The organism is Chitinophaga sp. YIM B06452 (assembly GCF_039655965.1).
In the GTDB taxonomy this organism is placed as follows: domain Bacteria; phylum Bacteroidota; class Bacteroidia; order Chitinophagales; family Chitinophagaceae; genus Chitinophaga.
The window spans coordinates 1-57,671 of record NZ_JAWLKY010000009.1 but is presented as its reverse complement, the minus strand read 5'-3'; the positions used below and the strand labels follow the sequence as shown (position 1 = coordinate 57,671).

55 protein-coding genes and 1 tRNA gene (1 of these 56 running past the window's edge) are annotated in these 57,671 nt (G+C 50.0%); 24 read left to right on the top strand and 32 right to left on the bottom strand.

The annotated features are described in order from the left end of the window. Positions 1-3,426, top strand: partial view of an RHS repeat-associated core domain-containing protein gene (locus R3I13_RS26305; protein ID WP_346320983.1) — the 3' portion only. The gene continues 5,814 nt to the left of window position 1, outside the view; only the last 3,426 of its 9,240 coding nucleotides appear in the window; its start codon lies off the left edge, out of view; the stop codon is at positions 3,424-3,426. A gap of 15 nt (positions 3,427-3,441) precedes the next feature. Then, entirely contained in the window at positions 3,442-3,873 is a 432-nt protein-coding gene (locus R3I13_RS26300; RefSeq protein ID WP_346320982.1) for a hypothetical protein, read from the top strand. 287 nt (positions 3,874-4,160) lie between these two features. Here the strand turns inward: R3I13_RS26300 and R3I13_RS26295 are convergent, their stop codons facing one another. Then, complete coding sequence (locus R3I13_RS26295) at positions 4,161-5,420, bottom strand: hypothetical protein (protein WP_346320981.1); 1,260 nt, start codon at positions 5,418-5,420, stop codon at positions 4,161-4,163. A 131-nt stretch (positions 5,421-5,551) separates the two neighbouring features. Here R3I13_RS26295 and R3I13_RS26290 point away from each other — a divergent pair, with 131 nt between their 5' ends. The 12 genes from R3I13_RS26290 to R3I13_RS26235 all read left to right on the top strand — a co-directional run bounded on the left by R3I13_RS26290 (position 5,552) and on the right by R3I13_RS26235 (position 22,143). Then, entirely contained in the window at positions 5,552-5,908 is a 357-nt protein-coding gene (locus tag R3I13_RS26290; RefSeq protein ID WP_346320980.1) for a hypothetical protein, read from the top strand. Positions 5,909-5,928: 20 nt separating this feature from the next. Next, a complete protein-coding gene (locus R3I13_RS26285) occupies positions 5,929-7,014 on the top strand; it encodes a hypothetical protein (protein ID WP_346320979.1) in 1,086 nt (361 codons plus the stop codon). A gap of 4 nt (positions 7,015-7,018) precedes the next feature. Next, a complete protein-coding gene (locus R3I13_RS26280) occupies positions 7,019-7,486 on the top strand; it encodes a hypothetical protein (RefSeq protein ID WP_346320978.1) in 468 nt (155 codons plus the stop codon). Positions 7,487-7,782: 296 nt separating this feature from the next. Further along, positions 7,783-8,256, top strand: a complete 474-nt coding sequence (locus R3I13_RS26275) for a hypothetical protein (protein ID WP_346320977.1) — start codon at positions 7,783-7,785, stop codon at positions 8,254-8,256. 61 nt (positions 8,257-8,317) lie between these two features. Beyond that, the gene (locus tag R3I13_RS26270; RefSeq protein WP_346320976.1) at positions 8,318-9,724 is read left to right on the top strand and encodes a hypothetical protein; all 1,407 of its coding nucleotides are present in this window, start codon (positions 8,318-8,320) and stop codon (positions 9,722-9,724) included. Between the two features lie 24 nt (positions 9,725-9,748). Then, on the top strand, positions 9,749-13,414 hold the full coding sequence (locus tag R3I13_RS26265) for a hypothetical protein (RefSeq protein WP_346320975.1): 3,666 nt from the start codon (positions 9,749-9,751) through the stop codon (positions 13,412-13,414). Positions 13,415-13,425: 11 nt separating this feature from the next. After that, the gene (locus tag R3I13_RS26260) at positions 13,426-18,621 is read left to right on the top strand and encodes a DUF6443 domain-containing protein (RefSeq protein WP_346320974.1); all 5,196 of its coding nucleotides are present in this window, start codon (positions 13,426-13,428) and stop codon (positions 18,619-18,621) included. A 7-nt stretch (positions 18,622-18,628) separates the two neighbouring features. Continuing rightward, positions 18,629-18,886: a hypothetical protein gene (locus tag R3I13_RS26255; RefSeq protein WP_346320973.1), complete on the top strand. Its 258-nt coding sequence runs from the start codon at positions 18,629-18,631 to the stop codon at positions 18,884-18,886. Positions 18,887-18,975: 89 nt separating this feature from the next. After that, positions 18,976-19,239, top strand: a complete 264-nt coding sequence (locus R3I13_RS26250) for an SMI1/KNR4 family protein (protein WP_346320972.1) — start codon at positions 18,976-18,978, stop codon at positions 19,237-19,239. Positions 19,240-19,444: 205 nt separating this feature from the next. Beyond that, positions 19,445-20,194: a hypothetical protein gene (locus tag R3I13_RS26245; protein WP_346320971.1), complete on the top strand. Its 750-nt coding sequence runs from the start codon at positions 19,445-19,447 to the stop codon at positions 20,192-20,194. A 90-nt stretch (positions 20,195-20,284) separates the two neighbouring features. After that, positions 20,285-20,512, top strand: coding sequence for a hypothetical protein (locus tag R3I13_RS26240; protein ID WP_346320970.1), 228 nt, complete (start codon positions 20,285-20,287; stop codon positions 20,510-20,512). A 461-nt stretch (positions 20,513-20,973) separates the two neighbouring features. Further along, positions 20,974-22,143 (top strand): molybdopterin molybdotransferase MoeA, encoded by a 1,170-nt coding sequence (locus tag R3I13_RS26235; RefSeq protein ID WP_346320969.1) that lies wholly within the window; start codon positions 20,974-20,976, stop codon positions 22,141-22,143. 158 nt (positions 22,144-22,301) lie between these two features. Here the strand turns inward: R3I13_RS26235 and R3I13_RS26230 are convergent, their stop codons facing one another. The 4 genes from R3I13_RS26230 to R3I13_RS26215 all read right to left on the bottom strand — a co-directional run bounded on the left by R3I13_RS26230 (position 22,302) and on the right by R3I13_RS26215 (position 32,360). Beyond that, positions 22,302-23,219, bottom strand: a complete 918-nt coding sequence (locus tag R3I13_RS26230; RefSeq protein WP_346320968.1) for a PorP/SprF family type IX secretion system membrane protein — start codon at positions 23,217-23,219, stop codon at positions 22,302-22,304. 31 nt (positions 23,220-23,250) lie between these two features. Further along, a complete protein-coding gene (locus R3I13_RS26225) occupies positions 23,251-24,015 on the bottom strand; it encodes a gliding motility-associated C-terminal domain-containing protein (RefSeq protein ID WP_346320967.1) in 765 nt (254 codons plus the stop codon). 1,024 nt (positions 24,016-25,039) lie between these two features. Then, the gene (locus R3I13_RS26220) at positions 25,040-27,340 is read right to left on the bottom strand and encodes a BamA/TamA family outer membrane protein (RefSeq protein ID WP_346320966.1); all 2,301 of its coding nucleotides are present in this window, start codon (positions 27,338-27,340) and stop codon (positions 25,040-25,042) included. A gap of 1 nt (position 27,341) precedes the next feature. Beyond that, entirely contained in the window at positions 27,342-32,360 is a 5,019-nt protein-coding gene (locus R3I13_RS26215) for a translocation/assembly module TamB domain-containing protein (protein ID WP_346320965.1), read from the bottom strand. 239 nt (positions 32,361-32,599) lie between these two features. Here R3I13_RS26215 and R3I13_RS26210 point away from each other — a divergent pair, with 239 nt between their 5' ends. Next, positions 32,600-33,457 carry a DUF6089 family protein gene (locus R3I13_RS26210; protein ID WP_346320964.1) on the top strand — a complete coding sequence of 286 codons (858 nt, stop codon included), beginning with the start codon at positions 32,600-32,602 and terminating at the stop codon, positions 33,455-33,457. A 124-nt stretch (positions 33,458-33,581) separates the two neighbouring features. On the opposite strand, the gene R3I13_RS26205 is transcribed toward R3I13_RS26210, so the two are convergent. Continuing rightward, a complete protein-coding gene (locus R3I13_RS26205; RefSeq protein WP_346320963.1) occupies positions 33,582-34,031 on the bottom strand; it encodes a hypothetical protein in 450 nt (149 codons plus the stop codon). A 535-nt stretch (positions 34,032-34,566) separates the two neighbouring features. Here R3I13_RS26205 and R3I13_RS26200 point away from each other — a divergent pair. After that, positions 34,567-36,492, top strand: a complete 1,926-nt coding sequence (locus tag R3I13_RS26200; protein WP_346320962.1) for a menaquinone biosynthesis decarboxylase — start codon at positions 34,567-34,569, stop codon at positions 36,490-36,492. Positions 36,493-36,599: 107 nt separating this feature from the next. Beyond that, entirely contained in the window at positions 36,600-36,953 is a 354-nt protein-coding gene (locus tag R3I13_RS26195) for a hypothetical protein (RefSeq protein WP_346320961.1), read from the top strand. 176 nt (positions 36,954-37,129) lie between these two features. On the opposite strand, the gene R3I13_RS26190 is transcribed toward R3I13_RS26195, so the two are convergent. Then, the gene (locus R3I13_RS26190; protein ID WP_346320960.1) at positions 37,130-38,716 is read right to left on the bottom strand and encodes a peptide chain release factor 3; all 1,587 of its coding nucleotides are present in this window, start codon (positions 38,714-38,716) and stop codon (positions 37,130-37,132) included. A gap of 98 nt (positions 38,717-38,814) precedes the next feature. Between R3I13_RS26190 and R3I13_RS26185 the strand changes: the two genes are divergently transcribed. The 3 genes from R3I13_RS26185 to R3I13_RS26175 are packed head-to-tail and all read left to right on the top strand — an operon-like array spanning position 38,815 to position 41,824. Then, the gene (locus R3I13_RS26185; protein WP_346320959.1) at positions 38,815-40,068 is read left to right on the top strand and encodes an ABC transporter permease; all 1,254 of its coding nucleotides are present in this window, start codon (positions 38,815-38,817) and stop codon (positions 40,066-40,068) included. Positions 40,069-40,080: 12 nt separating this feature from the next. Beyond that, entirely contained in the window at positions 40,081-41,094 is a 1,014-nt protein-coding gene (gene tsaD / locus R3I13_RS26180) for a tRNA (adenosine(37)-N6)-threonylcarbamoyltransferase complex transferase subunit TsaD (RefSeq protein ID WP_346320958.1), read from the top strand. Between the two features lie 22 nt (positions 41,095-41,116). Further along, positions 41,117-41,824, top strand: coding sequence for a methyltransferase (locus tag R3I13_RS26175; protein ID WP_346320957.1), 708 nt, complete (start codon positions 41,117-41,119; stop codon positions 41,822-41,824). On the opposite strand, the gene R3I13_RS26170 is transcribed toward R3I13_RS26175, so the two are convergent. After that, entirely contained in the window at positions 41,825-43,051 is a 1,227-nt protein-coding gene (locus R3I13_RS26170) for an NAD(P)-dependent oxidoreductase (RefSeq protein ID WP_346320956.1), read from the bottom strand. Between the two features lie 67 nt (positions 43,052-43,118). Between R3I13_RS26170 and R3I13_RS26165 the strand changes: the two genes are divergently transcribed. The 3 genes from R3I13_RS26165 (at position 43,119) to R3I13_RS26155 (ending at position 44,757) form a co-directional block, all read left to right on the top strand. Beyond that, complete coding sequence (locus R3I13_RS26165) at positions 43,119-43,454, top strand: hypothetical protein (protein WP_346320955.1); 336 nt, start codon at positions 43,119-43,121, stop codon at positions 43,452-43,454. Positions 43,455-43,468: 14 nt separating this feature from the next. Then, positions 43,469-43,552, top strand: a tRNA-Leu gene (locus R3I13_RS26160). Between the two features lie 140 nt (positions 43,553-43,692). Then, positions 43,693-44,757 carry a site-specific integrase gene (locus tag R3I13_RS26155; protein WP_346320954.1) on the top strand — a complete coding sequence of 355 codons (1,065 nt, stop codon included), beginning with the start codon at positions 43,693-43,695 and terminating at the stop codon, positions 44,755-44,757. Here R3I13_RS26155 and R3I13_RS26150 read toward each other — a convergent pair. From R3I13_RS26150 to R3I13_RS26095, 12 genes are all read right to left on the bottom strand, one after another. Next, positions 44,747-44,983, bottom strand: coding sequence for a hypothetical protein (locus R3I13_RS26150; RefSeq protein WP_346320953.1), 237 nt, complete (start codon positions 44,981-44,983; stop codon positions 44,747-44,749). The two genes, R3I13_RS26155 and R3I13_RS26150, sit on opposite strands and share 11 nt — an antisense overlap. A gap of 3 nt (positions 44,984-44,986) precedes the next feature. Next, positions 44,987-45,712: a hypothetical protein gene (locus R3I13_RS26145; RefSeq protein WP_346320952.1), complete on the bottom strand. Its 726-nt coding sequence runs from the start codon at positions 45,710-45,712 to the stop codon at positions 44,987-44,989. A 2-nt stretch (positions 45,713-45,714) separates the two neighbouring features. After that, positions 45,715-45,924, bottom strand: a complete 210-nt coding sequence (locus tag R3I13_RS26140) for a hypothetical protein (protein WP_346320951.1) — start codon at positions 45,922-45,924, stop codon at positions 45,715-45,717. Beyond that, the gene (locus tag R3I13_RS26135) at positions 45,921-46,229 is read right to left on the bottom strand and encodes a hypothetical protein (RefSeq protein ID WP_346320950.1); all 309 of its coding nucleotides are present in this window, start codon (positions 46,227-46,229) and stop codon (positions 45,921-45,923) included. The genes R3I13_RS26140 and R3I13_RS26135 overlap by 4 nt, the downstream gene beginning before the upstream one ends. Positions 46,230-46,262: 33 nt before the next feature. Continuing rightward, positions 46,263-46,685 carry a hypothetical protein gene (locus tag R3I13_RS26130; RefSeq protein WP_346320949.1) on the bottom strand — a complete coding sequence of 141 codons (423 nt, stop codon included), beginning with the start codon at positions 46,683-46,685 and terminating at the stop codon, positions 46,263-46,265. Next, complete coding sequence (locus R3I13_RS26125) at positions 46,682-47,023, bottom strand: hypothetical protein (protein WP_346320948.1); 342 nt, start codon at positions 47,021-47,023, stop codon at positions 46,682-46,684. The genes R3I13_RS26130 and R3I13_RS26125 overlap by 4 nt, the downstream gene beginning before the upstream one ends. A 3-nt stretch (positions 47,024-47,026) precedes the next feature. Then, a complete protein-coding gene (locus R3I13_RS26120) occupies positions 47,027-47,857 on the bottom strand; it encodes a DUF551 domain-containing protein (RefSeq protein WP_346320947.1) in 831 nt (276 codons plus the stop codon). A 368-nt stretch (positions 47,858-48,225) separates the two neighbouring features. Continuing rightward, positions 48,226-48,489 carry a hypothetical protein gene (locus tag R3I13_RS26115; RefSeq protein WP_346320946.1) on the bottom strand — a complete coding sequence of 88 codons (264 nt, stop codon included), beginning with the start codon at positions 48,487-48,489 and terminating at the stop codon, positions 48,226-48,228. A 6-nt stretch (positions 48,490-48,495) separates the two neighbouring features. Then, positions 48,496-48,774, bottom strand: a complete 279-nt coding sequence (locus R3I13_RS26110) for a hypothetical protein (protein ID WP_346320945.1) — start codon at positions 48,772-48,774, stop codon at positions 48,496-48,498. After that, the gene (locus R3I13_RS26105) at positions 48,771-49,049 is read right to left on the bottom strand and encodes a hypothetical protein (protein ID WP_346320944.1); all 279 of its coding nucleotides are present in this window, start codon (positions 49,047-49,049) and stop codon (positions 48,771-48,773) included. The genes R3I13_RS26110 and R3I13_RS26105 overlap by 4 nt, the downstream gene beginning before the upstream one ends. Continuing rightward, positions 49,046-49,456 (bottom strand): YopX family protein, encoded by a 411-nt coding sequence (locus R3I13_RS26100; RefSeq protein ID WP_346320943.1) that lies wholly within the window; start codon positions 49,454-49,456, stop codon positions 49,046-49,048. Before R3I13_RS26100 ends, R3I13_RS26105 begins: the two co-directional genes overlap by 4 nt. After that, the gene (locus tag R3I13_RS26095) at positions 49,453-50,430 is read right to left on the bottom strand and encodes a phage Gp37/Gp68 family protein (protein ID WP_346320942.1); all 978 of its coding nucleotides are present in this window, start codon (positions 50,428-50,430) and stop codon (positions 49,453-49,455) included. Before R3I13_RS26095 ends, R3I13_RS26100 begins: the two co-directional genes overlap by 4 nt. A gap of 33 nt (positions 50,431-50,463) precedes the next feature. Here R3I13_RS26095 and R3I13_RS26090 point away from each other — a divergent pair, with 33 nt between their 5' ends. Next, positions 50,464-50,718, top strand: a complete 255-nt coding sequence (locus R3I13_RS26090; protein ID WP_346320941.1) for a hypothetical protein — start codon at positions 50,464-50,466, stop codon at positions 50,716-50,718. A 3-nt stretch (positions 50,719-50,721) separates the two neighbouring features. Here R3I13_RS26090 and R3I13_RS26085 read toward each other — a convergent pair whose 3' ends face one another. The 12 genes from R3I13_RS26085 to R3I13_RS26030 form a co-directional block, all read right to left on the bottom strand. Beyond that, positions 50,722-51,138: a recombination protein NinG gene (locus R3I13_RS26085; protein ID WP_346320940.1), complete on the bottom strand. Its 417-nt coding sequence runs from the start codon at positions 51,136-51,138 to the stop codon at positions 50,722-50,724. Between the two features lie 2 nt (positions 51,139-51,140). Beyond that, positions 51,141-51,398: a helix-turn-helix transcriptional regulator gene (locus R3I13_RS26080; protein WP_346320939.1), complete on the bottom strand. Its 258-nt coding sequence runs from the start codon at positions 51,396-51,398 to the stop codon at positions 51,141-51,143. 222 nt (positions 51,399-51,620) lie between these two features. Further along, entirely contained in the window at positions 51,621-52,433 is an 813-nt protein-coding gene (locus tag R3I13_RS26075) for a hypothetical protein (protein ID WP_346320938.1), read from the bottom strand. Continuing rightward, positions 52,348-53,277, bottom strand: a complete 930-nt coding sequence (locus R3I13_RS26070; protein ID WP_346320937.1) for a hypothetical protein — start codon at positions 53,275-53,277, stop codon at positions 52,348-52,350. Before R3I13_RS26070 ends, R3I13_RS26075 begins: the two co-directional genes overlap by 86 nt. Positions 53,278-53,320: 43 nt before the next feature. Beyond that, positions 53,321-54,046 carry a hypothetical protein gene (locus R3I13_RS26065; RefSeq protein ID WP_346320936.1) on the bottom strand — a complete coding sequence of 242 codons (726 nt, stop codon included), beginning with the start codon at positions 54,044-54,046 and terminating at the stop codon, positions 53,321-53,323. A gap of 28 nt (positions 54,047-54,074) precedes the next feature. Next, positions 54,075-54,497: a hypothetical protein gene (locus R3I13_RS26060; protein WP_346320935.1), complete on the bottom strand. Its 423-nt coding sequence runs from the start codon at positions 54,495-54,497 to the stop codon at positions 54,075-54,077. A gap of 445 nt (positions 54,498-54,942) precedes the next feature. Then, positions 54,943-55,194 (bottom strand): hypothetical protein, encoded by a 252-nt coding sequence (locus tag R3I13_RS26055; RefSeq protein ID WP_346320934.1) that lies wholly within the window; start codon positions 55,192-55,194, stop codon positions 54,943-54,945. Positions 55,195-55,198: 4 nt separating this feature from the next. After that, on the bottom strand, positions 55,199-55,468 hold the full coding sequence (locus R3I13_RS26050) for a hypothetical protein (RefSeq protein WP_346320933.1): 270 nt from the start codon (positions 55,466-55,468) through the stop codon (positions 55,199-55,201). Between the two features lie 3 nt (positions 55,469-55,471). Then, on the bottom strand, positions 55,472-55,879 hold the full coding sequence (locus tag R3I13_RS26045) for a hypothetical protein (protein ID WP_346320932.1): 408 nt from the start codon (positions 55,877-55,879) through the stop codon (positions 55,472-55,474). Positions 55,880-55,897: 18 nt separating this feature from the next. Beyond that, entirely contained in the window at positions 55,898-56,455 is a 558-nt protein-coding gene (locus R3I13_RS26040; RefSeq protein ID WP_346320931.1) for a hypothetical protein, read from the bottom strand. Further along, complete coding sequence (locus R3I13_RS26035; protein ID WP_346320930.1) at positions 56,452-57,048, bottom strand: ERF family protein; 597 nt, start codon at positions 57,046-57,048, stop codon at positions 56,452-56,454. Before R3I13_RS26035 ends, R3I13_RS26040 begins: the two co-directional genes overlap by 4 nt. 35 nt (positions 57,049-57,083) lie before the next feature. Beyond that, on the bottom strand, positions 57,084-57,671 hold a 588-nt coding region (locus tag R3I13_RS26030; protein WP_346320929.1), incomplete at its 5' end, for a hypothetical protein.

Below are 57,671 nucleotides of genomic sequence, written 5' to 3'. Positions count from 1 at the left end.
CTGTACCAGCCCAGCTTGCCGCAAGGGCAGCTGCTGTTCACCACCGGCACAGGCGGCTATCTTCTTAGCGCCTGCATGGGCGGGGAATACATGGAACTGGATATTTACAAACTGGCGCCTGAAACAGGCAACGGGGTAGGTTTCATCAGTTCCAGGCACTTCAGGGTGAAATACGTAAGCCCCGCCGAGCTGAACTGGCTGCACCTGGTGATACAGGGAGCAGATCTCGGCACCGGCACCGGCAACCTGGATATTTATGTGAACGGCTCGAAAGCCACGGCCAACACGGGCGGCGCGGTCCCGAACACCTGTGGCTGGGAGGTTGGTTTTGTGAACGGCACGCTCGTGCTGCCCTCCAATACGGCCACCCTGAAACATATCCGCGGGTATAGCCGTTTGCTGACACAGGCTGAGATCACGGCGCAGTACGGCGAAGCCTGCCTGGGCGTCAGCGCGCTGCTGGCTTCTACGCCCCGCGACCATTGGGGCAGGCACAATATTCCCGCGCCGGGCGGGCCTACTACGGTGGGCGGCGGTACGAATGAAACGAAACAATCGCCAATCTATCCCGCGCACTTCCTTTCAAGCACCTACTCATTCACTTCACTGGGCGGCGTCAGCCGGCAGCATACCCCGGATGCAAAAGAATCGAGGTTCTGGTACGACCGCCTGGGCCGGCTGGTAGCGTCCCGGAATGCAAACCAGATTGACCGGACGAGCTATACGGTCTACGATGACCAAGGCCGCATTACCGAAGTAGGGGAGCGCACCGCCGGCGGCTGGACCAATACTTTCCTGGACCAGGGACAGGTGAACGCCTACCTTGCCACAGCTTCGGGAACAAGGAAGCACATCACCACCACGCTGTACGACCAGGCCTACAACCTGGCTTATCCGCAGGAAACGGTGCAGCTGCCGCAAGCCCATCTTCGCAAGCGGGTATCGGCGAGCTTCACGCAGGAAACGCCGCAGAGCGGCCGCATCCTGACAGCTTACAGTTATGATATGCTGGGGAATGCCGCTACAGTGTACCAGTTCATCGACGGGGCGCTGGGCCTTAAACAGCTGGATTACAAATATGACCTGGCGAGCGGGAAAGTGAATGCGGTGCGTTATAAGACAGGTGACGGCAACAATGAATTTTTCTACAACTACCAATACGATGCGGAGAACCGGCTGGTGAAAGCGCTGAGCGGTATAGAGGCCATCGGGAAAGACTGGGAGATCCAGGGCCCGGTGACCACGGATGCGCAGTATTATTACTACCGCCACGGCCCGCTGGCGCGCATGGAACTGGGCAAGAACAAAGTGCAGGGCATAGACTACGCCTATACGCTGCAGGGCTGGCTGAAAATGCTCAACGGCCAGCGGCTGGACGAAACGGGCGCCAATCCCTCGCGGGACATGGGCAGCGACGGCCACAGCGGGGTGAACGCGGTTGTGGGCAAAGACGTATACGCCTATACGCTGGATTATCATTCCGATGATTACAAGGCGGCCGCCAGTGGCTTCCCCTTACTCACCTGGAACTATGGCGCCGGCAGCGTAGCCTCCCGTGAGCTGTACAATGGCAATATTGCCCGCAGCACGGTATCGCTGGCCTTCAATCAGAACGGTACGGCCAACCCGATGGTGGGCTACACCTACCGCTACGACCAGCTGAACCGGTTAAAGAACCTCACTCATTTTGCGAACCTGGTAACCAGCCCATCGACGGAATCTCCGCTGTATGCCGAGGCGATCACCTACGACCCGAACGGCAATATTAAAACGTACAAACGGCGGGGCAACCAGGCCGGCGGCAAAGAGCAGATGGACGACCTGAGCTACCAGTACAAGCTCAACCCGCAGGGCTTCCTGGTCAACAACCAGCTGACGCAGGTGACGGACGCAGTGGAAGCGGGCCGTTACACGATGGACGTCGATCACCAGCTTCTCAATAACTACGGCTACGACTCGATCGGTAACCTGGTACGGGACAATGCGGAAAAGATCGGCAACATCAGCTGGACGGTCTATGGCAAGATCGCCTCGATCCAGAAGGACAATGGCCAGATCAGCTACCGTTACGATGCGGCTGGCAACCGCGTCTACAAGGAATCGACGATTGGCGGCGGCCTTCAAAAGACCTGGTATGTGCGGGACGCCCAGGGCAATACGCTGGCAGTGTACAACGAAAGCGGCAGCAATGGCATCACCTGGGAGGAGCAGCACCTGTATGGCAGCAGCCGTTTGGGTTACTGGCAGATCGGTCTACCGAAGGCCAACAGCATCGTAAGCGCCTGGAACACAGAAGGTGGTCGGCTGTATGAGCTGAGCAATCATCTGGGGAACGTCATGGCAGTGGTCTCCGACAAGGCGCCGGACTCAGCGAAGAATGCGGAGATCAGGCGATTGCAGGATTATTATGCATTTGGGATGGGAATGCCGGGAAGGAGTGTTATATTTGGGGGAAGTTCTTATAGGTATGGGTTTAATGGCAAGGAGAACGACAACGAAGTTAAGGGAGAGGGGAACCAGCAGGATTATGGGATGCGGATTTATGATCCGAGGATTGGGAAGTTCTTAAGTGTTGACCCGATCACTGCACAATATCCTATGTTGACGCCTTATCAGTTTGCGAGTAATACACCGTTACAAGCAATAGATCTGGATGGGCTGGAGGCGCATTACATCAACCCTGATGGAACGGAATCATTGCCTTCTGATGCATTGCGGCACAGAATACCGAACGGCGCCATTGTGCCAGGTTCACGTGTAGGACCCAACGGTGGTCGGGGGCTTAATGAAATGACTGCTGGCATTGTTGTGATTACCGCCGATATAGTACTTTTTAAAGGAGCGTTATCAAAACTATTTTTCTTTTCTCAAGCAGCAGGTATAGTCGAGCATAATCCTGCTAAGTCTCCGGAGGGTAAAGTTTTACAAGAGGAAAGGTTCAAAAATGGTATTACTGATTTGGCAATTGGGTATGGAGCTGGAAAAGTAATCGGAGGAGCAGTTAAGGCAGGTGGTTATGCACTAAATCGATTAGCTAGAGCCAGATTGAATTTTGCTAATAATTTTTATCGGAAAGCTGGATTTGCAGAAGAGAAAATAGGTTCTCATGTGGCAGGTATTGATTTAGGAAAAGGAGTGTCGGAAGTTACGTATGCAAAGGGCACGAAACTGGAGCAATGGACATATCTTGATGAAACCGGTGCCCCCAAGTTAGGGAATTATTATACGTTACCGGGAGCTGATCCAACAAAGTTGGGAATTCCTTTGGAGGGTAGGGTTAAAACAGTTGTAACTCTTACTGAAGATACAAGGTTCCTTAAATCAACAACGGCAGATATTGAGAATTGGACTAAGCCTGGGGAGATTCTAAAGGGAGGCGAAACGCAGCTCTTTCAAACTAATGTTAAAGTTGAGATTCAGAAATAATATAGATGAATTTTTATGGATCGTATAGGTATTGACGATATTAAAGTACTTTCTGATAAAGTGAGGATTAATGGATTTGGTGTAACCGCAATTCTTGGCCTTTTTAAAGGGCAAGTAGCAATAAACGAATTGCCCGGAGGTCGTAAAAAGATTGTTCTTCGTGATGTATCCAATCAGATTAAAACAATAGTTATTGACTGTGAAGGAGAGGAAATTAAGAGCATGACGTTCAGTGGTTCGATAGATATCACCTTTAAGGAATTTAGTGATAAGTATGGTGAATATAGAGAAACATACTCCAGGTATGATGATTTATATTTTTATTTTTTCAATGAGGCTAAGAGCTATGGAGACTATACAGTCTCATTTTACCAACCGTTACGTCATCAGGTTAATACTTCAAGTGATACTAATCACATTACAAATCTAACTTTGTCCTGGTTGTAAGCCTAATTTATGAAGGTTTGAAAGTTAGGATAATGTTATACGGCGAGCGCAATCCACCCGGGTTGCGCTTTTTCATTTAGCGTAGGCTTGTTTAGTTTTTACATCTCTGATGAATGCCGCTATCACTCGGACAAGCGCTTCCTTATCATCAGCGGGCATGTTCTCTATCTCTTTAAAATAGCGGATGAGTTCCGCATCCTGGAGAGCGGCTTGCACAATCCACGAAGATTCCGAGCTAAACCGTACGCAAATGCGTACATAATAAAGAACCACCCGACAGTAAAACATCAGGCCCGACAAACCACATCACAGGGATAATCCCTGTTATTCTGTATCCTTTGTTTATTACCGGTTTTAATCTGCGCTTTAAAGCGATACCGGTCGGGTTTTGCGCCGGCAATAACTTCATTCGGTGTATAACCGAAAAGTTGTGCGTTGGGTGTGTCGTTATAGCGGTTAACGGCCGTTTCAGCTGCAGTGGTCAACGTTTCTGTATCTGCAATGGGCTGCGTATAGAGAAAACGGGATTTGATGATCTTATTGGCCGCTTCAGCCATGCTATTACTTTGTATAATATCCAACTGGGCTACCAGTTTACGCCAGAGCATTCCCGGCCTGCTCAGCCAGGTTTCTAACTGGCCTTTGTTTTCCATACCGCCATCGGTAATAAGCAATCCCTGCTGATCAAGCAGATGGAATCGGGTTAATACGTTCTCCAATGTCTGAAGAGCAATGCTGCTGCTATATACTGTAGCTACTTTGCAAGCAAGTATAGCCCTGCTATAATTATCACGAATAATATACAGATAATGTTTTACACCATTGGCGGTTCGGAACAAGGTAATATCCTGGTGCAATACCTTCAATGGCCTGTTGCTCAATATTGGGCTGTACTTTTTAGGCGGTTTAACCTGCCTTCGGGTGATATTCATTAATTGGCAATACTTATAAAAAGTACTCCGACTGCAATGGAGCTCTTTATTTCGCAACAATTGATAATAAATGCTGATCAATGGCCAATTCTCATAGTTACTGCTATTGCAGGCGCTCTCTATTGTACTTTGTTCTGTCTGTGCCAATTGTTGTGGATGTTTCTTCCTGCAGTGAGACAAGGGTGATCCAAAGCATGGTCTTTTGCTGTTCCAGGCATTCCATTGTTTGAATGAGCAGGGCAAATAACGCCGGATAAGTTGCTCCAGCTTGCTTTCCCGGCAGTATTTCAGCAGGTATTTCATGCGCTTTCCAACCTTCTGAACCTGTATGAACTGAAGTGGCTGCAGCGTCATAATTTCCTTGTATAGCAAGACCAGGCATAGTAATGCCTTCAGCTGAATGCGCAATTGCTTGTTTGTCGCAATCAGTTCCCCGATGGTTATTTCTTCCATCTCATTTTTGAGAGGCTGCTGCGTCCAGAACGACAACCTGTCTTTATACTTCCATCGTTGCCTGGTAGAACGCGCTATAGTTTTGGCGATATCGGGCGACAGATTCCCGGCTGCATAACTGATCTTGATTTCGGAATGGTAACTGCGATAGCTGACAGGCATAGCGCTTTTTAGTCAAATTTCACTACTTTTATACAAACAAAAACCATTTGTTCCCAATGCCCGCCCTGTAACCTATCCTGCACACCGCCGGTTCACGGAATCATCGGAGAACATGCTTTAACCCATACTATATGATAAAAACAAATTCGTATTTGTTGCCCTTATTGCTTTGCGTCACCACCGCCTTTGCCCAGGAAAAACAAATATCTCCTCCGTCGCCCAAACAGCCGCCCTCGCGGGAAGATACGCTGATGGCTTCCCGGCACGTCTTTCACAAAAAGGCCGCCAGCCAGCAGCGACATCAGAAAGCCGCATCGCTGCCCGATCGTGAATTCCGCCACTCGCCTGCGGATCATCTTGGCTGGAAGCAAGGCGCTTCCCCGCAGGCGGCCAACCGCGTCCTGCAAAGACAGGATTCCTCCCGCTTGCCGGAGCCGCGCCTGCTTCCCAAGGACCATCGCGTTGGCCCTTCAAGATCTTCCTTTTAACATCCCTTAACCCGATTAACATGATTAAATATCTCTCAGGCCCGCTGTTGGCAACTATTTGTATTTTCCTTCATCTCAACGCTCTTTCGCAAACCGACAGCGTTATCCGCAACCAGTTATCCGCCGCGCAGGACGCTAATTTCTGGATCAAAGGCCGCGGCCTCGTTGGCGCTACTTCCGACCTTTACCCGCAATACAATTTCCAGGTGTTCGGAAAAACCTGGCTCGACCATTTTGTGCATATGGACTTCGGCGCCAACTTCGCCAACCGGAGCGTCGTGGTAGACGGTAACACAATGGGCGGGTATGTTCCCCTCCACGTCAACGGCAATGCGGACGGCCACGGGATCGAGCTGGAAGACGGCCTGTTTCGCTTTATCCGTACCAACGACCTGTATGAAAACGAGAACTACAGCGGCGGAGGCTCCAACCTCGTGTTCCGCTATCCATACGGCGCCATTCCATATATCCAGCGCAATGGTCATGATTACACGATCCTGGCGCTTCAGTCGCCTCCCAGTGAACTGAATGCCTGGGAAACAACCCTGGCCCTTATCAACGGCGACAACAGTGAAGAATACCTAGATCTCTACAACCTGTCATATCCTTCTTCGAAAAAGTTTGGCGTACGGATGCAAAAGCGTTCCACCGGCGCTTACAAACCCTTTGTTTTCGAATACAGCGATGGTGATGTGGTATACCCCGTTATGCAGCTCTCTCCCGACACCTCTGCCAGCTTTTACGGCAGGGTAGGTGTGGGGACCACCGATACCAAAGGTTATATGCTGGCGGTGGCGGGCGCCGTTGCAGTAGAGCGGTTGCAGGTAAAACATCATGATTTCTGGCCGGATTTTGTGTTTAGCCCCGGTTACAAATTACCGGCGCTGGGCAAGGTCGAAAAGTTCATCCGCCAGAACGCGCACCTGCCGGAAATGCCCTCGGCGGCCGAAGTTGCTGAAAAAGGCGTGGATGTCGCTGAAATAAATGCAAAGTTGCTGCAGAAAGTGGAAGAGCTTACCTTGTACCTGATCCGGCAGGAAAAAGAAATTTCCGCGCTGAAAAAAGAAGTAAAGAATCTCAAAGGATCAATCCAAAAGCACCAATAAAAAAATGATAACTGACATTTCTTTCTTTGAAGATATTCTTTTTGAATATACCGACCGGATACACCTGTTTAATGATACCCTGGTACAGAAGTACGGATTGAAAGATATTCCTTATAACGTATCTGGCAAATCATTTCCAAAGACCGGGGAAGTATATATTGGGGATAAGCTGATCAACTACCGGTTTCATGGCAGAGGGGCTACCATATTTTGGGAAGGAGCTGAAATTAAGTTTGATATTGATGCCCCGGGTAAGCACAAGATCATTACGTCATCATGGCCCTATCGCAAATTTTTAAGTCATTTTATTGAAGGCTTTAAAGAAGAAGAATACCCTTTTGACTTTATCGATCAGTTATTGACGGGGTTCGAAGAGCGGGGTATTTTTATGTCAAGGGAAATGGATGAAGAGGTTTACCATATAAATGAAGTTTGGTATGAACTTCGAAAGCAGGGCCTCGCATTCTCCTAAGATTCCCTTCTCACAGGCTGGAACATACACCGGAACCGGGAATGAACACGTAGCATTCCCGGTTCTTTTTATGCCTGGCCACACTAAACGTATTGCATTAAATATCAATATGTTTTTTCCCGTCCCGGATTTTAAAATGTGAGAAATAGACATATATTTATACTGCGGTTTATATTTTTATCGCGAAAACCTATGCAACCTGATTGTCTTATTTCCCCGTACACATTGTACTCCGCCGGCTATTCCAGCAATCGGGATTCATATGCCCCTTCTAAACCTGATTATAAACGGATTGTATGGATATTATAGCGTACCAGGACTTTCACAGTATCCGGCTCAGTGATTTTTATGCCGGTCCTGATTACAGGGAGGTGGAGAACTACGATTTTATGGGAGAACAGTGGATTGGAGAGCTGTCCGGCTTCAATACCTTTCTCCGCCTGGCCCAGGAGCCGGGGGAAACCCGCGCCATTTCCCTGGATTTTACAAAAGATGATGGAGAAATGACCGGCAAAGTGCTGAAAGCCCTGCACCTGCCCATCAAAGCCGCCTGTTCGGAGTCAGACCTGGTGGAGCTTTTCGGTGAGCCGCATAAAAGGCTCCGCCTGGCGAAAGACACCGTTACCATGGATTATATCATCGGGGAGGAGTTTACCTACTATCTTTCCTGCACCCTTCATCATATCAACGGCCTGATGTACCTGGACATTATGAATGAGGAGAAAGTGATCAAAAAACTGAAGGGAAAAGAAAAAAAGAAGAAGGAATAGCCTATCTTTCCATCCTGTTGTTCACCACTTATACCTGGAAATGTTTACCCGCATCTTTTTTTTGATTGTTTTATCGTTACCCGCTGCCGCACAGGATAGCCTGCTCACTAAGATGAACGCAGTGCCTGAAAAATATTTGTCGCAGGTGAAGCAGAAAAGCAAAAAGCTGGAAAACCAGGTGGACAAACGCACCGAACAGGCCCTGGCCCTGATGATCCGGCAGGAAAAACGCCTGCAGCAAAAAATGATGAAGATCGATTCCGTAGCTGCAAAGAATATTTTTACCCGCTCGATAGATTCCCTCGGCAAACTCAAGGCCTCGCTCAGGGGCAAGACCGCCAAATATGAAAAGGCACTCAACGGCCAGTATTTCGGCTACCTGGATACATTGTCCGGCTCGCTTGGTTTCCTGAAAGATTCCGATAAATACCTGGGCCAGGCCAAGGGTATCAAAGACAAGCTGAAAGGCTCCCTGGACCAGGTAAAGGAGCTGCAGGGCAAATTGCAGCAGGCTGAAAACATCAAACAGTATATCCGCGAAAGAAGGGAGCAGCTGAAAAGCCAGTTGAGCCAGTATACCAGCATGACCAAAGATCTTCAAAAGATCAATAAAGAAGCCTACTACTACGCGCAGCAGCTGAAAGAATATAAAGAAGTGTTCAGCGACCGCAAGAAAGCGGAAGCCAAAGCCATGGAGCTGCTGCAAAAAGTGCCCGCCTACAAGGACTTCCTGGCCCGCAATTCCCAGCTGGCCAGCCTGTTCAATCTTTCCAGCGGCGGCGGCGCGGCAAACCTGGAGCAGCAACTGGAAGGCCTGCAAACCCGCAGCCAGGTGGAGCAGCTCATCCAGCAGCGCCTGGGCAGCGGCGGCCCTAACGCCCGCCAGGCCATCAGCCAGCAAATGGATGCAGCCCGCTCGCAGTTCGACGAACTCAAAAAGAACTTCCCCGACCTGGATAACGCCGCCGAAATGCCGGAGTTCAAGCCGAAAGAACTAAAAACAAAGAGTTTCCTGCAACGGCTGGAATTCGGGACCAACGTGCAATTCCAGCGTTCCAACCAATACTTCCCCACCACCGGCGACTTTGCCGGCCAGGTAGGCTATAAGTTCAGCAAAAACGGGATACTGGGGCTGGGCGCGGCTTACAAGCTGGGCATGGGCACCGGTTTCAACAATATCCGGTTCAGTCACCAGGGTGTGGGCATCCGTTCCTTCGGGGATTACAAACTGAAAGGCACCTTTTTCGTGAACGGCGGTTTCGAATTCAACCACAACGCAGCCTTTACCAATACCAACCAGTTGCTGAACGCCACCATCTGGACGAAGAGCGCCCTGCTCGGGATCTCCAAGAAATACAAGATCAACAACAAGCTGAAAGGCAATATGATGCTGCTGTACGACTTCCTGGCCAATACGCAGACGCCCAAGACGGATGCGGTGAAGTTCAGGGTGGGGTATAGCTTTTAGTGAAATTTATTGTTTAGTATATCTATGAGCAAACGGAAATTTATTTATCTCTTTATTGTTGTATTGATCCTGTGTGTCCGCAACTCCGCATTCAGCCAGTTCAACAAAGACATTGCGCCGATGAGTCCCGCGGCGACCACATTTAGTAAATTTGGCGATATGCCGGTAAACCTGCATACCGGGCTGCCTAATATATCAATTCCAATTTATGAGCTGGAAGTAGATGGATTTAAGCTACCCATTGGCATTGCTTATCACGCAGGTGGTATAAAAGTGGATGAAGGCGCCTCTCATGTCGGGCTGGGGTGGGCGCTAATAGCCGGTGGTTTAATTAATAATGTGGACCGGCTTTCCGTGTTTGAGACTGTGAAGGTAGATGGATTAAGACCGGATACCATACGGAACGGTAAGGATGGAATGGGGCGGGACGTAAAGGTGAACCCGGATGGAACGATAACTTACTTCTCTGGCAAATGGCCAAAACGGTATGTAACGGCGCCAGGCCTCAACGTAAAATTTGAAGGGACTGCTTCTAGCCATAAGCTTTTCGGGCCTTACACTTTAGCAAGGATCGATACGCTTGACCAGACCAATGGTTTTGATTTTACGAATGAAGATGGCATCCGGTATAAATTTCGGGGAAGTGAGATTGCCTTTGCCCCGGAAACTTCTGCAGATATTATAAACCAACTACCTGCGAACTCTTTTTTTTATAAGGAGGTTGCCTATAACTATGATCCGAAGATTTTAAGAATAATACCTGAGAGATGCAACCATTTGTCAGAAATAAGAACGCTGAATAATGAAACGATCAGTTTCAGCTATGCTGTTAGCACAATATTTAACACAGGCGGTTTCGCCGAGTCCTACTTTTTTCCGAGGAACGCCGTATCACCCTATCTGCATATGAGAAGCGGGGGGATACTGCCTGAAACCCAGGAATTGGATGTATATGAGCCGGCCAGGGATGCATATTTATCCTCAAGGTTAAGCAAAATTACCTGTTCAAATGGTATTACTATCGAATTCAGCTATGGCGAAGCCCGAAAAGATGTAATTGGAGATAACATATTAGCCGGGATAGTAGTATATCACATAGATAACGGGAAAAAAATTGTGCTAAAACGGGTAAAATTCTACCAGAGCTATTTTGAATCCAAAGTATTTGAGAAGAGAAGCACTGATCCTATTTCAAATTCCATATTTTACCGGCTGAGGTTAGATTCACTGGATATTGACGGTGGGTCGATCTACGAACCGCAGCGTTACGAATTTGCTTATAACAGCGGAGAGCTGCCGGAAAGGTCGTCTTTTTCGCAGGATCTCTGGGGATACTATAACGGCGCACCCAACCAGGTTTTGATTAACGAACATTATGACTCGGCTGGCTTATATGGACGGAGGATTTATTATAAAACACCTATTGTAAACAGGATGTCGGACAGCTTGCTGGCCCAGAGGGGAGTGCTCACAAAGATCGTCTACCCGCTGGGAGGTTCTACCAGCTTTGAATATGAATCCAATACGGTATCCAATGATCCATATGGCAGTGCATTCAGTTACACAGGAATACCGTTTGCGGAAGCCATTATGGAGTACCCGATTGTGCCAAAGACGCTACCCATGGACGGTGCAGGCACCATCCGTGAAGACCTGTATAAAACAGTTGGACCATATTACTTTACCATCCGTTCAGAAAATAAGATCAACGGGCGGTATGGGAAACTGGTCCGGTTTGACTTCGAATATTTGCCGGGATCAACTGATGCAGGCCCATACGAGATCTCCGTGCAAAACTTCACCGGCGATTCTTCGTTCATCCACCCCGGAGGCACGATATTTTACCCGAATGGGATTTACAGGTTCTTTATAAAAAACACTTCCGCAAATGCCAGCTGGGATTGGGCAAAGCTCAGGCTGGTGATTAAGGAGCCTGGATTTACCAATCCGGTTGTAATGCCTGCATACAATCACCGCGCGGGCGGCATCAGGATCAAAAGGGTCGTAGATTACGATGGCCGCGATCACCTGAATGATATTGTAAAGAACTATAAGTATCACGATCTGGCCAATCCATCCCGTTCGAGCGGAGTGTTAACGAGAATGCCGCTATTCCTGATGGACGATCACCTGGAAACGGATATCCCGAAGATAGTATATAGAGAAGGGGGAACTGCACCGCTAATCCCGCTGCCAACTACACAAATGGTGGTGTATGAGGACTTTATGTTTACAAACGGGCAGCTCAAAACAATTGAAAAAGTGGCCGCAGTCAAGGACTGGGGCGGGGCAATCGGTACTATCGAAACACCTGAATTCGTTGAAGTGGCTATCATGCACCAGTCATTTGATATTATTAAAGCGAACTCGGGGTATCCGTCCCAGGAGGAATTTGCTTCTTATGTAGGATATTCCAACGTTACTGTGGAGTATGGGGATAATGGGAAACATGGAAGAAAGGAATTTGTTTTCACCAATACAGGCGCGCATTGGCAAAGAGGTCAGCTTATCAGCGAACAGACATATAAAAAGGTTGGCAGCACCTATACGCTTATAGCCCAGGATTCTTTACTATATGCCATCGATACCGCGTGGCTGAGACCCGTAATGTCTTTTCATAAAACGCTTGGTACAAACCCTAGCAGCACTTTCGTCGAATCCACCTCGTGGATGGGATACGATGTCCCGCTTTTGCAAAAGCCGACCTGGTCTAAAACGCTCAATTCAACTAACGATACTATTATCAGTATAAATAAATTCCCCGGGGTATTGAATAACATTACCGGTACAGACAATTTCAGTATGGGGGTGCGGAACTTGAAAAAGCTGAATATCCAGTCTATACCGCTGGAGCAATCTGTATTTACTAAATCAGCTGGAGGCGCACAAAAGCTCTTATCTTCTACACTTTCTAGTTTCCGCCCTAGTTCTCCCCAGGTCGATACAGTTTATGCAATTGATAATGCGGTTCCGCTGAGTTCATTTAATGGCTTAGATGTTGCAGGGGGAAAGGCGGTGAAGGACCCTCAATATGTGGCCAAGCAGGTGGCTGGTAAATATACATCAAAAGGCAGGCTGGCTGAAGTTTACCAGGTAGGGCATAATGCAAAGGCCTATTTATGGGATTACAAAGGGCAGTACCCGGTAGCAATCGTCGAAAATGCGGACAGCCTGTCTATTGCATATACCAGCTTCGAAACCTCCAATTATGGTAATTGGGAGCCGAATAGCAGCCAAATTGACAATCTGAATGCGTTGACAGGCCGGAAAAGCTTCGTGCTGCAATCGGGGAAAAGCATTTGCCGCAACAATCTTCCAGCGGCTAATACCTATATCGTGTCGTACTGGAGCAGGAATGGGGCACTAACGGTCCCTGGTCAGTTGCAGCTTACCCACACCGGCAGCAACGGATGGACATATTATGAGCATCTATTACCCGCTTCCACCAGCAATGTTTGCCTTACCGGCAATAATGTTACGATAGATGAGCTTCGGCTGTTCCCGGTAAATGCCCAAATGACGACGCAGACATTCGATGACTTTATCGGTGTTACCAGTCAATGCCTGCCTTCCGGCAGGCTGGTCTATTACCGGTATGATCCGCTAGGGCGATTGCAGCTGAAATTGGATGCGGAGGGTAATGTGCTGGAGGTTTATGAAAATAATATCAAGAAAAATATTGGCTTATAATTCGGGCTCCTATGAAATTTTGGATAGCTATACTCTTTGTTTGTTTACATTCTGCCGTACTGGCGCAGGACCCAAGGATATCGGGGCCGGGCCTGGCGCAGCCTGACCAGACAGTTGCCTACCGGAACTGGGACGTACCTTCGGCCTATCTTTCGGGCGGCAGCTGGTCCATTTACGGAGGAACGATCACCAATACTTATAATGGCGGAACTTATACGGGTATTACTGTCAAAGTGCCGTCGAATGCGGCTTCTATCCGGATTGAGTTTTCCTACATTGATCTGGGTACGGGCATTACTCATACTTATTCGTGGGAAACATTTATCAGGATTCCATTACAGCCGGGTAATATCACTTCGCCAACGGGTACTGTTTCAGTACCGGTGGGATCAAGGTCGCCCGCAGTTGTTGCTACCGATGCAACCGGCGGTCGCGGTGGTGCATATTCCTGGGAAAGATCGGTAAATGGCGGCACATGGGACAGTATGGGTGTATGGTCGAGGGATCTGCCGGAACAAGTGATTACAGCCAATACAAAGTTCAGGCGGCGATTTTTGTGTGATTATTCTGGATATAGTGAGTATACACAGATCGTGGAGCAGGTATATACCGCAGAGGTCAGTTTCACTGCCTTACCGGCCCTGGTAGCAGGTAGCATTAGCCCGGCGGCACAAAGTGTAGCATACAGCACAAACGGAACAACCCTTACGGGAACTGCCGGCTCAGGCGGAGCATGCGGTGCAACGGTATCCTATCAATGGCAGGAATCGTTCGACAGCTTGCAGTTTGTAGATATTGCAGGAGCAACCGCTACAACTTATCTGCCGGCTTCTGTTACAGAACAGAAATATTACCGCAGGACGGCCATATGTGGAAGCTACGTGGTATATTCAAACGTTGCCACCGTCAAAGTATCGCCGTATGTTTCCGGTAATCCTGTTGACGAAAATTATTCGCGTACTTACACCATCCTTAAACCTGGTATTTCCACACAGGCGCAGGCTGCCTCGGCGCCGCTGACACAAAAGCAGGAAAGCACTTCTTATGTGGACGGCCTGGGACGGGGATTGCAGGTTGTCCATACCGGCTTTTCTGCATCAGGGAAGGACGTGGTTCTTCCCGTCGTCTATGATGACGCCGGCAGGAATGCAAATGTTTACTTGTCATATACTACGGCTACTGCCAGCGGGAAGTTCAAGAATAACCCGCTTACGGAATACAACACCTTCATGAATGCCGAGTATCCGGGTGAGGCACATTTTTATAGCAGGTCTGTTTTCGAAGAATCCCCGCTGAACAGGGTGGAAAAATCCCTGGCTCCCGGAAACAGCTGGGGAGGAAGCAATCGGGGTGTACAATCACTAAGCGGGAATAATACGCTTACCGAGGATGTTAGAATATGGAAAATTACCGGGAGCGAAGGGACTGTACCTGCCAGCAGTGCGGCCTATGCTAATGGATTGCTGTCTAAACAGGTTGATACGGATGAAGATGGCAAACAGGTGATCGCCTATACCGACAGATCAGGCCGGCTGGTTTTAAAGAAAGTACAGGTTGACGATGTTCCAACCACCCAGCACAGCGGCTGGTTATGTACTTATTATGTTTATGATGATCTTGGGCAGCTAAGGTTTGTTATACCTCCTAAAGCAGTAGATATATTAAAAGGGAATGGCTGGAGCCTGGCGGATACGAATATTGTGAATGGACTGTGTTTCAAATATGAATATGACGCCCGCCGGCGGTTGATATTGAAAAAAGTACCCGGCGCTGCTCCCGTGGAAAACGTATATGATATCAGGGATCGCCTGGTGTTCACAAGAGACGGTAATCTGAAAGACCGGCAGCAATGGTTCGTTACATTTTATGACCAGTTGAACCGACCGGTCGAAACAGCATTATATGCATCGAACGCGACAAGGGCGTCGTTGCAATCGCAGATGAATACAGCGACCGGGAACATAACGGTCAACGCCAATATCCAGGCACCAGTGGACCTGGTGGTTTCAACCAGGAGCACTGACATTACCACGTATGCAGCCAAAAGCATTATTATTATGGCTCCTGGTTTTGAGAGCGTCGCAAATGATGAGTTTATAGCGGAAATCGATCCCAACCTGGCTCCGTCTGTTACCAGCATTACGGCCAATAACCCGCTTCCCGGCATCCCGGCATCCCAGCTGGACCCATTGACATTCACATACTACGATAAATACGATACCTCGGCCCCGGCATTTAATGCCAGTTTCCTTAGCTCACTAGAATCGGGTACCAGCGCTTTCCCGGAATTGCCCTCCGCCGCATCTAAATTGACCCGGGGATTGGTTACCGGTACTAAAACGCGCCTGGTTGAAACCGGGGAATGGATTACAGCCGCCAACTATTATGATAAAGAAAGCAGGCTTTTACAGTCAGTCGGCAACAATATAAAAAGCGGAATGGATGTATTGACCAACCGGTACGATTTCAGCGGAAAGCTCCTGTCCAGCTATCTCAGGCAGCAAAACCCGCTGAGCCCGCAAGATCAGGTTATCACTTTATTGACCGTAAATAACTATGATTATGGCGGGCGCCTGGTTTCTGTGGAAAAGGCGCTTAATGGTGGCGCGCGTAAAACGGTAGCCGCCAATGAGTATAACGAACCGGGACAGCAAAAGAAAAAAACACTTGGCGATAACCTGGAATCGCTGGAATATGAATACAATGTCCGCGGCTGGACAAAGGGTATCAATAAAAATTTTGCTGCCAGCGGAGGAACTCACTACTTCGGTACCTCCCTGCATTATGACGATGGCATCAGTACAGGCAGGTATAATGGGAATATCTCGGCCATCACCTGGCGGAGCAAAAGCGATCTTAGCTGGCGCTCATATGATTATATCTATGATGCATCAGGCCGCCTGAAGAATGCCGATTTCAGAGAGAATAGCACAGGTTCCTGGCAAAAGAACCCTAATATCGATTTCACGGTAAGTAACCTGCTATATGATGCAAACGGGAATATCACATCCATGCATCAAAAAGGCATGAAAAATGGCACCAGCAGCACAATAGACCAGCTGAATTATACTTATGCGGCCACCGGTAACCAACTCAGCCGGGTGGTCGACGCAACGAATGACCCGCAAACCATGCTGGGGGATTTTAAAGACCTTAATCCCGCCAGCACCGTGGATTATGTTTATGATCCAAATGGCAACCTGGTTTTTGACCATAATAAAAATATTCAAAGCATACAGTATAATCACCTGAATCTTCCGTCGAGGATACATATAAGGGGCAAAGGAACGATATCATACATTTATGACGCCAATGGCCTGAAGGTCCAGAAGATAGTAGTGGATAGTACCTACAGTCCTGCAAGGAAAACGGTAACGGATTATGCGGGTATTGCTGTGTTTACAAACGACAGCCTGCAATTTGTTTCTCATGAAGAAGGCCGGGTAAGACCAATACAGCCGGCCGGGCAGCCACGGTCATTTGTATATGATTATTTCCTGAAAGACCACCTGGGGAATATCAGGATGGTATTGACCGAAGAAAGCAGTACTGCCATGTATGCGGCCACCATGGAGGCGGAAAGGGCTCCCGTGGAAAATGCTTTGTTCAGTAATATCGATGCCAGCCGGACGGCTAAGCCTGTTGGATATCCTCAAGGCGATCCATCAGCGCAGAATGAGTTTGTTGCGAAGCTGAACGGAAATAATCCCGATAAGCGGATTGGTCCGTCCATAGTATTGAAGGTAATGGCCGGGGATACAATTGCTATTGGCGCCCGGGCATTCTACAAATCCGGTGGTGTACAGGAAGGGAATGGTAAAATCCCGGTAGAAGGAATGCTTTCTTCACTTATCAGGGCAATAGGGGGCGGGCAGTCCGGCGGTGGTCACGGCAGTGGCAGCATGTCTGAAGTGCAACCATTTAGTGATGCTTTTCTGAACAACGATTATGAGCGGTTAAAAGAACGCGATAATCCTGAAGCAGCCAACCCACAACGGCCCAAAGCCTACTTGAATTTTGTACTCTTCGATGAACAATTTAAATTAGTGGAGGAGAACAGTGGGGTTAAGCAGGTAAAAGCTGAGCCGGAACAATTGCAGGCGCTTTCCCAGGAGAAGATGGTAATGCAGAAAAGTGGTTTCCTGTATGTATATACCAGCAATGAAACACCACAGGATGTTTATTTTGATGATGTGGTAGTAGAGCTTTCCTCAGGGCCGGTGTTGGAAGAGACGCATTATTACCCGTTTGGGCTGGCGATGAGCGGGATTAGTTCCAAAGCGCCGAATAGGTTAGAGAATAAGAATGCAAAGTTCCAGGGGCAGCCGCTTGATGATGAGTTTGACTTGAACTGGTATGGATTTAAGTATCGGAATCATGATCCGCAGATTGGAAGGTTTATAGAAATAGATCCTTTATCAAATAAGTATGTCCACAATTCAACCTATGCATTTTCCGAGAATCACGTAACTGTACATGTAGAGTTAGAAGGGTTGGAAAAATTTAGCATACAGAATTTGAAAGACCAACTTTGGCGTAGTACTGGGATATCCAAAAGTTATACTCCGAAGGAATTTGCGCAAGACATGGGAAAGGCTGCTAAAAACCCTGAAAATTATAAGAGAGCTGGTCTAATGGTGGGACAATTTACCGTTCTTACTTTAGTGGGAATAGCGACAGAAGGCACTGGATCTGGAAGTCTTTTTACTATGGGAACTCGAGGTATGAGGAATACATTTTCCGGTACCCTTGAATCTGGAGAGATTAGTTTTGCCGCAAGAACAAGCATAAGAACCACAGTGGCTGAGGAAACTGGAGGGGCAATGGCATCAGTAGAAACTGCAACGACTGGACTAGGCAACGTTGAAGCGACCAGCACAACAACTACATTAACAAAGTATTGGCCAGAGAATGGAGGTGCATTAGGGGAATGGAATAGCGAGTTTTTAATGCCTGGTACTGAAATAGATAGATTTGGTAGCGTATATGGAAAGTACTTTTCGCCAAGAAATACTCCTAAGTCAATGAGAGCCTTACCTCCAGATAATACAGGAGTTCCTAATGCTTATAAAGTCATGAAGCCATTTGAGGTTCAGTCTTCTGTTATAGCGCCTGCATTTAATCAAATTGGCTTAGGCACACAGTATTTATCTCCTGTTAATGTCAGTACGTTATTAAAAAGAGGTATTATTGCCCCAATTCAATAAATATTTTATGAAGATATTCGAATTAAGTCAGAAATTACGGGATTTGAAGATTGATCCTCGGAGCTACTCTTTAAATGGGGACTTAAAGTCTGATGCAATTATCCTATTTCATAATTATACGAAATGGGAGGTTTTCTATTTAGATGAGCGTGGCGGTAGAAATGAAGAGAGGACATTCTTATCAGAGGAAGAGGCATGTTTGTACGTATATGATCTCTTTCTAAAAGGGAAAGATGTCGCTGAGAAATTTGGATTGAATATGTAGGTTCATGTCGGTATAGGAATAGTTTTAAGGATATGATAAGCAGACCTGAACGGGGCATTGTTTGACAATCAGCTACATGGAGAACAGTAATGAATGAAGCATTAACTCAGCTGACGGTACATTTAAGCAAAAATGAGAAGCTAGAAAATGACCAATTCTCCGAATGGGTAAACAAAATCAACTTAAACTTCCCATCAGATTATTTGGATTTTATGTTAGAGCGAAATGGAGGAGAAGGGTCTATAGGAAGTGAAGGGTATGTACGTTTTTGGCCTATGGAAGAGTTGATTGAAGCCAATAATGATTATTCAGTCAGCGAATTTGCGCCTGGACTTTTTTTTCATAGGGACTGATGGTGGAGACACTGCTTATGGAATTAGGAAGGAAACGGGCGAATTTATAGAAGTTCCTTTTATTGGTATGTCCGACAGTGAAGCGGTAGTTCGCGGCAAGGGTTTCTTGGAACTGCTATTGTTTTTGGCGGGTAATGAAGCTGGTATTTAAACTAAATATGAGACGGGGATTTTGAAACACAGACCCTGAGTCTAACAAGGTGTAATGAGCATTAAGTATTTTAGAATTGCTGGTTTGGCCTGCTTCCTGTTGGGATGTAGAGTTGATAAACCTAACCTGAACTTGCTGTATAGCGACTCCGCCTTAAATGCAGAATCAGATACACTCGAAATAGATAGCGCACGCGGATTAATGATAGTCCGGATTATTGATCGAAAAGCACTCGGGAAATTCAGTCAATCATATGCTATTGTCAGCGATGACCCTGCACAACACCTGCGGGGATATAAGATTACTAACCTTGATAAATATGGCGTTCGTATTTCCAACGAATTAATTTCTTTTGTTAAGCCCTTTGGTGTTACAAACTGGGGGTGGTTTGCTATCAGTAATGGAAAAACTCAGGATACGCTGCCTGGTGCGTCAGAAATAACAAAAAGACTCCGGGAAGAAAACGCCGATTTTTTTATCAGTGAGACCAATGGATATTTTTCTGCATACAAAAATGGTAAATTGATAAAAATATTCAATTACGGTAGCTGGAAACTTTCAGATTCTCTGGACTTTGATAAACTTGTTCCTGGATTATATAAACTGGAGACTGGCCGTTTACAGCAAGTGTCCGGAATTGCTGACGATTTGTTTAAACAGCCGGAGGGCATTTTTTTTATTCCGTCTCCAGATTACGGCGCAGTGGCCAACTATAGCAAAGAGAAGATATTGCAAATGATTAGTATTGAAATGAAGAAAAAACAGCCCTCAAAGAAGCTACAGGTAGCACCTGAACAATTCTGAAATAGGCTTGCCGAACTTTAAATTATTTTCGGCTGATCAACTGTGAAGTTCGTAGATCGGTAGGAATGTCAAATCAATATAAAGATAATTATGAGATTAAGAATTGTGGAGATAAACTTTACTGCTAGGCATGATTGGTTGTTTAAATTATGCAATGAAGCGGGTAATGAATTTTATGTCATGAATGAGGTTTTTTATAAATGTCATTATCTGCGAAGCCCGATCATGAAAAGAGAATTGGATCAATATGACAAGGGGCAATGGATTACCGCTTTCGTTGAAAGTATTGGCGGAAAAGGAATAGTTGTGAAGGTCTAGCCCTGTTTGAACCGCGAAGCGAAAAATGAATTCATTAAATTCGGCTCAAGTGTTGACATAAAGCTAGCTTGTGCCATCTCTGGGTTGAAAGTATATATAGCTCCAGTAGGATGAAGTATATTCGGCCGCACATGATATGCGGCTTTTTTATTATGCTTAAAATAAAATTAAACAAAATTATATATGGCTTAAATACCTGAATTTGCCCCAATAATATATGTTATTGATATAAAAATATGTCATATCGTTTTATCTAATATTAATTTCATTGTACTTTTATGCAGAAATTAAAACATGTACGAAATAATAATATAAACTATCCTATGCCTCTTCCCCCGATGCGGAGAGCTGCCCGGCGGTCCAATATTTATGCATGAATGTGAAAGCCGTGAAGGGCGATCTCCGCCTCCGGTGAAGTGCCGGTTCATCCTTATGCTTATCCGTAAAAGACCGAACGATCTATGATCAGTGTTACCGCCGCCATCCAGCAAATCGCGGCCTGCCGTACCAGCTGGGGAACCGAATCAGTGCCGCTAGAAAAGTCCGCAGGCAGGGTTTTGGCTGAAGCCATTACCGCTGACCGTGATTATCCGCCCTTTCACCGCGCCGCGCGCGATGGTTTTGCCATCCGCAGTTCCGACGTCCAGACTTCCCGCAAACAGCAATTCCCGTTGAGTCATGCCCGTTATCCCGGAGGGGAATTGTTGCCGGGGCATGCCATGAAAGTAGCTTCCGGCAGCCTCCTGCCGCCGGATGTGGACGTGGTGATCAGCCTCGAAGAAGCAGAAGAACAAAATGGCCATGTTGCTTTTTTTGATCATAACATCCGGGTATACCAGCATATGCGCCCCCGCGGGGAGCAGGCCGCTGCCGGGAAAGTATTGCTGGAGCCCGGCCTGCGCCTGAACTTCCAGCACCTGGGCCTGCTGGCCTCCCTGGGCGTGATGCAGGTGAAAGTGCAACGCCCGCCCCGTGTCATGTTCATCGCCGCGGGCAACGAGCTGCGCATCCCCGGCATGCCGGTAAATGACCTGCAGCTGCGCGATGCGAACGGCTTCACCCTCACAGGCCTCTTGATGCAATATGGTATCCCGCTGGAAGAAAGCAGTATCGTGCCGGAAAATGCCGAAGCCATAACATCCGCCATAGAGCAGGGCCTGGAGGCAGACCTCCTGGTGATCTGCGGCAACGTGCCGCCGAAAGCGGTCATGGATTGCGGGGTGGAGCAGGTGTTCAATAAAGTGAAAGCGCATCCCTGCAACCCCTTCTGGTTCGGGTACAGTCCCACCCGTACCAGGGTGATGCTGATGCCCGGTCATCCCTTCGCGGTACAGGTGGCCTGCAAATTATTCGTGGAATCGTACATCCGCGCCTGCTGGGGCATTCCCGTGATCAGGCCTTGGATGATACCCTATACGGAACACCGCACGGCCATCTATGCGCAGGACGAATTCATTCCCGCGGCGCTGGTAAACAGGAACGGGTTAAAGGTAAAAGCACTGTCGTTTGCGGGCCAGGCCAACCTTGCCACTACCGCGCGGGCAGACGGCATGATCTGCCACAGCGCTGAGGCAGGCAGCCTCGAACCCTCCGCCCTGGTACCCTTTTACCCCTGGATCGAAACGGCCTGAGTGCCGTAAAGCAAAGCAGCCTGACCGGTCCCCGCATCGAAAAGCGAAATGCGCAACGCTTTTCATATCAGGTTTCCGGCAGGCTGCTGCGGATTATTTTATAAACTTAATTGATCATCCTGAAATATTACCGTTCAGCCGTTTACGTTAGTGCTGCACTACCTGAATAAACGGATCTTGATACCCAGCCCAAAATTCCCGTCAATATTATTCTTCACCCCGGCAGTCTGGGAAGTATAGCTGGCCTGCACTTCAATGGAATTTTTGAACTGGAAGCCCACGCCGGCGGTCACTGCATTGCTGGTATGGTAGAGCGCGAAGAGGTTCACGAAGTTCTTGGCAAGGCTCACCTTGGTGCCCACGTCCAGGATGCCCTTGTAACCTTTCACGCCCCGGAAGGCCACCATGGGCTCGACGGACGAGATCTGGAAACTTTTGGTGCCGAATTTGTAAGACGCGGCCACCATAAAAGTGGACGTGTTGCGCGGTTCCACTTTGTCCTTATTCTGGAAAGTGCTCACCAGGTTGGGCAGCGCGGCCTGGATGGTGAGGTGTTCGTTCGTATAGGCAACACCGAGGTCTGTTTCGAAATAATTGTCGCGGCGGTTGAATTCGTCTACAGCCGGATCGTCAGGGTCGCCGACGATCTTTTTCCTTTCCACCCGGCGGTTGTCTACCGCGGCGGTCATGCCTATGTGAAGGAACTCGGAGTTGTTTTCATCCAGCGCCATGTGATAGGCATAGGAGAGGGCAACACGCGTCTGTTTGAGGATGCCGGCCTGGTCGTTGAACACGGTAAGCCCGACGCCCAGCTTCCTGGCCACCTGGTAATCGCCGGTAAGGGCAAAAGTGACAGGCGCATCCGGCATGTCTTTCCATTGTTTGCGGTAGCCGATGTTAATGTTCAGCCCGGTATCTGCCCCGGCCAGTGCGGGATTGCCCAGGAAGCGGTTCTCGTAATACTGGGCGATGAGCGGGTCGCGCTGCTGGATGGGATTACCCGCGCTTTGCGCTTTGGTCAGGCCAGGCGCTGCCAGCAGCAGGAGCGTAGAAAGTTGTGTAAAGATTTTCTTCATTTACAATGCAATTAGGTACAGGAAATATGTTTCAGTTACGGCTTCTGATCAGGGTGATGGAGCCTTTGAAAAGATGCAGCCCTGCCCCGAAATCTATGATATAGTAGTATACGCCTTCGGCCAGCTCTCCGCCGTTGGTGAGCCTGCCATTCCAATCGTTCTGGTAATTGCGTTTGTAGTACACCACCCTGCCCGAACGGTCTATGATGCGCACTTCGTTCATGCTGTTGGCCGGCAGGTTGCGGATCACCCAGGTGTCGTTTTTGCCATCGCCATTGGGTGTTACGATGTTAGTGGCTTCCAGTATGTTATTCACCTCGTATGCATCCACTACTTCAAGCTGGAACGCTTTTTCTATATAGCCGCCATTTGCATCGGTACAGCGTATGCGCACATAGCGGTTGACTTTGGTCTCGAAATCAAATACAGCCATGGCTTTGAGCGTATTGCCGGCGATGGTGAAGAGGTGGTTATCTGTGCTGTTGTCACCTTCCGCGAGGGAATAAGTGCACACACCTGCTTCAGGATCGGTGGAAAGAACGCCCACGAGCACGCCAATAACATTGTTCTCAGGGATCAGCGTGCTGCTGAGGTTCAGGGAATAGGGCGCTGTGAAAGGGTCAGATGTTTTTAAAGCGCTACCGGCCCATGTGTTTGCCGCAGGTCCCGGTTCCAGTACTGTTGGCCTGGCGACCAGGCAGCGGGCGGTAGCCGGGAACAGCCCCAATGCACTTAACAGGATGGCGGTCCCCCTGCGGGAACTTCTTCGGTTAATGGTATAGGGCATCGCGTTCATGGGTAGTATGGGTTACGTATCAGTCCAGTTAAACCGGGGTTTTACGTAGTATGCAAATATATATTTAATGTTTAATTAAACAAAAATATAAATATGAAATAAAGAACATGAAAGACAATACTGGCGTGGATTTACAGGCAAATTCGAATTGATGATTATTGTAAGTGATTTATTGTTAAATATTGAAAATCAGTAATTTGATTTTTGTGTGAAATGTAATGTAAAATTTGAAATAGGAGATTAAAAAAATTTACGTGTAAAACGGCCTCCACAGTGAGTAAACCAATGTTTGAGACAAAAGCCACTTAAAGCTGAATTGAAGGCAGCAGGTTGGGAGCTAAAAAAATGCCCCTGCCGATTTTTATGTTCCTTCACGCTGTAAAGTTTTTAAGGAGAAGACATATATCNTGAGACAAAAGCCACTTAAAGCTGAATTGAAGGCAGCAGGTTGGGAGCTAAAAAAATGCCCCTGCCGATTTTTATGTTCCTTCACGCTGTAAAGTTTTTAAGGAGAAGACATATATCAATTTCTCTAAATTGATTTGCTACGGTTCCCTTACGGTATCCCTACTAAAGCCTTACTAAAGACCTACTAAAGCTATACTAAAGATCCGGCTGGAGCCAACCGGGGACCAGGCTTTGTTTATCAGGTCCAGGGATTGAGAATAAAGCCATGATCGTGATGAGAGGGAGATAAGACCGAAGTAATATGCAAGGGTGATGCAACGAAAACTAATGGAATAATACCGGAAATGTGGACATGAGGCAGAGATGACGTGGACTTGATCCGGGTAAGAGGTTCGGGATCAATTCGTTGGAAAATTGGTAAAACCATCATTAAAAACGCACATTGAACTGACTGTCAATAAATTGAATAAAATCCAATGCAGCTTTTTTCCTGTTAATTTAATATGCAAAAATAATCCCAAAATACAAACAATCCCGGCCGGCATTGTTCCCCGGTTGAAGGGAGTGACACAACGGCGGCCGGGACCTGCACAAAAGCCGGCTCAATAATTATAGATCAGAACGGGTAACCGATCGCAATGTTAAGGATCAGGTTCTCCTTCCGCCACTGCTTGTCCCCGAAACTGATCTGGTCAAACACCCAGCGCTCGCCTTCCGGCAGCCAGGGTTTGCGCAGGGGGAAAGAAATATCGAAACGGATCAGCAGGATGGAGGCGTCTATCCTCAGGCCCAGCCCCGTGCCCACGGCAATCTCCTTATAGAACCGGTCGAAGGCGAAAACTTTCTGCGCAGAGTCCGACCGGCCCAGCCAGATATTCCCCGCATCCACGAAAGCCGCCAGCTCTATCAGGCTCTGCGGCTTGAACCGCAGCTCGGTATTGAATTCCAGCTTGATGTCGCCCGCGGCGTTGGCCAGCAGCAGGTTGCTGGTGGTGGTATCCCTGAAAGAGCCCGGCCCCAGCGTTCTCGCCCTGAATGCCCTGATGCTGTTGCTGCCGCCGCTGAAGAACTGCTTCACGAACGGCAGCGTAACCGGTATGTCCGGGTCCGTGAGCGACTTGCCATATGCATAGCCATACCCGGCGAACAGCCGGTTCACCCAGCGCAGGTTATCGCTCAGCTTCCAGTAATGCCGCCCGTCCACATTCCCGCGCAGGTACTGCGAAAAGTTCTGGCCGAAGACAGACTTTGCGCCGTCCGGTTCTTTCTTCGCGATAAGGCCCGCCACGTTGCCCGCCACATCCGCGTTAAAGCTCGCGTAAAAACTGTGGAAACGCTCAGGCGCCTGGTTGTTAAACGTGATGGTGTAGTTGCTTCCTAAAATGAACTGTTTGGAAACGGACTGCTTCAACGCCGGGTCCTGCTCCAGCTGCTTCTTGAACTCCTCGGACTCGTTGCCCGGCAAAGCGTAAGTAATGGCCACGGGAAACAGCGCGTGGTCCAGGAATTTCGTCTGTTTCCAGATATAACCGTATTGGAGGGTGAATGCATTGAGGTTGTAAAGCGCAGGCCTGTTCAGCAGCTCGTAACCCACGCTGAACCTGGTCCTGGGCACGTATGGCGTACGCGGGTTGAAATAGATCAGCGGGGTGTAGAACCTCGGCAGGGTAAGCGCCACCTCGGCATTGAAACTGTAAGCGTTGGTAGACACATTGGTCGTCCTGCCGCCCACCTGTGTCTCAAAACCGCCGCCCAGGTTGATTTCCAGCACGTTCGCCTTCCGCTGGAAATTGCGGTTGCGGGCGGATATTTTCACCTGGCTGCCCACGAAGCCGCTGCTTTTGGAGGTGCCTGACACTTCGAACTGCAGCGACCGCTTGGGATAGGGCGTCAGGTAAAAACGGGCGGCCAGCAGCGAGCTGTCCCTGATCGGCCTGAAGCTGCCCCGAACGAACTTGAACGTACCCAGGTTCACCAGGCGCTGCAGGGTGATGTTATGCGAACTGAGCCGGTACAGGCTGTCCCGCTGCAGGAAAACCGACCGGTCGAACACGACGGGCTTGAACAGGGAGTCCGGGTCTACGATCGTGAAGTTCTGGTACTGGCGGCCCTTCATCGTTTTCAACACGCTGTCGCGGGTGAGATCGTAGTTGGAATAGACCTCCACATCGCGCATCCAGTACTGGCGCAGGGCGGTGGCCGGCGTGGTGCTCTTCAGCTTCACGTAGAGGTCTACCTTGCCTTTCAGCGTACTGTCTACCTGGATGAGCATATACTCCGGCGTGAAATAATAGAATCCTTCCTCTTTCAGATGGGCGTGTATGCGTTCCCGTTCAGCCTTGATCATATCCAGGCTGTAGTTGTCGTCTGGCTTCAGCAGGGTATGTTTGGCGTTGAGCATGATCAGCTTGCTGAGCACGCCGGTATCCGTATCGAACCGTACGCGGTGAATGGTGTAGCGGTGATTGGGTTCGGCGGTGAAAACGAGGCTGGCCTTTTTGCTGCCTTTGTTCTTCACTTCGTTGCTCACTTCGCTCTGGAAGTAGCCGTTGTCTTCAAGGTAACTGTTCAGTATCCTGTCTATCCTGTTGGGTTTCACCTGGCTGAGCAGCACGGGGGGCTCGCCCCATTTGTTGCGCAGCAGGTGGTTCAGGCCTTTGCCTTTGGGTTTGTTGCCGAGGTTGTACAGCCAGAGCTTAATGGGCATGCCCAGGAACTTGCGGTTGGGGGAAGGGCGCACGCGGTCGTCCATCCCGGTTTTGAGGTCGCTCCAGTCTTTTGGTTTTTTCTTTTCCGTCCATTTGATCTCGTGGCCGGTATACAGGCGGTCTCCCTCCGGCACCGTGCGGGTGGTGGAGCAGGCGGCGAGCAGGGCCGTGAGTGCAAGCAGGTGTATATGTCTCAGGTTGCGGGTCATGTTACTTGTTTTCCTTGCGCAGGCGTTCCTGTTCTTTTTCTTTTTTTGTTTTACTGAATATTTCCCTGAACTCGTTGTAATCCATGATCAGCATGAAAGTAAGCCCCGTTTCCACTACCTGGCCCTGTATCACTGTTTCGGTGAGGTTACGCTGGTAGGCGCGTATGCGGTAGCGCCCGTCTGCCGTGAGCATGTATTCGGCGCTCATGTCGCCGATGATGGAGCTGGCGTTCTGCCCCTGCGTCTGCGCGCCCGATATGCCGATGTTGGAGCCCACGCTCACGGTGAGGCGGTCGCTGAAGAGGCGCTTGGACACGTCCACTTTCAGGTTGGTGCTTTCCTGGCGGGTACCTGCGTCGGTGTAGGCGTTTTCGCTCTGCAGGTCGAAATTGATGTCGAAACCTTTGATGAGGCTGCCCGCCAGGTTGTTCAGCTGCTGGGAGAGGATCTTGCTCACACTGTTGCGCGCAATGTCTTCCGCCGCGCTGCCGCCCTGGCTATCCAGCCCGTCGAAGGGATTTTCGGAAATAAAACGGTTCAGCACCAGCAGGCCCATCACCTGTTTGTTCAGCTCCGATTCCACCTGGTTGATCTGTTTGATGCGGGTATATACCTGCCCGTCCAGCACGCCCTGGTCTTTTTCCGGCATGTCCAGCTCAAATGCGATAGCGGGCTTCATCAATTCGCCGGTGATCTTAAGGTAAACTTCGACGGGCACTTTTTGCTTGTAGCGGTTGCGCGCCGGATCGTCGGACCTGATCTGGTCCTGCACAAGGTCTGCCGCCACTGCATTCACATCATACCTCGCGGTGATGTTCACGTCCGCGCTCAGCGGGTCGCCGTTCCAGATGATGGTGCTGCCTTTTTCTATCTGGAACTGCCGCTTGATGAGCTGGTTCAGGCTCATGTGGTATTTCCCTTCGTTGATCTCGTAACGCCCGGTAAGGCTCATCTTGCTGCTGGGGTCCATGGAGAAGTTGAGCGTGGCATTGCCTTTCACTTCCAGGAAATCGCCGTTCGCCTGGTCTATGACCAGTTTAAGGGTAGACTCCGGGGTTACTTCAAGGTCGGCAGAGATCACGAATCCTTTCAACCCGGTTACGGTCTTCGCCGTGTCTTTCACGCGCAGGGTCGTATCCAGCCACATGGCGGGATCAATGAATTGTACAACGCCCGCCCTGTCTGCAATTCCCGGTTCTTCTTCGGGTATCATCACGGTAACGGCCGATTTCTCGCGCAGCTTGAGCTTCATCTGCACGCGCGGCAGGTCCAGCGTGCCGCGCACCTGGGCGGTTACGTCCACGAACGCGGGACCGTAATAAAATTGTTCTTTATCATGCGGGTTCTGCGGCCCCAGCGCCTGGAAGTTCTTCGCGTCTATATCAAAGTTCAGCTGGAAGGCGCTCAGGTCCGTAGTCCTGATCTCCCCATTCACCACGGCTTCGTTGCCGGTGCTGTCTGCTATCACGAACTGATTAAAGCGTATGCCCGTTTCCGTTAATGCAAGGTCTTCGTTGGGCAGGCGCAGGTAGTTGTTGAGCATGGTCACCCGCCCGGCCACATCGTTGAAATGCATGCTGCCGCGTATCACGGGCTTGTCTGTTGTGCCTTTCAGGCTGGCCCTGCCCGTCAGCTTGCCGCTCATGCTGGTCACGTTGCCAAACGTGAACGGCTCAACGCTTTTCATGTTGAGGCTGTTGATATTCAGCTGGAAGTCCATCTGCTCGGCATAAGTACCGGCCAGGCGCACGTCGTTCTCATTCCCCTGGATGGTGGCGTCCAGCTGCACCTGTTTGTCTGCGGTGGTATTGGCGGTAAGCGCCAGCTGGCCGATGGCGGAGCCCATTACGGCAAGACTGTCCACCGTCAGCTTCCCGTCTATCAGCGGCGTCTGGTCCAGCCCTGAGATCTTAATGCTGCCGTTGCTGATGCCTTCGGCCAGGGCAGTGTCTTTTTCGATCATGCTGGTCACGGTGCTGAGCCTGAAATCTTTCAGGTTCACCGTAAGATCGGGCAGCCTGGCGCCCGCCGCGGCAGGGGAGGAAACGATGCTCAGTTCCTGCGCGCCCCTTTGCAGCCCGATGTCCGCAAAGGCTACGCCGCCGTTGTGCACCACTACCCGGTTATCCCCGCTCACGTTCCAGTCCTGCCGGTTAAGCACCAGTCTTTTTTTGAGGGAGATCAGCAGGCTGTCTCCTTCGGCGAAGCGCACCAGCCCGCCCAGCTTGTACCTGGGCTGGGTCTGCCGACGGCCCATCATCACCAGGTCCCAGTCCAGCAGGCCGTTTTGGGCCACCACGTCTGCGGTGGTCCTCCGGAGTGGGATCTGCGGATGCCGCAGGCGGCTCAATAATATATGGGTCTCCATTTTGGCAGTATCGGCGGAAAGGTCTACCAGCAGCGTGTCTACCCTGAAAGAGTCGTACCGCATGGTGGGCACGGAAAGTTGTGCTACGAGGAAGCTGCTGTCGGTATCCAGCCGGCCGTTCAGCGTCATGGGTTTAGGAAGGTCTATGTCGGGCAGCAGTTTACGGAGTGATTTGGGAACGCTCAGGCTGCCATTGAAGTTCACCCACTGCGATTCTGCGGGTGGCGGCGGTTTTTCGCCGGCGGCTTCGAGGTGCCGGGTAATGAGGCCTGCCGCGGCCGTGGCGAAGGTCTGGTAGTTGAAATCGCCGGAAGCGGTCAGGAAGCCGAATGGCCCGGTGAGGCTGATCTTCTGCAGGCTGTCTGTTGCATCGGCCTTCAGCAGGATGCTGTCCAGCGTATAGAGTTCCTGGTCGTCCGCCAGCTGTATCTTATGTATGGCGGCAAAGCCGCTGAGCCTGCGGGGGCTGAGATTGTCCAGCTCCACATCCAGGCACGATTTGACGGTGAGGGGCGAGGTGGTGAAGTTCGTGGCAAAGAGGTCCAGCTTGTCCAGGTCCGCTTTGGCGGTGATGGCCGGGTGCAGGGAGTCCAGCTGGCCTTCTGCCTGGAACCGTGCCTGGGCGTTGGGGTCCGTGATCGCTCCTTTAGCGGAATAGGCGCCTTTATTGAGCGAGGCATCCACATCGATTCCCGTATAGGTATAACGGTTATAGGTAAACGAAGTGATGTTCACATCCGCCTTTATATTGGCCTTCTGCGGGTCGGTGCCGTTGCCGTTCACGCCGAAGCGGCCGCTGAGGCTGCCCATGGCAGTATCTCCCAGTATTTTCCCCAGCTGCAGGTTGCGGGCGCCGAGGTCCATCTTGTACCGGATCTTGTTCATGTCCATAAAATCCGCCACTTCTCCTTTGATGTCTGCATTGCCCAGGTTGGTATTCACCGAAAGGTCCGGCCGCAGCAGCTGCATGCCGCCGCGGATGCTGCCATTCACGTTCAGGGAAGCGGGCAGGCTCACGGAAGCGGGCAGGGTATTGGGCGGCAGCCAGGATTCAATACCTCTCTTGCTGCTGCGCAGGGTGATGGTGGTAAGGTCGGCCCCCATCCGGTCAGGGTCTGTTACCTGGAAGGCCGTGCCTTTTACATACAGGTAATTGTGGTCATTATCTTTTACCTCGAAGCCGGGAATGATCAATTTTGCCAGGTTGCCGGTCATATTCCCCTTCAGCGCGAGGCGCTTTTTCCAGAGCGGCTGAAGGGAAGGATTGGTGCGCATTTCAGGCACAAAAAAGAGGGCTTCTTTCATAGCGACGTCCGAAGGGCGCACGGTGGCCTGCACGGCCAGCATGCCCAGCTGGTCGGCCACGGTTTCCCAGGATTCCGTTTGCAGCCGCACGTCGGCGTCTATCCGGCTTTCGTTGGTTTGCAGCAGGAAATTGCCGAGCTGCGCTTCTTTCGGCGTGTAGCGCACTTTGCCGCGGAGGGCTTTGAGCTGCATGCCGCTTTGTTCTTTAAAAGCGCCGTTGCGGATGGTCAGCAGCGTACTGTCTGCGCTATAGGCCAGGCCGCTCACATCCAGGAATAAGCCGGTCACGCCGAGGTGGTTGTAGTCTACGGCGTCCTTATATTTTAATGGCGGGGCCAGGTGGTTGTCCATTTTAAAATCGACCCCGCGTGTTTGCACGCTTTTGGCGGCCACGCGCCAGGTATTGGGCGCGGCGGGCGTATCCGGGGCCACAGCGGCGGTGTCCATGGGCTTCAGGAAGTTCAGCGAAGCGGCGGTCTTTTCCAGCTTCAGCTCATCGGCTTCAATAAGGGTCTGCAACAGGTCGAAACGCGCCTTGCGCAACTCCAGCGTGCCGATGCGGCCTTTGGTATCCAGGCCGCTGCTTTCGTCGGTATAGCTCCATTCGGTGTTGCGGATGGAAAGGTCGCGCACGGTGAGATCGAAAGGAGTGGAGGAGGTATCTGAAGAAGGCGGCTCCGGCACGGCGGGGCGGTATTGCTGCAGTATGCCGGCCTGCAGGCCTTCCAGCCGGAAATTCTTCAGGTGATATTTGCCGTTGGAGGGCTGGAGGACGTCCGGCAGCATGTCCAGCTTTGCCAGCCGCGCGCTGGCCAGCATGCCGCCCAGGCTGTCGTTGTACCGCACGTATATACGTTGCAGTTGTACCTCGCCGATCTGGTATTGCAGGGTAGTGCCTGATTCTTCGATGAGGGTGTCTTTTTTTGCTTCGGGTGAACTGAAGGCGTCTATGGCGAACTGGAAATTAAAAGCGGAGTCGCCGGCGGGCCGGTAAATGTTCACCACGGCGTCTTCCCAGCGCAGCGACCTGATCTTAAGGTCGTTGTTCAGCAGCGCGAGCAGGTTATATTTAACAGACAGCTCGCCGCTGGACAGCAGCGTGTCTTTACGGGTATCGCCGATAAATACGTTGGAAAGGGTCATGGAGTTCCACCAGGAAAAGCGGAGCCCGCCGATGCGCACGTCTGTTTTTAATTGTTGCTGAAGATAGGATTCCGCCTTACTGCGCATGAAATCCTGTACCACGGGCAATTGCAACAGCAAAAGCAGCAGCACGGGCAGCAAGAGCAAAGCGATAACACTACCGATGATCCAGCGAATGATCTTTTTCCGGCGGGGGGTATTCACGTATTAAATATAGTTTATGACGGTAAATGGTTAAATCACGCAACACTCAAATATCATACCTGCCGCAAAAATAAGGCTTTACGCGCGATGGTGGCATAAAAGGCTTTTATAATCATATCTTTAGAATTGTAATAAAGGGGAAAAATGTATAATTTAGTTCCCGGTTACGCAGCCGCCGGATACTTTTTCGGGAACCGGGAGCGTTGTAGTAATCAGTAACCTGTTAAAACCTTACAACCTTGAAAAAGATCATCGGGTTCGTTTTACTGCTCGCTGCCCCCTTTGTTAGTAAATCCCAGGACTGGCATGTTGGTGGAATCGCCGGTATCAGCAATTACAGTGGAGACCTTTCTGAAAAACGCGTAGACTTCGGTTATACGCGCCCTATGCTGGGGCTATTGGTAAAGAGGGATATCAACCGCTTCCTGACCCTCAGGGCAGGTTTCAGCTGGGGCATGGCCGCGGGGGATGATAAATCCAATTCCGATCCTGCTTTACAGCGGCGCAATCTCAGTTTCAGCACCCATCTCTGGGAAGGCCATCTTGGCGCTGAGCTGAATATCCTCGATATAGACGACAAAGGTTTTACCCCGTATGTATTCGGCGGCGTGGCGCTGTTCAGTTTTTACCCGTATGCAAAAGATTCATTGGGCAACAAAATACCACTGCGGCGCCTGAGCACTGAAGGGCAGGGCTTGCCCCAGTATCCTGAAAGAGGGAACCAGTATGCGCTGCACCAGATATCCATTCCTTTCGGCGTCGGTTTCAAATATATATTTACAGACCGCATTACGCTGGGGCTGGAAATCGGCCTGCGCCCCACCTTCACCGATTATATAGACGATGTGAGCACGACTTACGTGGATCAGAATACCTTGCTGGCCGAAAGAGGACAGCTGGCGGTGGATTGGGCATGGCGCGGCGATGAAGTGAACAAGACCGGCATCACGGGCAATTACCCGCCGGATGGCACGCAGCGTGGTTCCGCAAAGAACAAGGACTGGTATACATTCTCAGGCATCACCGTGATGTACCGCATTGGCGGCAGCAGCGGCGGCCGTCGCAGCACCAATTTCTCAAGGTGCTTCAGGATGTAAGATCATAAAACAACTTTGGCACGATGGTTGCTTAAAGGTGAGTATACACCCCCAATCAAGTCCAAATAGAAAAAGTGAAAAGGTTGTCTTTAAAGACAGCCTTTTTTGTTTGCGGTGAAAGCCCTCATTGAGGAGCGATAAGGGATTCCCTGCGGCAGGAGACGCGACGAAGCCGGGAAGCTCCGTCATTGCGAGGAGCTGCAGGGAATTCTGTGCGGCGGGAAACGCGACGAAGCAATCTCCAAATATCGAGTTTATCAATCCAACGCAAGAGATTGCTTCGGCGCACCCCGGCTTTGACTCTGCTGCTTCTCGCAATGACGGGTTTTTCTTGCCCTGGCTCTGCTCCTCGCAATAACGGGCTTTTTCGTAATGATGAGTGATCTTCCCAATGACGAATTTTAATTTTTGAAAAACGCATCTGCTCCGCGCATTTTTTTACGATAAAAAACCTTTCTCCATTCATCACTTTTTTTTCTCCGCAACGATGGATTGCATTTCCGTTCATCCGCTGTTTGAATGCGCTGTAACCCGCTATGGCAGAGGGTACGTGTTGGAACAAGGTTATTGGCATACTTCTTGGATTTATGAAAATGAGTCCGTCCGCCTTAGGCAAATAAGGGGATGAACGGACAGAGAGAACAATTAAAACAGCAGGCTATGAAAAAGCTGATTCTCGTGATGCTCCTTCTCGGAGCAACCTATGCAACTACACAGGCACAGCACAGAGGCAGAGGACGCGGCCACGACCGTGACAGGTATGATGATCGTTACGATCGCGATCGTTATGATCGCCGTGATCGCTACGACGATGATTGTGATGATGACCGGAGAGGACGTCGTGGTCACTACAAAAAGGTAAGGTATTACGACCGCCGCTATCATTGCTCCGAACCGAGAGTGGTGGTAGTGCGCCCGGGAATACCCCTGCCTCCGCCTCCGCCGATCCTGGTTCCTCACAGGCCCAGGGTGTCTGGTGTGATTGTATTCGGTAACAGGTAGAACCTGGGATGGCCCCATAGCTGAAAAGGCTCCGTTTAAAACGGGGCCTTTTTTTTATTCCCCGTAACCAACGTACTTTTGCCCATTGAAACGAAAGCTGCAAACTCATGGCATTTAAGCACCTCAGGCATTTTATCGATACGCTGGACAAAGCGGGAGAACTGGTCAGGATCAAAGAATATGTCAATCCGCATCTCGAAATAGCGGAGGTCACGGACCGCATCAGCAAATCCCCGGACGGCGGCAAAGCCCTGCTGTTCGAAAACACCGGCTACGATTTTCCCGTGCTGATCAATTCCATGGGCAGCTACCGCCGCATGTGCATGGCGCTCGGCGTGCAGGAGCTGGACGATGTGGCGTCTGAAATAGAAGGGCTTTTTAAAATGCTTTCCAAACCCAAAGAAAGCATCCTCGATAAACTCGCCATGCTGCCTAAGCTCAGCCAGTTCGCCTCCTGGATGCCCAAAGTGGTGTCCGGCCGCGGCGCCTGCCAGGAAGTGGTAATGGCAAGCCCCGACCTGGGCAAACTGCCGGTCATGACCTGCTGGCCGCAGGACGGCGGGCCTTTCATCACCCTGCCCGTTATCCATACCAAAGACCCGCATACCCAAAGCCGCAACGTAGGCATGTACCGCATGCAGGTGTTCGAAAAAGACATGACCGGCATGCACTGGCACAAGCATAAAGTATCCGCCAAACATTTCTCCGAATATAAAAAGCTCGGCAAACGCATGCCCGTAGCCGTTATTCTCGGCGGCGACCCGGTGTACACCTATTCCGCCACCGCGCCGCTCCCCGAGAATGTGGACGAATACATGCTGGCCGGTTTTCTCCGCAAAAAGAAAGTGGAGCTGGTAAAATGTATTTCCCAGCCTGAGCTGGAAGTGCCAGCCGATGCGGACTTCGTGATAGAAGGATATGTAGAGCCCGGTGAAGACCTCATCTGGGAAGGGCCTTTCGGCGATCATACCGGCTATTATTCGCTGGCAGACTGGTATCCGCGCTTCCATGTTACCGCCATCACCCACCGCAAAGACGCCGTGTATCCTTCCACCATCGTGGGCATTCCGCCACAGGAAGACGCATGGATCGGGAAAGCGACGGAAAGGATATTCCTGGCGCCGATCAAAATGACGCTGGTGCCGGAGATCGTGGACATGGAAATGCCGGTGGAAGGCGTGTTCCACAACCTCGTGATCGCGCAGATACAAAAAGACTACCCCGGCCAGGCGCAGAAAGTGATGAACGCCATGTGGGGCGCCGGTCAGATGATGTTCAACAAGATACTCGCCGTTACAGACACCGGCACACGCATCAACGACTACAGATCCCTTGCACAATATGCATTCAGGCACCTGAACCCCGCTACAGACGTGTATTTCAGCCAGGGCCCGATGGACGTGCTGGATCATTCCTGCTCGCGCATGGGCTTCGGCGGTAAAATGTGCATAGACGGCACCGCCCGCCTCCCCGAAGAAACGGACGACCGCTTCGACACAGCGCCGTTTGCGCCGGAGGTGAACATCGCTGCGCTGCAGGCCGCGTTCCCCGAGATCAAAGCCGTGAATGCCACGCTGCTGAAGATGGACATTCCCTGCGTCGTGATAGCGGTGGAAAAGAACCGCCGCAATCACCTGCGGGAACTGCACCCGCAGGTATACGCGCAACCCGGGATGGAAGGGATCAAAATGATCCTGTACGTAGAGCATACGGTAGATCCCGCCGATCTGCCCTCCGCGCTCTGGCGCTTCTGCAACAACCTGGACCCCAAGCGCGACAACTTCCTGGCCGAACGCCCCTCATCCCGCAATGCGCATAAGGTAACGGCTTGCATGGGGCTGGATGGCACGATCAAAACCAAAGAGCTGGACGATTTCCAGCGCGACTGGCCGAATATCATCGTGGCAGACGATGCGACCATTAAAGCCGTCGATGAAAAATGGAGTAAGCTGGGGCTGGGAGCGTTTTTGCCCTCGCCTTCGCTGAAGTACAAACAACAGATCTATGGACAGGGCGCCGTGGTAGACCTGTAAAATGATACAAAATGGCTACAGGATGATACGAATCGGCGAGATGATTAAAGGAAGTTGGGCTATTTTTAGAGCGTTGAACCCACATTAACCCTCTAAAAATGTATCTTATGTCAAAACGAACCCTTTTGATCGCTGTGATCCTTCTCAGCTGCGGCTTTAGCATGAACGCAACTTCCGGTCTCAAAAAAACTGATACTGCACCAGCTTTGCCCGCGCCCAATTTTGCCTGGAATTTCACGTATGCCTTCGGCAGCGGTCCCGTACCGGGCTTGAGCTGGTCCGGCAATTATTTGTATGTCTCTTCCGGCAGCTACACGGTATATTCCGCGAACGGGTACGGGTTTCTTACGCCCTCAACACCGGTCTATGTAAATGCCGTGGATAATGCCAATACCTACGTCCAGGTGGCGGAATCCGGCGGTGGTACCGGCATTTCTTACTACGATTTTAGTGAATACTGACAACATTCTTTTTCCGCATTGCGTAAATTCATTTACCGAATTCATAAATGATTGGAGTACGGCCGCACTACATTTGTGGCTCGCGCAAATAGCCGAGCTTTACAATAATTGAGTTGGTCGTACATGAAAACGGCGCCTTGTTCAAGGCGCCGTTCTTTTATATGACCGTGTAACTTTTATTTATGGATCTCTGAAGTGAAATGGAATTCGATCTCCGGGTTGTTGGCCCTTTCCGTGTTCAGGTACCATTCGCTTTGCGCGAGGTATACCAGGTGCCCGTCTTTATCGTACACTACGTTGGCGCCTTTGAAGCGGATGAATTCTTCCAGCTTTTGTTTCGGCCCCGTGATCCAGCAGGCTTTGTAGAAGGGAAGGGTATTGAACTGGCAGGAAGCGCCGTACTCCTGCAGCAGGCGGTACTGGATCACTTCAAACTGCAGGTCGCCCACGCAGCCGATGATCTTGCGGTTGCCGTTGTGCTGGGTGAACAGCTGGGCAACGCCTTCGTCCGTCAGCTGGGAGATGCCTTTTTCCAGCTGTTTGGTCTTCATCGGGTCCTTGTTCACCAGTTCCTTGAACAGTTCCGGGGAAAAGCTCGGGATGCCGGTGAAATAGAAGTTCTCGCCTTCGGTCAGCGTATCGCCGATCTTGAAGTTGCCGGTATCGAACAGGCCCACCACATCACCGGGGAACGCATCGTCCACGATATTCTTTTCACGCGCCAGGAAGCTGTAGGGGTTGGCAAAACGCACATCTTTATCCAGGCGCACGTGATGATAGAATTTATTCCGCTCAAACTTGCCGGAACATACGCGCAGGAACGCGATACGGTCGCGGTGGCGGGGGTCGAGGTTGGCGTGGATCTTGAACACGAAGCCGGAGAATTTATCTTCCTCCACTTTCACCTCGCGGGTGCTGGACTCGCGGTTGCGCGGCGTGGGCGCGATCTCCACGAAGGTATCCAGCAGGTCTTTTACCCCGAAGTTGTTCACGGCGCTGCCGAAGAATACGGGCGCCAGCTTGCCTTCCAGGTAAGGTTGTTTATCGAATTCGTCGTACACGCCTTCTATCAGCTCCACATCATTGCGAAGCTGCGCTGCATCCTGTGTGTTGAAAAGTTCGTCTACCTGCGGGCTGCTGAGGTCGGGGAGAGGTACGATATCGTCGTCTGTCGCTTTGCGGTTGGCCGCGAACGATACGAAGCTTTTGTCGTAAAGGTTATACACCCCTTTGAAATCCTTGCCGCCGCTGATCGGCCAGCTGAGCGGGCGCACGCGGATGTTGAGCAGTTCTTCCAGTTCATCCAGCAGGTCGAAAGGATTTTTACCGTCGCGGTCCAGCTTGTTCACGAAAATGATCACGGGCGTATCGCGCATGCGGCACACTTCCATGAGCTTTTTGGTTTGCTCTTCCACCCCTTTCACACAGTCGATCACCAGCACCACGCTGTCTACCGCCGTGAGGGTACGGTAAGTATCTTCCGCGAAGTCTTTGTGGCCGGGGGTGTCCAGCAGGTTCACGAGGATGTCGCGGTATTCGAAGGTCATCACGGAGGTGGCCACGGAGATGCCGCGCTGCCGTTCTATCTCCATGAAGTCGGAGGTTGTATGTTTCTTGATCTTGTTGGACTTTACCGCGCCCGCCGTCTGGATAGCGCCGCCGAACAGGAGGAATTTCTCCGTGAGGGTGGTTTTACCCGCGTCAGGGTGGGCAATGATGGCAAAGGATTTCCTTTTGCTGATCTCGTTAAGATATTTTGTCATAAATGGCTGCAAAGGTACATTTTTCTCCGAAAACAGGGGATACTTGCCATTAGTCATAATGCCATCCGCCGCATTATATAATATGCTAAATTTGGCTCATGCTATCTACCCTTAAAATTCTTTGGAGCAGCTTCAAAATGGCCCTGCAGGAGCTGCGGGTGAACAAGCTCCGTACCTTCCTTTCCTTACTGGGCATTACCATCGGCATCTTTTGCATTATCGCGGTGCTGACCGTGACGGGTAGCATGGAGTCCAATATCCGGAAAGACCTGAACTCGCTGGGCACCAACGTGATATTCGTGCAAAAATGGCCATGGGACGGCGATGGGGAATGGTGGCGGTATATGAACCGCCCGGAGCCCAAATACTCCGAGCTGCGGGCCATCAAAGAAAAGGTGCAATCTGCGGAAGTGGTCACTTTCCTGTTCAACTCCGGTGGCCGCAAGGTAGAGTTCGGCTCCGATTATATGGAAAACGTGGAAATGCTGGCGACCACAGCCGATCTTGAAAAGATGCAGCCGGTGGAGCTTTCCGCTGGGCGGTATTTTAGTCCTACCGAACTCACCAACGGCTCTAATGTTGTGGTGCTGGGCGCCAATATCTGGGAAGGCCTGTTCTTCACCCCCGAAGCCGCCATTGGTAAAGTAGTGAGGATCGCGGGCAGGAATACGCGGGTGATCGGCGTGCTGAAGCGGAAAGGCGAGAGCCTGATGGGAGGCGTGATCAACGACAATACCATGTTGCTGCCTTATACTTACGCCAGGACGATCATAGACGAACGGCGCTTTGCCGATCCCTGGTTCATGGTAAAAGCCAAGCCTGGCGTTGCCGTAGGCCAGCTGAAAGACGACCTTATCGGCGCCATGCGGGCCATTCACCGGCTGAAACCCACGCAGGAGAACGATTTTGCGCTGAACGAGATCACAACTGCCCAGAAAGAGCTGGAAAGCGTTTTCGGCAGCATCAACTTAGGAGGATGGTTGATCGCTATTTTTTCATTATTCGTCGGGTCTTTTGGTATTGCTAATATTATGTTCGTAAGCGTAAAGGAAAGAACCAGCATCATTGGGCTCAAAAAAGCCATAGGAGCCCGTCCGGGCATAATTCTGATGGAATTTCTGATTGAATCTGTTTTGTTATCCCTCATTGGAGGAGGATTAGGGTTACTTTTTGTATTCATCGGGACTTTGATTGCCAAAAACATGTTTTCCAGCTTCGAAATCGCTATGTCTACCGGAAATATTATCCTGGGGCTTTCAGTATCTGCCATTGTAGGCGTTATCGCAGGCTTCATACCGGCTTTTTTCGCGAGCCGGCTGGATCCTGTAGTTGCAATACGCAGCAATTCGTAACTTTGCGGCCCTATGGCGGTCAATATCTTAGCTATCGAATCTTCCTGCGACGATACCGGCGCTGCCGTGATCGCGGACGGGAAAATGTTATCCAATATCATTGCGGGCCAGGCCGTGCACGAACAGTACGGCGGGGTGGTGCCGGAACTCGCTTCCCGCGCGCACCAGGAGAATATCGTGCCCGTGGTGGACCTTGCCCTCAAAAAAGCAGGCCTGCAACTGACCGACCTCAGCGCCGTTGCATTCACACAAAGCCCCGGCCTGATCGGATCTTTGCTGGTGGGCAGCTGCTTTGCCAAATCGCTGGCGCTGGCGCTGGACCTGCCGCTCATCGGCGTGCATCACATGCAGGCCCATGTGCTGGCCAATTTCATTGACGATCCCAAACCGCAGTTCCCATGCCTCTGCCTCACCGTTTCAGGCGGGCATACCCAGATCGTGTTGTGCGAAAGCCCGCTGAAAATGACCGTGATCGGCGAAACGACAGACGATGCCGCAGGCGAGGCTTTCGACAAAAGCGCCAAGCTGCTGGGGCTGCCTTATCCCGGCGGGCCGCTGGTAGATAAACATGCGCGGGAAGGCAATCCCGAACGTTTCCGTTTTCCCGAACCGCAGATACCGGGGCTGAACTTCAGCTTTTCAGGACTGAAGACCGCGATCCTTTATTTTCTACAGGAAAACCAGGCGAAGCAGGCCGATTTTGCTGCGGCGAACATGGCGGACATCTGCGCATCCATCCAGCACCGCATCGTGACCATACTGATGAACAAGCTGGTGAAGGCTTCCAAAGAAACCGGCATCAGCGAGATCTGCATAGCCGGCGGCGTGAGCGCCAACTCCGGCCTGCGCAAAGCGCTGGAAACCTATGGCGCGCAGCATGGCTGGAACGTATACATTCCCAAATTCGAATATTGTACGGATAACGCGGCGATGATAGCCATCACCGCGCATTACAAATACCTCGCAGGCGAGTTTAGCCCGCTGGATACCGTGCCTACGGCCCGGGCGGCTTTTTCAGCCATATAGGCGGCAACGTATTTCAACGCACATGGGCAACAGCTATTTCCGGTTCAAGCAATTCACCGTACAGCAGGCGGGCAGCGCCATGAAAGTATGCACGGATGCCTGCGTCCAGGGCGCTTTTACAGCCGCCTTCATAAAGCAGGAACCGCGCATCCTCGACATTGGCGCGGGTACCGGGCTGCTCAGCCTCATGCTGGCCCAGCAAAGCCATGCAGTGATCGATGCGCTGGAGCTGGATGGATCCGCCTTCAGGCAGGCGGAAGAGAACTTCAAAGCCTCTCCCTGGCACAGCCGCTTGCATGCCCTGCACCAGGATGTGCAAACCTATGCGCCTCCAGCGCCTTATCCTTTCATCATCACCAATCCGCCCTTTTACGAAAACGATCTTAAAGGCCCGGACAGCCGCCGGAACGCCGCCATGCACGCCACTACGCTGGACTACACCGCGCTGCTGAACGCCATCCGCCGTTTGCTCACGCCGGACGGGCGGTACTCCGTATTGCTGCCGTATGAAGGGTTTCAGCGTTTCAGGGAAATGGCCGAAGCGGCCGGCTATATTTTGCAGGAATTACTGGACGTGCGGCAAAGGCCCGGCTATGGCTTTTTCCGTTCGATCGGTATATTCGGCCGGGGAGGGGAGACGCATGTGCGCGAACTGACCATACAGGGCGCCGGAGTGCAATACACGCCGGAATTCACGGCTTTGCTGAAAGATTATTATTTGTACCTGTAATTACTCCACAACCGCGGGTTTCGGGCCCTTGGCATACTCTTCCATATACGCATACCTTTTAGTGAGCTGCCCGCCTTCTGTAATGGTGGCCTTTTCGATCATTTCGCTGCCGCCTTTCAGCAGGTCGTCGAAGATGTATTTCATGAGGTGGTCACCGAAGAACTGCGAAGCGTCGCGCGGCAGCTCGTTGGGCAGGTTGCCGACGGCCATCATGGTCACGGAGCCGTCTTCGTAAGGCTCGGTCCTTTCGCGGGAAAGGCGGTTCACGCCGTATACCGGGGCTTCGATGGTAGCGTCTCCCAGGTTGCAGGGGATGGAGCCGTTCTGGTCGTCTGTAATGTCTGCGATCACTTTGATGCGGAAGTTTTCCTTGGCAAGGTCTTCCCAGGTGAACAGCGGTTCGATCTTTTTGTCCCAGTAAATGCCGTTCATGAGAATGTCGCTGCAGGTAACATAGGGGAGGAACTTGCAGTCGTAGAGTTCGGGATGGGCGTGAAAGTCTTCGCGGCTGTAGGTCTTATCCGTTCTGCGCAGGTACAGTTCCCCGGCTTTCAGCTGGGTGTATACCGGGTATTCGTAGCTGTTGATGAGGTATTCTTCCGGCGGGATGTATTTGATGCCGAGCAGGCCCATCACTTCCAGTATGCCGGCGGTCACCCTGCCGGAGCCGGTAGCGACGATCTTAACGGGCGGCAGTTTTACCCCAAAGTAATGGGTGATCAGCTCCTGGAAATCGTGGCATTCGTGCACGCGTTTGAAATCGAACAGGCCGGTGCGGCGGCCGTATTCCAACAATCCGTTGTGCGCGCCCACTACGCCCGCAAAGAAACCGAAGCCCAGGATGCGCTGCCCGTCTGCATGTACCAGGCATTCATAATCGATGAGCGTGATGCCTTTGTCTACGATCGCTTTGAACATGGCCTGGTTCTGCGGTTGCAGCTTTTTGGTATGGGAAAAGAAGAGGTAGGTTTTATGCGGGATGAGCCTGTCTACCGGCACTTCTTTAATGCCCAGCAGGATGTTGCAATGGGAGAGGTCTTCCGCCAGGGGAATGCCTGCGGCAGCGTATTCATCGTCTTTGTAGCAGCGGTGCGGGGAAGGCTGAACGGTGATCTGTACGTCCGGGTAGTTGTTCATGATCCATTGGCATTGCAGCGGGGTGAATGCAACGCGGTTGTCCTGCGGTATTTTTTCTTCCCTGATGAGCCCTATGTGTAGTTCTGCCATGATTGTTTTTCGGGTAAGTCAACGAATGCTGCAACATTACTGTAAATTTGCATTTTAGCAAAATAAGATGGAATACCTGGATCAATTGAAAGGAATACTGGCGCCGGGAGAACAATACCCCTTGCCGGAACTGTTTAAGATGGAAATGCTCGCTTTGAACGAGCGCTTGCTGGAGCTGGAAATGGCGGCCTCGTCGGAGGAGCGGGAGCAGTTCGGGCAACAGGTGAGCGGCCTGATGGCGCGGCATTTCCTGGAAGTGGCGGAGGACATCAAGGTCTACGCCCGGGGCAAAGCCACGCCGGCGCAGGTTATACTGTTGAAGGAGTACTATGTGAAGCAAAAATATTGTTTGCGGATTATAGAGAGATTATCTACATTTGCATCCCGCGATCAGGTTTCATAGCCTGAGAAGCGATTGCCCAGATGGCGGAACTGGTAGACGCGCTAGACTCAAAATCTTGTTTCGGCAACGGAGTGCAGGTTCGATTCCTGTTCTGGGCACTGATTAAACCCCGTAAATGCTTGATTATCCAGTGTTTTCGGGGTTTTTCGTTTCTTCAAGTTGACTAATTTTACCCCATTTTACCAGAAATTACCGTATATTTTGACCCATAATTGACCCACAATTTGACTTACACATTATGAGTAACGTTTCACTGTTCAGTAAGGTTTCACGTGATAAAACGAAGATATGGTATTATTTGGATTATGGCGCCCGCGCTACAGGCGGAAGAAAGGCTACTGGAATATTCGTGTATGCTAAGCCGAAGACATCGATCGAACGCGCACATAATAAGGAGGCAATGTCGATCCTGGAGATAAAAAAATCTCAGGCCTCCCTGGAGCAACAGGCTACAGGCTCCGGCTATATACCAACACATAAATTCAAGCCCAATTTTATTGAATATTATGGGGAGTTTGTGAAGAACAACGAAAGGCCGGGAAACAGGAGCCTATCCTGCAGCTTGACCGCATTCAGAAAGTTCATAGGGAAAGATAGCATTCCACCGGCAGATATTACCGAAAACCTATGTGAAAGATTCCGCCAATACCTTCTGGATAATCTGACCGGAGAGACCCCAGCTGACTATTTCATGCGTTTCAAGAGAATGGTGAGAGCTGCGACAAAAGAAGGGTATTTTCGCGTTAATCCGACGGAGGATATAAAGGTAAAAGGACATCCCAGTGGAGTGAAGGACGTGCTGAGCCGAGAGGAATATGGGCAACTTTTGAAATTACCATGCTCCAACCATGAGGTGAAGAAAGCCGCTATCACATCGATGTATACCGGCCTTCGTTGGTCGGATGTTTCTGTATTACAATGGTGGCAGATACGCGATACCACTATCTTATTGAAAAAGCAGAACAAAACTGGTGTTCCGTTAGAAATTCCACTTCACCCAGTTGTTCGGGCGATCATTGGAGATAAGAAGGTCCCTAACGATCTGGTTTTCGCTCTCCCCTCACAGGATGGAGCGAATAAAGTGTTGAAAAAGTGGGTAAAGGATTGCCAGATAGATAAGCATATTACCTGGCATTGCCTTCGTCATTCTGTGTCTGATATTCTCATTGATGAGGGCGTGGATGTGGAAACGGTAGCGTCTTTTTTAGGCCACAAGACAGCAAAGCACGTTTTACAGACTTATCGTAAAAGGGTTAAAGCGAAGGACGTGAAGGCCGCCTCAGGGAAACTGCCTACGTTTTGATTTGCTTTGCTTTCTCTAGCAAGCGGGATGGTGCGCCGCTCATCATTTCGTCGAGGTCCTCCCGCTTGTAGTATCCTGCTGCATTCTTATAGATACCAAACTCCTCACATCTTGTCTGGAACCGTGTTCGTTCCAGGTTTGTGTATATGTATGCCTCTTCTGGTTTCAGATAAGGTCTGAAGCACATTGAAATTGCCTTCATGGCCAATTTTTCTTCCTGTTTCATTCTCTACTGGTTAACTCGTTCAAACTTTACCACCCAAACCCACTGAGGCGCCTCCCAACTCCTCGGGCCGTTGATGGACTCCCAGAGGGTGCGGAAGGCGGTCCGTGGGTCCACCTCCCATTTGGCCCAAGGCCAGCCAGTTCCGTGCCCGTCTCCCGGAAACCCATCATGGTCTGGTATTCCATACTTCCAAGTCCTTCCATCGTCTTTTGATATACAGGCGAACCCTTCGGCCTTGGCATCCTCTTCGCAGATATCCTGCAGGCGCTCCACTCGGATATCGGTAACCTTCAGATACGTTCGGGCGAAATACCTGGGCAGGAAGCGGGCGCGCTGCCATTTTCCCAGTGACTTCCGGGCCCGGAGGCGGTCTACCGTCTCTGCTGGTAAATCCCTCGTGTGATGCCACGTGATTGTTCCGTCTTTAAATTCGCAACGCCAGTATCCTCCTTCCTCTCGGGTAATAAGGTGTTCCTCTCGGACCCAGAGGAGGTCGCCGGGTTTGCCGTATTGACAATATTCTTTAAGTCCGAAATATTCGGGCAATCCTTTAATTATTTCCTTTGTTTTAGCTTTAGGCGCATTTCCCCAGACAAGCCCCCCACTATCGTTTACCATAGACTGAGGGGAAATTATACGCCTTGTCTGGTTCTTCCTCCCCTTATTTATCGCCTCGACCATGGCCGGGCTGAATGATATGGGCTTTGCTGGTTGTTCGTGTCGGTTCATAATCATATTTTTAATGCATCCCTGAGATCTACTACTACGGCTTGGGCTTCCAACTCATCTGCAAACTCAATGAGGAGAGCCTGGACTTCATTACCGGACAAACCCTGTTTGCCAATATGATCGGCAATCATTCGGAGTGACCGTGCTGTATTCCGATGCATCAGGGAAACTGCTTCGTTTTTTGTAAAAACTTTGTCTTCATTTAAACTCATTGATGTGAATTTTTATCACACGGCCCGATAACTATAGGCACCCCTTCCTTTTTCTCGAAATACCTCCGAGATAATTCGAAATCGATTTTAAAACACATGGCGACTTTATCTTTACCACGGAACTCCATACCTGTTTTATCGATAGCCACATATTCACCTTCGGTAAATTCAGTCCTAAGCCATTGCTCCCCGTCTCGTTCAATAATGCTTTCGGTAGACGTTGGCTCAACTGTGCAATAAAACCGAAACCCTTTCCAGGTGTTGATATATTTCCCGAGTTTATTGGCCTCTTTGATCCATCCCATAGCTTTGCTTTTGCCCATTACCGCCGGGCCGGTTTAACATTTTTTCTTGATAAAATATTCCTGCCATTTTGTAAACCACCCGTACTTCCCTGTGAATCGCCAGAATCCCCATTCCCGGCGGCGTTTGCCCATCCACACCAGAGTGACCGCCCTCTTTTTGTTGACCAGCTCTACCCGGTGGATGTGATCAGCTGGTCGGTACAAGATAGCGCCAGGGTAATACCTCTTTTTGCCGCCCAACGGAGTTTCTTCTATGTAGCCCCGCCAGAGAAGGAGGGAGACAAAATTCCACGGGTGGTCGTGAAGGTCGTCCGTCCAGTCAGACCGGTGGAAAACGTGAAGGCATAGCTGCCAGTTCTTGGCTTCGATCAGCGTGTACCTGGTCAGGTACGGCAAATGAGCATCCCCGCGGGTCTCGCAGCCGTAAATCACCTTTTTGGATTGGAACAATTTCATGGCTGTTCTCCGCCTCCTTCCGGCTGTGTAGTTTCCGCCGTGAACAGCGCCATCGGCGGCAAACCGCTGGAAATCGTCTTAACGAAAATGGGCTCACCCCGATTGAGGAGCTGGAGATCCTCGTAGGATGGTTTCCAGGCAGTCAGGAAGTACTGGTATCCGTCTTCGTCAATTCCGCTAAAAGCCTCTGCGGGGATGTGTGGGACGATCTCGGGCCGAAGACATATCGCCTTGATGGTTTCGAAGCCGAACTTTGCCCAAATGCTGGTGCATTGCTCGTCGGTCATGTCCGCCGGCTTCTTTATCTCTGTGGAGCCTTCAAAATAAACAGGTATCATTCTTTACTTTTTATCGGTTAAAGATTCGGGAGGGGAAAGCTTAGGGGCCCAATGAGTGATCAGTGAATCGACAGTAATTTCTGTTCCTTCCCAATGATCACCTGTATGCCAGCATATGGTTTGGCCGAAATCATCGTCTTCATCGAATGATCCACCGTATACTTCCGTGTATGGTTCTGGCAACCTTTCCTCTATGCTGATCCACGGGCTTACCGGCTTCGTCTCCCCGGATGACAGGCGGGAAAGGAGTTGCCTTGCTTCATTCTCTAAAAAGGCCCCTCCGGAGAAATATGGCATTACCTTTTCCAGCATTGCCGAAAGTTCATCCCTCTGGCTCGTTATCTCCGCCAGCTGGTCCTGAAGAATAGCGCATGATTTTACGGCTACCTGGTAAGAGTATTCCAGATTGCGCGCTTTCCATTCTTCATTCTCCTTCTTCACGGCTTCCAGTTCTTTTGTTAATTCTACAATTGATAGACAGGCATCTTTATGATCTTGCAAAGCAGCATCCAGTTCCGCCCGGAGCGCGGTTAATTCGGCATCCTTTTTGCCCTTCTCTACCACCCAATTAGAAACCCTGTATATTTCCAGCTCTTCTTCTTGTCTACCTAATTGATTAAGGTATGCTTTCTTTATACTTTCCAGTTCCTTTATCCGCATATCCTTATCAGCGGTTTGCTGGGCGGCGTATTCAAATCCGGCACAATAGGCGTTCCATGAATCGACTGTGAATGAGATTGGCTCTTTTCCCTTGAACCATTTACCAAAGGCGTATTTAATATTTTCCTCCGCCGTCAGCTTGCCTTCCTGCGGCTGTTTTTGTTCGTTGCTCATTTTCCTCCGTTTAAATAGTGAACACGTTGTGCCGCTTCTTCCCGGTCGTTGTGATCTGAATCGGGCATCCATTCACCAGAGGGCGTGTAAAAGCCTACTGTCCACAATCCTGGTTCGCTTTGAATGTATACGTACATAATTTCAGTTGCCGGTGTCCCCCGGCGGGTTTAATTAAAAATCCTTGGGCGGATTGCCATTTATCCACTTTGAACAAATTTCTCTTGCCTCCTCACTTTGTTCCTTAACTCTATCAAACCGCGATGGATTATTCACATCCATTGCATAAATTGCCATCATCCTTTCTACAATCGCCCGTATACGATAGAAGTCACGCAGTGCGGCCATGGGAATCTTCGGCGGCTTCGCTTTCATACCTCTCCGGCCTCCTTCCGTTCAGGGGTGGGGATAAGGCCGCGTAACAAAAGATATTGTGTCTTCTCACTCTTAGACCACGCAGGATTCATAGCAAACTGGACTTCTTCAGCCATAAGATCAACTGCAATTCTGGCAGACGGTTCATATATTTTTAGTAAAAATTCGTCTTCTCCCAACCAAGAGCCAGGATTATAAACTTTTGCCATTTTTTTCGTTATCTCGCGGACGCGCTGGTCGTATGTTTTGTTCTCGCTCATGATTAGCTATTTTACCGATACTGTTTTTCTCCCGTCCCATTCGCCGTTGTCGAGCATTCGGACTATTTTGTCGGCTTCAGAAAACGCTCGTTCCTTGTGTTTAGCCACCGAAAGGATCCGAACGATACATTTCGACGGCTTTACGCCCTTCCCGATTGCTTTTTTATCCCAACGGAATATGTTGATCGAAAACGATCTTCCCCATGAGGCAAAACCTTCGGCGCTCCTCCTGTCAAATGCATGCGTGCCGGGGGCGGGCGTGTTATGATTGTTTCCTTTGCTCATTGGTCGCCGGTTTCCGTAGCCGGTGCGGTTGTTATTTCCTTCATGGTTTTGTCCAGTTCTGCAGCATCAATCACCATGCAAACGACGATGTGGGTTTGCGGCAGTCCCACCATTTGCTTTCTTATCAGATGCCCTGTTGCGTCATCAACGCCGAATGACAAGATGCTGCCAGCTTTTACGCTCCTGCACTCTGTCAGAGTATTTGACAGCCTAACGTCCTTGTTGCGATCGGCCATTATACCAATGGCACGAAATTTCAACTCGTTTTTATTCATTTCTCTCCGGTAACGGCCCGGTCTCCGTTTAAAAGGTGAGGGTGTTGGTGGATGTTGCCAATGACTTTTACCACAAGTGCGTCTGTTCGATCCATCGGACCGACATATCCTGCGGTTACATGCCGGGTGAAGAAGCCTGTGTGAATGAAGCCGTCCAAGTGATATTCACCGAAAATCACTTCGTAGGTTTCCTCAGAATCATGCAGAATATCACCTTCATAGATTTCGGTCCCTGACTTGTCCTTCAATCCGGTGAATTGCCCGACTGTTTCCGGATTTACGTCCACAGCACCTCCGTCTCTGGTCGTTTTGTCGTCGATCAATGGGTAATCTCCTCCATTATAGAATCCATAGACCCATGAGATGTTGTCTGTTCGATCTCCCCTGAATTTTATTTCCCTTTTCATGCTTTCAGTCTTTTATTCGCGTCTTCGGCGGTGAGTGATGAAGGGAATTCGCTGTATTCACTGCCGTCCAGAAGGCGGCCGGCAGTCTTCTTTCCCAATTTCTTAAAGGCTTGAACCCTTTGCCCGAAACACTGCATCTGCCGCGGTTCTATGTCGCTATCGATGGCTATCCCTCGCTCATTGCACCAGATTTTACCAGGTTCACTTCCCCAAAAGTCAACAGGAGCCCACTCCCCCCATTGCTTAAAGAAGAACGCTACTCCCGCAGCAGCACACTGATCACGGATACCTCTCACCCAATCCGGATGCATCGGCCGCGCATGAGGACCTGATTCACCGCCGACAATTACCCAATCAATTCCAGCTTCAACAGGTCTGCTGTAATCCTCAATTGCGCCAGCAAGAGTCGCCCGTATAATTTCGTCGCTCGATTGAGCCTGCCGGCGGAGGGTTAATGGCCCAAGTAGCGGCTCCATCGAAAGGAATCGTACCCTGGCCGGCACTTGGAGAAGATGCGGTATTCGTGTGTCAGCGGCAGCTTGGTTCTCTACACTGGTGCCTATCCATACGTTATCCGGAAGGCGGCCTCCCCATCGTTCGGGAATTAAGGGAAGGATATTCTCCGGCCGCTTGGTAAGCAACTGCCAGATGAGGTGGGGAGTGTTTTCAATAAGGATGAACAGCCGCTTCAGGTGTGGCAGGGTGTCGGGGTGCCCTTCGAACACATCGGCCATTGATGCACAGAAGACTTTAGCCATTTTGCCTGCTTTCTCTGCAGCAGCGTTCCACTTCAGGGGCTGGCGCCAGTATGCTTCGCTCATTTGCTTCCGAGGACTTCCCGGGCCCCAGTGTCCGCCCTTCCACCGGTTGTCCAAGGTTTCGGCATAGCAGTTTTTACAGCCTTCCGACACCTTCATGCACCCATGCCAGGGGTTGAATGTGTGATCTGTCCATTCTATTTTGCTGTTTTGCATATCTTTTGGTATTTTTAATAAAACCTATACGTTATGATGCCTGCATTCATTAAACCTTCGCTTTCACCCTTATTTGAAAAAATCTCATTAGACTACAAACAAAAATATCCGCGCCTCAATCTCACAAAATCAGTAATGATATACTACCAAAGCGGCCCTATTGAAAACATTCAGTATTATTTCGCGACCGATTTTCCGAATGATGAGGAATTAAAGGCCGTAGTTCATGCCGCGATTACTGAAGTAGCGGAGGGAAAACGAATAAGCGTAGTATCAACTTCAAAGTGATTCCTATCGTGTCGGTTTTGCTTTATAGAATTCAATCGTATAAATCAACCCAATCCGGTCCCACCGATGCACAGTCCTTGACAACGACTCCAGCAACTTCACCTTATCCTCGCCGATCTTTTTCACAAGGCCTTCCCGGTACCGGATCAGATTTCCATGAAGGTGCATGTTACAGGGAACACACTGTCCATGGACGTTATCCTCGTTGAAGCGCAGGGCAGCGCAGTGGCCCGCGGAGAAAAAGTGGCCGGCGTTCATCTGGCTTAGGCCCTTAGTCTCACCGCAGGAAATGCAGGTAAAATAACCGCCCTGGTCGTCCCGTTTTCGGATATAGGTATTGAAGTGTTTCGTCGCCAGCTTTACCAGGTCCTGAATCCCTTTCTTTTCGTATTGCTTAATTTGTTTTGCTGATAGTTCCATGCTCATGCCACTTTAACAGCTGTTCCGTAACTCAAGTATCTCGTCAACAGATCATCTACTGTCACTCCGTAAAATCTCGCAATTGTGAGCATCGGGCCGTATCGCGGAGCGCAAATACCTTCTTCCCACTTCGCGTAGTTGGATTTGTTGATCTCCATTTCATCGCAAAGCTTCTGCATGCTTAACCCTTTTGTTTCCCGGAGGAAGAGCAGGTTACAGGCGAGCATTTTCAAAAAATCTTGCTTCCCTTTAATCTTCATTCTTTACAAAGTTTTCTGTCAATAAATCGTTTACCGTGATGCCGTAGAACTCAGCCAGCCTCACAAGGGCCGAGAGGGGAGGTGATACTCTTCCATTTTCGTACGCTTGGTAAGTTTTTGCCGAAATTCCCGTTCTCTCTCCAGCTACCTTTTGGTTCCACCCTTTTTTCGTTCGTAGGGCCCGCAGGTTGGCGCCGACTATTTTTTTGAAGTCCTTTTGACTCATACTCTTCTGTCCTCTCCGGACAAGGTTATCAGGTTAAACATTTCCCTCATCCTGCTACGAACACGCTCTCCGTAATATTCACCTATCTCTTCAGCAGTCAGGTTTGTAGTCAGATGCGTGAAATGATGCGGCGTGGATGCGTTGTCGTACCGGTTCAAAATGAGATCTTGCATAACATTCACCGTATCTCCGAAGTTCTTCTTTATACCCTCCGTACCCAGGTCGTCAAAACACACCCCCAGTTGTTTCTGGTAAAAGTTATCCGCGGAGCTGGGAGTGCTGAGTGGACGGGACCAGATGTGAAGCAGCTCTTCGCCGGCAGTTTTGAACTGATCCGCCATTTTCCTGCAGCTGACTACAGTAAAGGATTGCTTTTGATTTCCCGTGAACAGGCTCATCATGGTGGTTTTTCCTGTTCCGACCGGCCCGCACAGCATAATTCCTTTTTTCAGGGAGAAACCATCCTTTTCGAAGGCTGGATTTTCAGTGAAGTACTGGCACAGCTGCTTGAAGACCTCTTCATTGTGCTCGTCCAGGTCGAACTTTAGCCCCTTTCTTTCCGCTCTCCACTCAACGTAGAGGGCAAGCTCCCTGGAAGTGAACGGAGTTTGCATCCGAATTTCCCATTGCCGTCGCCGTTCAGCTTCCGCCTCGTGGTCGAGGAGTCGTTTTTTCTTCTCCAGTGCTTCCTTCAAGGCCAAGGCTTTTTCTTCGTCGGTCAATTCATAGCCTGCCGTAAGTTCTTGGACCACTGGGTACAGCAACTCCTGTAGGCTTTTGATTTTCTGTTCCCGTTTTACTTCTTCCATTTTTCATTCGTTGTAAAATGTTCTGAATGTGCCTTTCAACCTGGTGAAGGCTGAAAGATTTGTAGAAATCGTCTTTAGAGACGAATTCAGCCACTTTAGACCAACTGGTGAGGATTGTATCCACACACTTGCTATTGTCAGGCTCGTAGGGCTCCTTTTTCACTTTTGCGATGAACCTGGACAATCCTCCCAATGCCTGGTTGTCCTTCTCTGAATCCTGGGGATAGTCTGGTAGCTTTGCCAGCCAGGTTTCCAGCATCAGCGGAACTAAGTGACGAATCGGGAGTTCGGCCGCGGCGCCCTCAGTTTGCGGAGCCGGATTTTCTGTTTTTACCGGTGGAGAGTTTCCAGAAAGTTCAGGGACAGTTTCCCTTTCCCTTCCTTTATCTCCATTCCCTTCCTTATTCCCTTCCTGGGTTCCCAGTTGCTTCCCAGTTGCTTCCCAGTGTTTCACATTTACTTCCCCTATGTGTGGTGGCGGATAAATACTCTCTTCGGCTGCTTCTTTCCCGGTGAACCGCTGGTGTTTCGAAAAAGTGACTATTTGAACAAGCGCCAATTCTGTTACAGGCTGCTCTGGGGCTAATACCCTGCCGGAGGCATTCACATTAACCTTGTACCTGATGATGAACCCCGCGCTTTGCAGTTCGTTCAATCCTTTTTCGATGTCATAGTTCTCGTAGGGAAAAATTTCAGCTTTGAGTCGCTTTGGCCGGTCTTCCAGTCTGCCGTCTCGATCTGCCTGTGTCCACAACCCGATAAAAAGGAGCCTGGTCATGGCAGATAGTTCGGCTATATCTTCGTTCTTGAAAAATTGCGGTTTTATCGTTCGGATCCTCGCCATCAGTCGTCATGTTTAAAAAGTGGGAGGCTGAGCCTCCCTTATACTACTTTTCAAGTACCAGGAACCCTAATTCCTGAATTTTCCCAACTTCAGCTTCGATCCTTTCGTTGGAAGCTTCATAAATCACTTCGTTCAATTCAGCACTTTCGAACCAGAAAAACACGTTCTGTTCAGTTGTGTCGTAACAAATATCCAGAGCGAGGCGAACTGGCTTCTCCCCAACAAAGACTGGTATTTCAATGATCGTGCTGACCGGAACATTTTCTGCAGTCACTTTCTTGTCGAATTCATTAGCTTTGTTGCCACGGTTATCTTCGGTCCGGCTGGCATTGATGTTTACATTTACCTTTAAATTCTTCACGGTAGAAAGGAGTTGTCCATGGGCCTCCTTGTCGGGGAAATACTGACGGTTTGTCCGCAGGAAGCCCATCAGTGTTTCCCGGCTGAAGTTGGACCCGACCTGATTAATTTTGAAACCCCTTAATTCAGGGTTTACTTCGATCTTTCCCAGAACTGTGTCGTTTTCTATGGAATTGTTGGGGTTGGTCTGAGCTTCGATGGTGAGAGCCTTACGATCTACCATAACTACAGCGAAACGTTTATCGATATCTTTTTCGCGGTGAGCCAGGAATAGATACACTGATGTTAAAACACCCGAAGCGCTGAATTGTAATCGCTTCGGAATTGGTGGTAATTCGGGCAGCTGGCCGGAACGATCTTCGATAATGAGTCGGTCGCCGGCAACGTTCAATGTTAATTCTTTCGGCATTTTAGATTTGAGATTTAAGGTGATGGTTTTATTTTGCTTCTCTCAGTGCGGTCATAACCGTCTTCTGAGCTTCTGAGGGACGAAGGCGCCGGGAGTAAACCTGTTCACCATTATCGTCATAAAAGAACACCATTCCCTCGTCATGATCTTTGAATCCGTGGAGAGCTCCTGAAATTGTTTCTTGTTTGGTTTTGATCTTCTGAAGCCGCTCCTGGATTGTTTCGTTAACAGGATCGAGGCGGCTTTTAAACTGCTTCATGATCGTCTTCTTTTCGTCCTCTATCTCCGAACGAAGGATACAGTCTTCAGACAGTTGTTCACGTTCAATATCAAGCTCAGCAGGTGTGAGCGTGCGGGTATATGTCGCATCTTCTTCAGTGAAGTCCGCGCTGTCCCTTAGAATTCTGGCCCGATCTTCAGGCGTGTAATCTTGATGAAGGAATCTTTCCATATTTTATTGATTGAATGGTGAAATTGAATACTCTTTGCAATGCACCTTTTCCCCTGTGCTATCTTCAACTTCCACTGTCCGGTCAAAAATTTGTAACTGGTGCCGGTTGCGGAGATCAGAAATACGGGAGTTGAGGTAGCCGATCCGTAATATTCTGACAGCTGGGCTCATGCAGGTAATCGTGTTACCTTCAGAGAGATATCGGTATAGCCGGCCGTTTTGCCCTTTTATCCGCTCTACGTTGATCGGTGATGATGTGGTGAAGTCAATAGCTGTCTGCATTACACCTGAATTTGGTCTTTAATTACTGAGAATCGTCCTTTCTTCCCCTCCACAATCAGCACATCCCCATGCTCTGCTACCAGTGTGACTTTTTCACCCCTTAACCCGTACACAACCGGTTTGCCTCCAGGGTGGAACATGCTGAATATGTCGCAGGTAAGGGTCATGATACTTTTTGAGCTCCGGCAATGTGCTTTCCTTTATAGCCCTTCCGGTGGATGAAAGGAGTGGAGCCCGTTACTTTAAACTCCCGGTCGAAATCATCGGCTACCGCCTCCATGCTCAATTTCGTTTCAGGATCTTGGAGTACATATAGCCGGCGCCCGAACTGATTGTACTCTCCCGTGATCTTCCGGCTGATGGTCACCTTTTGCCCTTTTGTTGTGAAAGTCCTGGTGAATGTTTGTCCTACCATGCTTTTAATATTTATACTGTTTGGCCCAAGTATCATAGTCGAAGAATCCTGGTTTAAGCGGCTGGTTCTTTTTCTTTGCCTTACGTGCCAGGTGTGTCTCCGCAGTGAAAATGTGCCCGTTTATTTCCTGTCCCATCTTAATTGCCTTCCAAATTTTGCCGTGACCCAGTTTCTCCGCCTTCATCGCTTCAACTATCGATTCCCACTCTTTCACCTGAACGGTCCGCTTGCGAAGTACCTTCCACTTAATAACTTTGACCTGTTGCCGCGCCATGAATTATTGGTTTCCTGAATACTGAAAGGCAAACTGTTCAGCTTTTAAGGCAGATATACAGGTCCTCAATACATCAAGGGTGTGTGTGATCGCCTTGTTAACCCTCTCACAATGCTCGTAATCAGATTCTTCGTCTCCGCTTCTCGCTTGGGCATAATCAGTAGCAACCGAAGGGGTGATTTTCAGCCCGCTGGCGGCTTTGCTGAATGCATAGTTGTCGTATGCCCTTACTTTAGCAGCGCGCCATTTCTTCTTGGCAATTGCCATTTGCTCACCAGAAAAGGCCAGCCATGCTGCCAGTTGCCCGGCAAGATCTACCATGAAGGAAATGGACTGGACGGATGTGATCTTTTCATTGATCTGTTCCAACTCTGTCTGTATTGCATGTATTTCGCTCATTCTTAATTCCATAGAACAATAGTTTTAGGATTATTTGCCGAGGGTAACCTTAAAGGAAGAAGTTGAGGTTTTGATTGGGGGAAACACTTTGTAGGTTTCTCCCGTGTCGGGATCCGTTTCGATAAGTGGCTTTGTAATGGCCTTCAGGAGCTTTTCCCGTTCTTTCAAGGCCTCTTGGAGAGGAGCTATCTTCTCAGAAAGAGCTTGCCAAACCGGATCGCTGGAATAGTCGTATTTAACCCCTACCTCAGCCAGCTCAAACTTCGCTTCCAGCTTGGTAAGGCCCTCTTTACCGTATTTTTCAAGTTCCTCGCGAACAAGGGGCTCAATGAGTTTGCGTGAAGATTCACACAAGCTTTTGGTTGCTTCGAGTTTAGCGACAACTTCAAAAGCATCGTTTGCGCCACTTCTTACAATATCTGCAAGGTTTTCAGCCAATTTTTGGATGTTACTCTTTGTAGGGAGGATATCCATGCCTATATATGAAAGTGCTTGCTGCTGCATATTGATAGTGTTTATTTCGTTTATGTATTGTTCTTCCTGCATGGGCTCTGACTGCTGCAGGAACAGTTCGCGGTTGCTGATCATTGTTTTAATTTGTTGTACTTGTCAGTGCCGGCTTTCTTCACATCAGCGTCTTTTTTGAATAAATCTGGATACATTTCTTTTAGCTGTGAGAGGTCTTCGACGGTTTTGGATAAGCCAATTAATCTCATACATTCGTCCTTTTCCACTTCGTAAGTAGATTTAGGGTCCGGCATACTTCCGTCAGGATCTTGGTTCTTCAATTCCTCCGTCGGGATTAGGAACATCTGCATGAGTGCGTATTTCAACGCAACGCTGTTGGCCTTGTTCGTGCCTTTATCCGCAGAGTCCATCGCTTCGCCGATAAGGATAGCCTCTATGAAGCTGCCGTCTTCGGCGACAAACTTGAACTTAATCTTCTGGATGGTCCACAATAAAAGGCCCCCCTTTGAGCTTGTACGCTCCTCTCTCTGGATATCAAGTATCTCAGGGACAATGATCACTCCATTCGCGGCGAAGGCACTGTGAAGCGCATTGTATAGATCGTCTATGCCGCGGTAGTTGAATCCCTGCTGTTGGTTCTTTTTGTCCTTGCCGATGTGTTCTACTGACCGCATGATCGCTACCATGCTTTTGTGAATCTGTTTTGTTTCCATAACTCTAGGTTTCGATATAATTTCTTGCTGGGCTGTTAGTTCTTAGTTTCCAGCTGCTTGATAATTTCGCCTCCGAAGTGATCTTTAGTGATAGAGATGAACTCCTCAACGGTCATCTTTCCCTCCAGATCAATTCCCTGCTGTTTGATAAACAGATTTTTTCCGGACTGACATGAGCCTGTAAGGGTGGAATGCCATTCGTAAAACAGTTTAGATTCGTACTGGATGCCTCGTTTGAATGTAGAATTGAACGCTGCAATCCTCTCCGTTACATCTAGCTGAGAATAGTATTTATTCTCAGCATCCCTTCTTGCGTCTTTAAGTGTGTCACCGTGAGCGAAGCACCCATTAAAGTTGAAAACAACCTGAGGAGTTATCGATAAGTCTGTTATGTTGATGACGTTCACCATAGCGAACGGCTGGGCCTTTTTAATGGCAGTGAAGTAACAAGGAATGCCATCAATGTAATAGACCTTTTTGCCCTTATATGATTGAAGTGTTAGGCCGTAGCCGGAGCCGTCGCCGTAGCCGTCGCCGTCGCCGGAGCCGTCGCCGTAGCCGGAGCCGTAGCCGTAGCCGGAGCCGTAGCCGGAGCCGTCGCCGTCGCCGTAGCCGGAGCCGTC

Excerpts from the sequence above, each read along its gene's own strand:
- R3I13_RS26300 (WP_346320982.1), top strand. The coding sequence starts at position 3,442 with ATGGATCGTATAGGTATTGACGATATTAAAGTACTTTCTGATAAAGTG.
- R3I13_RS26295 (WP_346320981.1), bottom strand. The coding sequence starts at position 5,420 with ATGCCTGTCAGCTATCGCAGTTACCATTCCGAAATCAAGATCAGTTAT.
- R3I13_RS26290 (WP_346320980.1), top strand. The coding sequence starts at position 5,552 with ATGATAAAAACAAATTCGTATTTGTTGCCCTTATTGCTTTGCGTCACC.
- R3I13_RS26285 (WP_346320979.1), top strand. The coding sequence starts at position 5,929 with ATGATTAAATATCTCTCAGGCCCGCTGTTGGCAACTATTTGTATTTTC.
- R3I13_RS26280 (WP_346320978.1), top strand. The coding sequence starts at position 7,019 with ATGATAACTGACATTTCTTTCTTTGAAGATATTCTTTTTGAATATACC.
- R3I13_RS26275 (WP_346320977.1), top strand. The coding sequence starts at position 7,783 with ATGGATATTATAGCGTACCAGGACTTTCACAGTATCCGGCTCAGTGAT.
- R3I13_RS26265 (WP_346320975.1), top strand. The coding sequence starts at position 9,749 with ATGAGCAAACGGAAATTTATTTATCTCTTTATTGTTGTATTGATCCTG.
- R3I13_RS26260 (WP_346320974.1), top strand. The coding sequence starts at position 13,426 with ATGAAATTTTGGATAGCTATACTCTTTGTTTGTTTACATTCTGCCGTA.
- R3I13_RS26255 (WP_346320973.1), top strand. The coding sequence starts at position 18,629 with ATGAAGATATTCGAATTAAGTCAGAAATTACGGGATTTGAAGATTGAT.
- R3I13_RS26250 (WP_346320972.1), top strand. The coding sequence starts at position 18,976 with ATGAATGAAGCATTAACTCAGCTGACGGTACATTTAAGCAAAAATGAG.
- R3I13_RS26245 (WP_346320971.1), top strand. The coding sequence starts at position 19,445 with ATGAGCATTAAGTATTTTAGAATTGCTGGTTTGGCCTGCTTCCTGTTG.
- R3I13_RS26240 (WP_346320970.1), top strand. The coding sequence starts at position 20,285 with ATGAGATTAAGAATTGTGGAGATAAACTTTACTGCTAGGCATGATTGG.
- R3I13_RS26235 (WP_346320969.1), top strand. The coding sequence starts at position 20,974 with ATGATCAGTGTTACCGCCGCCATCCAGCAAATCGCGGCCTGCCGTACC.
- R3I13_RS26230 (WP_346320968.1), bottom strand. The coding sequence starts at position 23,219 with ATGAAGAAAATCTTTACACAACTTTCTACGCTCCTGCTGCTGGCAGCG.
- R3I13_RS26225 (WP_346320967.1), bottom strand. The coding sequence starts at position 24,015 with ATGAACGCGATGCCCTATACCATTAACCGAAGAAGTTCCCGCAGGGGG.
- R3I13_RS26220 (WP_346320966.1), bottom strand. The coding sequence starts at position 27,340 with ATGACCCGCAACCTGAGACATATACACCTGCTTGCACTCACGGCCCTG.
- R3I13_RS26205 (WP_346320963.1), bottom strand. The coding sequence starts at position 34,031 with ATGCCAATAACCTTGTTCCAACACGTACCCTCTGCCATAGCGGGTTAC.
- R3I13_RS26200 (WP_346320962.1), top strand. The coding sequence starts at position 34,567 with ATGGCATTTAAGCACCTCAGGCATTTTATCGATACGCTGGACAAAGCG.
- R3I13_RS26195 (WP_346320961.1), top strand. The coding sequence starts at position 36,600 with ATGTCAAAACGAACCCTTTTGATCGCTGTGATCCTTCTCAGCTGCGGC.
- R3I13_RS26190 (WP_346320960.1), bottom strand. The coding sequence starts at position 38,716 with ATGACAAAATATCTTAACGAGATCAGCAAAAGGAAATCCTTTGCCATC.
- R3I13_RS26185 (WP_346320959.1), top strand. The coding sequence starts at position 38,815 with ATGCTATCTACCCTTAAAATTCTTTGGAGCAGCTTCAAAATGGCCCTG.
- tsaD (WP_346320958.1), top strand. The coding sequence starts at position 40,081 with ATGGCGGTCAATATCTTAGCTATCGAATCTTCCTGCGACGATACCGGC.
- R3I13_RS26175 (WP_346320957.1), top strand. The coding sequence starts at position 41,117 with ATGGGCAACAGCTATTTCCGGTTCAAGCAATTCACCGTACAGCAGGCG.
- R3I13_RS26170 (WP_346320956.1), bottom strand. The coding sequence starts at position 43,051 with ATGGCAGAACTACACATAGGGCTCATCAGGGAAGAAAAAATACCGCAG.
- R3I13_RS26165 (WP_346320955.1), top strand. The coding sequence starts at position 43,119 with ATGGAATACCTGGATCAATTGAAAGGAATACTGGCGCCGGGAGAACAA.
- R3I13_RS26155 (WP_346320954.1), top strand. The coding sequence starts at position 43,693 with ATGAGTAACGTTTCACTGTTCAGTAAGGTTTCACGTGATAAAACGAAG.
- R3I13_RS26150 (WP_346320953.1), bottom strand. The coding sequence starts at position 44,983 with ATGAAACAGGAAGAAAAATTGGCCATGAAGGCAATTTCAATGTGCTTC.
- R3I13_RS26145 (WP_346320952.1), bottom strand. The coding sequence starts at position 45,712 with ATGAACCGACACGAACAACCAGCAAAGCCCATATCATTCAGCCCGGCC.
- R3I13_RS26140 (WP_346320951.1), bottom strand. The coding sequence starts at position 45,924 with ATGAGTTTAAATGAAGACAAAGTTTTTACAAAAAACGAAGCAGTTTCC.
- R3I13_RS26135 (WP_346320950.1), bottom strand. The coding sequence starts at position 46,229 with ATGGGATGGATCAAAGAGGCCAATAAACTCGGGAAATATATCAACACC.
- R3I13_RS26130 (WP_346320949.1), bottom strand. The coding sequence starts at position 46,685 with ATGAAATTGTTCCAATCCAAAAAGGTGATTTACGGCTGCGAGACCCGC.
- R3I13_RS26125 (WP_346320948.1), bottom strand. The coding sequence starts at position 47,023 with ATGATACCTGTTTATTTTGAAGGCTCCACAGAGATAAAGAAGCCGGCG.
- R3I13_RS26120 (WP_346320947.1), bottom strand. The coding sequence starts at position 47,857 with ATGAGCAACGAACAAAAACAGCCGCAGGAAGGCAAGCTGACGGCGGAG.
- R3I13_RS26115 (WP_346320946.1), bottom strand. The coding sequence starts at position 48,489 with ATGAGCGAGAACAAAACATACGACCAGCGCGTCCGCGAGATAACGAAA.
- R3I13_RS26110 (WP_346320945.1), bottom strand. The coding sequence starts at position 48,774 with ATGAGCAAAGGAAACAATCATAACACGCCCGCCCCCGGCACGCATGCA.
- R3I13_RS26105 (WP_346320944.1), bottom strand. The coding sequence starts at position 49,049 with ATGAATAAAAACGAGTTGAAATTTCGTGCCATTGGTATAATGGCCGAT.
- R3I13_RS26100 (WP_346320943.1), bottom strand. The coding sequence starts at position 49,456 with ATGAAAAGGGAAATAAAATTCAGGGGAGATCGAACAGACAACATCTCA.
- R3I13_RS26095 (WP_346320942.1), bottom strand. The coding sequence starts at position 50,430 with ATGCAAAACAGCAAAATAGAATGGACAGATCACACATTCAACCCCTGG.
- R3I13_RS26090 (WP_346320941.1), top strand. The coding sequence starts at position 50,464 with ATGATGCCTGCATTCATTAAACCTTCGCTTTCACCCTTATTTGAAAAA.
- R3I13_RS26085 (WP_346320940.1), bottom strand. The coding sequence starts at position 51,138 with ATGGAACTATCAGCAAAACAAATTAAGCAATACGAAAAGAAAGGGATT.
- R3I13_RS26080 (WP_346320939.1), bottom strand. The coding sequence starts at position 51,398 with ATGAAGATTAAAGGGAAGCAAGATTTTTTGAAAATGCTCGCCTGTAAC.
- R3I13_RS26075 (WP_346320938.1), bottom strand. The coding sequence starts at position 52,433 with ATGGAAGAAGTAAAACGGGAACAGAAAATCAAAAGCCTACAGGAGTTG.
- R3I13_RS26070 (WP_346320937.1), bottom strand. The coding sequence starts at position 53,277 with ATGGCGAGGATCCGAACGATAAAACCGCAATTTTTCAAGAACGAAGAT.
- R3I13_RS26065 (WP_346320936.1), bottom strand. The coding sequence starts at position 54,046 with ATGCCGAAAGAATTAACATTGAACGTTGCCGGCGACCGACTCATTATC.
- R3I13_RS26060 (WP_346320935.1), bottom strand. The coding sequence starts at position 54,497 with ATGGAAAGATTCCTTCATCAAGATTACACGCCTGAAGATCGGGCCAGA.
- R3I13_RS26055 (WP_346320934.1), bottom strand. The coding sequence starts at position 55,194 with ATGGTAGGACAAACATTCACCAGGACTTTCACAACAAAAGGGCAAAAG.
- R3I13_RS26050 (WP_346320933.1), bottom strand. The coding sequence starts at position 55,468 with ATGGCGCGGCAACAGGTCAAAGTTATTAAGTGGAAGGTACTTCGCAAG.
- R3I13_RS26045 (WP_346320932.1), bottom strand. The coding sequence starts at position 55,879 with ATGGAATTAAGAATGAGCGAAATACATGCAATACAGACAGAGTTGGAA.
- R3I13_RS26040 (WP_346320931.1), bottom strand. The coding sequence starts at position 56,455 with ATGATCAGCAACCGCGAACTGTTCCTGCAGCAGTCAGAGCCCATGCAG.
- R3I13_RS26035 (WP_346320930.1), bottom strand. The coding sequence starts at position 57,048 with ATGGAAACAAAACAGATTCACAAAAGCATGGTAGCGATCATGCGGTCA.